Annotated in this window: 48 protein-coding genes, 1 tRNA gene and 1 pseudogene (1 of these 50 running past the window's edge); 28 read left to right on the forward strand and 22 right to left on the reverse strand. The window is 68.3% G+C overall.

Annotation, left to right across the window (positions count from 1 at the left end; genetic code table 11):
• The 6 genes from AC1DK4_RS11090 to AC1DK4_RS11115 form a co-directional block, all read left to right on the forward strand.
• The coding region (locus AC1DK4_RS11090; protein WP_441624288.1) for a citrate/2-methylcitrate synthase at nt 1-306 on the forward strand (306 nt) is incomplete at its 5' end.
• 211 nt (nt 307-517) lie between these two features.
• Nucleotides 518-1054 carry a hypothetical protein gene (locus tag AC1DK4_RS11095; protein ID WP_441624286.1) on the forward strand — a complete coding sequence of 179 codons (537 nt, stop codon included), beginning with the start codon at nt 518-520 and terminating at the stop codon, nt 1052-1054.
• Between the two features lie 87 nt (nt 1055-1141).
• Nucleotides 1142-2593, forward strand: coding sequence for a bifunctional 2-methylcitrate dehydratase/aconitate hydratase (locus tag AC1DK4_RS11100; RefSeq protein ID WP_477131527.1), 1452 nt, complete (start codon nt 1142-1144; stop codon nt 2591-2593).
• A gap of 294 nt (nt 2594-2887) precedes the next feature.
• Complete coding sequence (gene acnA, locus AC1DK4_RS11105; protein WP_477131528.1) at nt 2888-5593, forward strand: aconitate hydratase AcnA; 2706 nt, start codon at nt 2888-2890, stop codon at nt 5591-5593.
• Between the two features lie 296 nt (nt 5594-5889).
• The gene (locus AC1DK4_RS11110; protein ID WP_441624280.1) at nt 5890-6039 is read left to right on the forward strand and encodes a hypothetical protein; all 150 of its coding nucleotides are present in this window, start codon (nt 5890-5892) and stop codon (nt 6037-6039) included.
• Nucleotides 6040-6167: 128 nt separating this feature from the next.
• The gene (locus tag AC1DK4_RS11115) at nt 6168-7370 is read left to right on the forward strand and encodes a DUF2863 family protein (RefSeq protein ID WP_441624278.1); all 1203 of its coding nucleotides are present in this window, start codon (nt 6168-6170) and stop codon (nt 7368-7370) included.
• Between the two features lie 81 nt (nt 7371-7451).
• Here the strand turns inward: AC1DK4_RS11115 and AC1DK4_RS11120 are convergent, their stop codons facing one another.
• Nucleotides 7452-8126 carry a methyltransferase domain-containing protein gene (locus tag AC1DK4_RS11120; RefSeq protein WP_441624276.1) on the reverse strand — a complete coding sequence of 225 codons (675 nt, stop codon included), beginning with the start codon at nt 8124-8126 and terminating at the stop codon, nt 7452-7454.
• Nucleotides 8127-8438: 312 nt separating this feature from the next.
• Here AC1DK4_RS11120 and AC1DK4_RS11125 point away from each other — a divergent pair, with 312 nt between their 5' ends.
• The gene (locus AC1DK4_RS11125) at nt 8439-10025 is read left to right on the forward strand and encodes an ABC transporter substrate-binding protein (protein ID WP_477131529.1); all 1587 of its coding nucleotides are present in this window, start codon (nt 8439-8441) and stop codon (nt 10023-10025) included.
• A 33-nt stretch (nt 10026-10058) separates the two neighbouring features.
• Here AC1DK4_RS11125 and AC1DK4_RS11130 read toward each other — a convergent pair whose 3' ends face one another.
• The 3 genes from AC1DK4_RS11130 to AC1DK4_RS11140 form a co-directional block, all read right to left on the reverse strand.
• Nucleotides 10059-10979: a class I SAM-dependent methyltransferase gene (locus AC1DK4_RS11130; protein ID WP_441624272.1), complete on the reverse strand. Its 921-nt coding sequence runs from the start codon at nt 10977-10979 to the stop codon at nt 10059-10061.
• A gap of 88 nt (nt 10980-11067) precedes the next feature.
• Nucleotides 11068-11823, reverse strand: coding sequence for a tetratricopeptide repeat protein (locus tag AC1DK4_RS11135; RefSeq protein WP_441624270.1), 756 nt, complete (start codon nt 11821-11823; stop codon nt 11068-11070).
• Between the two features lie 137 nt (nt 11824-11960).
• A complete protein-coding gene (locus tag AC1DK4_RS11140) occupies nt 11961-13394 on the reverse strand; it encodes an HD domain-containing phosphohydrolase (protein ID WP_477131530.1) in 1434 nt (477 codons plus the stop codon).
• 231 nt (nt 13395-13625) lie between these two features.
• On the opposite strand from AC1DK4_RS11140, the gene AC1DK4_RS11145 reads away from it, so the two are divergent.
• On the forward strand, nt 13626-14399 hold the full coding sequence (locus tag AC1DK4_RS11145; protein WP_441613062.1) for an alpha/beta fold hydrolase: 774 nt from the start codon (nt 13626-13628) through the stop codon (nt 14397-14399).
• Nucleotides 14400-14524: 125 nt separating this feature from the next.
• A complete protein-coding gene (locus AC1DK4_RS11150) occupies nt 14525-14989 on the forward strand; it encodes a GNAT family N-acetyltransferase (RefSeq protein WP_441613063.1) in 465 nt (154 codons plus the stop codon).
• Here the strand turns inward: AC1DK4_RS11150 and AC1DK4_RS11155 are convergent.
• The 3 genes from AC1DK4_RS11155 to AC1DK4_RS11165 form a co-directional block, all read right to left on the reverse strand.
• Nucleotides 14979-15491 carry a DNA-deoxyinosine glycosylase gene (locus tag AC1DK4_RS11155; RefSeq protein ID WP_441613318.1) on the reverse strand — a complete coding sequence of 171 codons (513 nt, stop codon included), beginning with the start codon at nt 15489-15491 and terminating at the stop codon, nt 14979-14981. The genes AC1DK4_RS11150 and AC1DK4_RS11155 overlap by 11 nt on opposite strands.
• A gap of 91 nt (nt 15492-15582) precedes the next feature.
• Nucleotides 15583-17496, reverse strand: coding sequence for a molecular chaperone HtpG (gene htpG / locus AC1DK4_RS11160; protein ID WP_477131531.1), 1914 nt, complete (start codon nt 17494-17496; stop codon nt 15583-15585).
• A 115-nt stretch (nt 17497-17611) separates the two neighbouring features.
• Nucleotides 17612-19129 (reverse strand): aminotransferase-like domain-containing protein, encoded by a 1518-nt coding sequence (locus AC1DK4_RS11165; RefSeq protein WP_477131532.1) that lies wholly within the window; start codon nt 19127-19129, stop codon nt 17612-17614.
• A gap of 84 nt (nt 19130-19213) precedes the next feature.
• Between AC1DK4_RS11165 and AC1DK4_RS11170 the strand changes: the two genes are divergently transcribed.
• The 8 genes from AC1DK4_RS11170 to AC1DK4_RS11205 all read left to right on the forward strand — a co-directional run bounded on the left by AC1DK4_RS11170 (nt 19214) and on the right by AC1DK4_RS11205 (nt 25308).
• Nucleotides 19214-19894, forward strand: coding sequence for a VOC family protein (locus tag AC1DK4_RS11170; protein WP_441613066.1), 681 nt, complete (start codon nt 19214-19216; stop codon nt 19892-19894).
• Between the two features lie 102 nt (nt 19895-19996).
• Complete coding sequence (locus AC1DK4_RS11175; protein WP_441613067.1) at nt 19997-20713, forward strand: alanyl-tRNA editing protein; 717 nt, start codon at nt 19997-19999, stop codon at nt 20711-20713.
• Nucleotides 20710-21363 (forward strand): LysE family translocator, encoded by a 654-nt coding sequence (locus AC1DK4_RS11180; RefSeq protein WP_441613068.1) that lies wholly within the window; start codon nt 20710-20712, stop codon nt 21361-21363. The genes AC1DK4_RS11175 and AC1DK4_RS11180 overlap by 4 nt, the downstream gene beginning before the upstream one ends.
• Before the next feature lie 75 nt (nt 21364-21438).
• Nucleotides 21439-22371 (forward strand): DMT family transporter, encoded by a 933-nt coding sequence (locus tag AC1DK4_RS11185; protein ID WP_441613319.1) that lies wholly within the window; start codon nt 21439-21441, stop codon nt 22369-22371.
• An 11-nt stretch (nt 22372-22382) separates the two neighbouring features.
• Nucleotides 22383-22841, forward strand: a complete 459-nt coding sequence (locus AC1DK4_RS11190) for a RidA family protein (protein WP_441613069.1) — start codon at nt 22383-22385, stop codon at nt 22839-22841.
• Between the two features lie 103 nt (nt 22842-22944).
• Nucleotides 22945-23274 (forward strand): DHCW motif cupin fold protein, encoded by a 330-nt coding sequence (locus AC1DK4_RS11195; RefSeq protein WP_441613070.1) that lies wholly within the window; start codon nt 22945-22947, stop codon nt 23272-23274.
• Nucleotides 23275-23310: 36 nt separating this feature from the next.
• On the forward strand, nt 23311-24498 hold the full coding sequence (locus AC1DK4_RS11200) for an aminotransferase-like domain-containing protein (RefSeq protein WP_441613071.1): 1188 nt from the start codon (nt 23311-23313) through the stop codon (nt 24496-24498).
• A gap of 165 nt (nt 24499-24663) precedes the next feature.
• Nucleotides 24664-25308: a glutathione S-transferase family protein gene (locus AC1DK4_RS11205; RefSeq protein WP_441613072.1), complete on the forward strand. Its 645-nt coding sequence runs from the start codon at nt 24664-24666 to the stop codon at nt 25306-25308.
• Nucleotides 25309-25325: 17 nt separating this feature from the next.
• Here the strand turns inward: AC1DK4_RS11205 and AC1DK4_RS11210 are convergent, their stop codons facing one another.
• The gene (locus AC1DK4_RS11210; protein WP_441613073.1) at nt 25326-25973 is read right to left on the reverse strand and encodes a LysE family translocator; all 648 of its coding nucleotides are present in this window, start codon (nt 25971-25973) and stop codon (nt 25326-25328) included.
• Nucleotides 25974-26337: 364 nt separating this feature from the next.
• Between AC1DK4_RS11210 and AC1DK4_RS11215 the strand changes: the two genes are divergently transcribed.
• Complete coding sequence (locus AC1DK4_RS11215) at nt 26338-28014, forward strand: L-lactate permease (protein WP_441613074.1); 1677 nt, start codon at nt 26338-26340, stop codon at nt 28012-28014.
• A gap of 96 nt (nt 28015-28110) precedes the next feature.
• On the opposite strand, the gene hutG is transcribed toward AC1DK4_RS11215, so the two are convergent.
• The 3 genes from hutG to hutU all read right to left on the reverse strand — a co-directional run bounded on the left by hutG (nt 28111) and on the right by hutU (nt 32182).
• Nucleotides 28111-29085, reverse strand: a complete 975-nt coding sequence (gene hutG, locus AC1DK4_RS11220; RefSeq protein ID WP_441613320.1) for a formimidoylglutamase — start codon at nt 29083-29085, stop codon at nt 28111-28113.
• A gap of 28 nt (nt 29086-29113) precedes the next feature.
• Nucleotides 29114-30421, reverse strand: a complete 1308-nt coding sequence (locus AC1DK4_RS11225; RefSeq protein ID WP_441613075.1) for an MFS transporter — start codon at nt 30419-30421, stop codon at nt 29114-29116.
• Between the two features lie 87 nt (nt 30422-30508).
• Nucleotides 30509-32182, reverse strand: a complete 1674-nt coding sequence (gene hutU / locus AC1DK4_RS11230) for a urocanate hydratase (RefSeq protein WP_441643177.1) — start codon at nt 32180-32182, stop codon at nt 30509-30511.
• A gap of 357 nt (nt 32183-32539) precedes the next feature.
• Between hutU and AC1DK4_RS11235 the strand changes: the two genes are divergently transcribed.
• Nucleotides 32540-34372 carry an ABC transporter ATP-binding protein gene (locus AC1DK4_RS11235; protein ID WP_477131533.1) on the forward strand — a complete coding sequence of 611 codons (1833 nt, stop codon included), beginning with the start codon at nt 32540-32542 and terminating at the stop codon, nt 34370-34372.
• Between the two features lie 88 nt (nt 34373-34460).
• On the opposite strand, the gene AC1DK4_RS11240 is transcribed toward AC1DK4_RS11235, so the two are convergent.
• From AC1DK4_RS11240 to AC1DK4_RS11260, 5 genes and pseudogenes are all read right to left on the reverse strand, one after another.
• Nucleotides 34461-34991, reverse strand: coding sequence for a chromate transporter (locus AC1DK4_RS11240; protein ID WP_441613078.1), 531 nt, complete (start codon nt 34989-34991; stop codon nt 34461-34463).
• 125 nt (nt 34992-35116) lie between these two features.
• A pseudogene (locus AC1DK4_RS11245) lies at nt 35117-35677 on the reverse strand (chromate transporter); the annotation flags it as partial.
• 104 nt (nt 35678-35781) lie between these two features.
• Nucleotides 35782-38133, reverse strand: a complete 2352-nt coding sequence (gene parC, locus AC1DK4_RS11250; RefSeq protein WP_477131534.1) for a DNA topoisomerase IV subunit A — start codon at nt 38131-38133, stop codon at nt 35782-35784.
• Between the two features lie 69 nt (nt 38134-38202).
• Complete coding sequence (locus AC1DK4_RS11255) at nt 38203-39015, reverse strand: lytic transglycosylase domain-containing protein (RefSeq protein ID WP_441649649.1); 813 nt, start codon at nt 39013-39015, stop codon at nt 38203-38205.
• Nucleotides 39016-39055: 40 nt separating this feature from the next.
• On the reverse strand, nt 39056-41047 hold the full coding sequence (locus AC1DK4_RS11260) for a DNA topoisomerase IV subunit B (RefSeq protein ID WP_441643178.1): 1992 nt from the start codon (nt 41045-41047) through the stop codon (nt 39056-39058).
• Between the two features lie 374 nt (nt 41048-41421).
• On the opposite strand from AC1DK4_RS11260, the gene AC1DK4_RS11265 reads away from it, so the two are divergent.
• Complete coding sequence (locus tag AC1DK4_RS11265) at nt 41422-42633, forward strand: MFS transporter (RefSeq protein WP_477131535.1); 1212 nt, start codon at nt 41422-41424, stop codon at nt 42631-42633.
• Nucleotides 42630-42767 (forward strand): hypothetical protein, encoded by a 138-nt coding sequence (locus tag AC1DK4_RS11270; RefSeq protein ID WP_441613083.1) that lies wholly within the window; start codon nt 42630-42632, stop codon nt 42765-42767. The genes AC1DK4_RS11265 and AC1DK4_RS11270 overlap by 4 nt, the downstream gene beginning before the upstream one ends.
• Before the next feature lie 119 nt (nt 42768-42886).
• Here AC1DK4_RS11270 and AC1DK4_RS11275 read toward each other — a convergent pair whose 3' ends face one another.
• On the reverse strand, nt 42887-44803 hold the full coding sequence (locus tag AC1DK4_RS11275; protein ID WP_441613084.1) for an ATP-binding cassette domain-containing protein: 1917 nt from the start codon (nt 44801-44803) through the stop codon (nt 42887-42889).
• A gap of 733 nt (nt 44804-45536) precedes the next feature.
• On the opposite strand from AC1DK4_RS11275, the gene AC1DK4_RS11280 reads away from it, so the two are divergent.
• A complete protein-coding gene (locus tag AC1DK4_RS11280; RefSeq protein ID WP_441613321.1) occupies nt 45537-46406 on the forward strand; it encodes an amino acid ABC transporter substrate-binding protein in 870 nt (289 codons plus the stop codon).
• Between the two features lie 193 nt (nt 46407-46599).
• Nucleotides 46600-47817, forward strand: coding sequence for a benzoate/H(+) symporter BenE family transporter (locus AC1DK4_RS11285; protein WP_441613085.1), 1218 nt, complete (start codon nt 46600-46602; stop codon nt 47815-47817).
• A gap of 36 nt (nt 47818-47853) precedes the next feature.
• On the opposite strand, the gene AC1DK4_RS11290 is transcribed toward AC1DK4_RS11285, so the two are convergent.
• Nucleotides 47854-48348 carry a hypothetical protein gene (locus AC1DK4_RS11290; protein ID WP_441613086.1) on the reverse strand — a complete coding sequence of 165 codons (495 nt, stop codon included), beginning with the start codon at nt 48346-48348 and terminating at the stop codon, nt 47854-47856.
• A gap of 270 nt (nt 48349-48618) precedes the next feature.
• Between AC1DK4_RS11290 and AC1DK4_RS11295 the strand changes: the two genes are divergently transcribed.
• Complete coding sequence (locus AC1DK4_RS11295) at nt 48619-48951, forward strand: DMT family transporter (protein WP_441613087.1); 333 nt, start codon at nt 48619-48621, stop codon at nt 48949-48951.
• 153 nt (nt 48952-49104) lie between these two features.
• On the opposite strand, the gene AC1DK4_RS11300 is transcribed toward AC1DK4_RS11295, so the two are convergent.
• Nucleotides 49105-49179: transfer RNA gene (locus AC1DK4_RS11300), tRNA-Arg, on the reverse strand.
• Between the two features lie 992 nt (nt 49180-50171).
• Here AC1DK4_RS11300 and AC1DK4_RS11305 point away from each other — a divergent pair.
• Nucleotides 50172-52130, forward strand: a complete 1959-nt coding sequence (locus AC1DK4_RS11305; RefSeq protein ID WP_441613088.1) for a DEAD/DEAH box helicase — start codon at nt 50172-50174, stop codon at nt 52128-52130.
• A 112-nt stretch (nt 52131-52242) separates the two neighbouring features.
• Here the strand turns inward: AC1DK4_RS11305 and AC1DK4_RS11310 are convergent, their stop codons facing one another.
• Nucleotides 52243-53502: an SUMF1/EgtB/PvdO family nonheme iron enzyme gene (locus AC1DK4_RS11310; RefSeq protein ID WP_441613089.1), complete on the reverse strand. Its 1260-nt coding sequence runs from the start codon at nt 53500-53502 to the stop codon at nt 52243-52245.
• A 161-nt stretch (nt 53503-53663) separates the two neighbouring features.
• The gene (egtD, locus tag AC1DK4_RS11315) at nt 53664-54752 is read right to left on the reverse strand and encodes an L-histidine N(alpha)-methyltransferase (protein ID WP_441613090.1); all 1089 of its coding nucleotides are present in this window, start codon (nt 54750-54752) and stop codon (nt 53664-53666) included.
• A gap of 539 nt (nt 54753-55291) precedes the next feature.
• On the opposite strand from egtD, the gene AC1DK4_RS11320 reads away from it, so the two are divergent.
• From AC1DK4_RS11320 to AC1DK4_RS11330, 3 genes are all read left to right on the forward strand, one after another.
• Nucleotides 55292-55990: a TerC family protein gene (locus tag AC1DK4_RS11320; RefSeq protein WP_441613091.1), complete on the forward strand. Its 699-nt coding sequence runs from the start codon at nt 55292-55294 to the stop codon at nt 55988-55990.
• Between the two features lie 223 nt (nt 55991-56213).
• A complete protein-coding gene (locus AC1DK4_RS11325) occupies nt 56214-57008 on the forward strand; it encodes a thymidylate synthase (protein ID WP_441643179.1) in 795 nt (264 codons plus the stop codon).
• A complete protein-coding gene (locus tag AC1DK4_RS11330) occupies nt 57005-57505 on the forward strand; it encodes a dihydrofolate reductase (protein ID WP_441613093.1) in 501 nt (166 codons plus the stop codon). The genes AC1DK4_RS11325 and AC1DK4_RS11330 overlap by 4 nt, the downstream gene beginning before the upstream one ends.
• 73 nt (nt 57506-57578) lie before the next feature.
• Here the strand turns inward: AC1DK4_RS11330 and pmbA are convergent, their stop codons facing one another.
• Nucleotides 57579-57671, reverse strand: the end of a protein-coding gene (gene pmbA, locus AC1DK4_RS11335; protein WP_441613094.1) for a metalloprotease PmbA. Its footprint extends 1275 nt past the window's final position; the window shows 93 of its 1368 coding nt (coding positions 1276-1368); the start codon falls outside the window, past its right edge; the stop codon is at nt 57579-57581.

Below are 57671 nucleotides of genomic sequence, written 5' to 3' on the forward strand. Positions count from 1 at the left end.
GAAGTGGCGCGCAAGCTATCCAGCGACGCCGGCTCGATGAAGATGTTCGACATTGCCGATCGCATTGAAGCCACCATGCAGGATGGCAAGAAGATGTTCGCCAACCTGGACTGGTTCAGCGCGGTGAGCTACCACATGATGGGCGTGCCCACCGCCATGTTCACCCCGCTGTTCGTGATCTCGCGCACCTCGGGCTGGGCCGCGCACATCATCGAGCAGCGCATCGACAACAAGATCATCCGCCCGAGCGCGAACTACACCGGGCCGGAGAACCTGAAGTTCGTGCCGATCGGCAAGCGCAAATGAGCAGATGAGCAAATGAGCAAGGGGCGCCGGGCGCCGCGGCCTGCAGTGCGCCGCAAGCCGCGTAGCGCGGCTGCCCGGGCCGAATTGTGTAACCAATGGCCGGGGTGCTTCGCCCCGACTTTCAAATCGTAGAGAATAGCGGCGGATATGTGACTGCCGGGCTTCCCGCCAGGCACCCGCCTTTTACCCCACACCAGAAGGAACCCACAGAATGAAGCATCTCGTCCTCGCCGCCTGCATCGGCGCATTTTCGCTGACCTCCGCCGGTGTTGCGATGGCCCAGGAACCGGCCACGAAGGCCGCTCCCGCCAAGAAGGCCCCGGCCAAGCACAGCACCAAGAAGACTGCCGCCGCACCGGAAGCCGCGGCCGCCCCGAATGGCGAAAAGTGGCAGTGCGAGCTGGGCCACGCCATCTATATCAGCGGCAACATGCTGCGCGACGAAGTCATCGTCCTGAACTGGGAAGGCCGCGAATACCGCCTGCCGCGCCTGTCCACCGTGACCGGCGCCGACCGTTACTACGACGCCCGCTCCGGCATGGACCTGGTCGTGATCCCGAGCAAGGCCATGCTGTTCAACAAGAACGCCGGCCAGCGCCTGGCCGACGAATGCCAGACCGCCGACATGCAGTCCGGCGGCTCGGCTCCGACCCAGGCAGGCGCGCTGCGCGCACCGGTCGCCACGCCGCTGCTGGTCGCCCCCGCGGCACCCGCAGCCGCCGCCGGCCAGGCCCCGGCGAAGCAATAAGCAGCCAGCCACGTAGCAAGCAGGCTCCGCAAGCATCACAAAGCAATAAAAAAGGCACCAGGAAGCACAAATACCGAGGGGGACCTCATGTCTGCACACATTCCGAACGTCCGGCCCGAACCTGACCAGGTACTGGTCGATATCGTCGAGTACGTGACCAGACACCCGATCAGGAGCGCGCTGGCCTATGACACGGCCCGCAACTGCCTGATCGACACCCTTGGCTGCGGCCTGGAAGCCTTGTCCTACCCCGCCTGCACCAAGCTGATGGGCCCCATCGTGCCCGGCACGGTGGTCCCCAACGGCGCCAAGATTCCCGGCACCCAATTCCAGCTCGACCCGGTCCAGGCCGCCTTCAATATCGGCGCCATGATCCGCTGGCTCGACTTCAACGACACCTGGCTTGCCGCCGAATGGGGCCACCCGTCGGACAACCTCGGCGGCATCCTCGCCACCGCCGACTGGCTCTCGCGCACCAGCGTGGCCGCCGGGCGCAAGCCGCTGACCATGAAAGACGTGCTCACCGGCATGATCAAGGCCCACGAGATCCAGGGCTGCATCGCGCTGGAAAACTCCTTCAACAAGGTCGGCCTGGACCACGTGGTGCTGGTCAAGGTGGCGTCCACCGCCGTGGTCGCCCAGATGCTCGGCCTCACGCGCGACGAGATCATCAACGCGGTGTCGCTGGCGTGGGTCGACGGACAGTCGCTGCGCACCTACCGCCACGCTCCCAACACCGGCAGCCGCAAGAGCTGGGCCGCCGGCGATGCCACCAGCCGCGCCGTGCGCCTGGCGCTGATCGCCAGGACCGGCGAGATGGGCTATCCCTCGGTGCTGTCGGCCAAGGGCTGGGGCTTCTACGACGTGCTGTTCAAGGGCCAGCCCTTGCGCTTCCAGCGCCCCTACGGCTCGTACGTGATGGAGAACGTACTGTTCAAGATCTCCTTCCCGGCCGAATTCCACTCGCAGACCGCGGTGGAGGCCGCGATGACCCTGCACGGCCAGCTTGCCGCCACAGGCCGCACCGCGGCGGACATCGGGCGCGTCACCATCCGCACSCAYGAGGCCTGCATCCGCATCATCGACAAGMARGGCCCGCTGGCGAACCCCGCCGACCGGGATCACTGCATCCAGTACATGGTCGCCGTGCCGCTGCTGTTCGGCCGGCTGACCGCCGAAGACTACGAAGACAAGGTCGCGGCCGACCCGCGCATCGACGCGCTGCGCGACAAGATCGCCTGCGTGGAAGACACCGCCTTCACCGCGGACTACCATGATCCCGGGAAGCGCTCGATCGCCAATGCCCTGACCGTGGAACTGAACGACGGCACGGTTTTGCCAGAAGTGGTGGTGGAATATCCGATCGGCCACAGGCGTCGCCGCGAAGACGGCATCCCCCTGCTGGTGGAGAAATTCAAGACCAACCTGGCGCGCCGCTTCCCGCCCAGGCAGCAGGAGGCCATCCTGGCCGTGTCGCTCGACCAGGCACGCCTGGAGGCGATGCCGGTCCACGAGTATGTGGATCTGTACGTGATCTGAGCAAAGCGGCCGCGCAACGCGCGCTGGCTTGCCCTACAATCGACGCGGTGCATGCAGTGGCAAGGCCTCGTCGGCGCAAGGCCGCACGCAGCAGCCGGAAGCAAGGCCAGGAAGCAGGAACCCAGAAGCAAAAAAAAGCAGCAAGGCAGAAGCAGCAGCAAGCATGAACACGGCGCCTCGCCGGCGCCCGCGCCGCACTGCGGGCTGGTTCCAGCGCCCGCAGTGCGGCCCGAGCAGCAAGACCGGTTTACGAGTCCAAGCTAGTCCGCACCATCTTTCGAATGGAGTAAGGCAATGCCCCACAATCTCAATAAGACTCTGAAAGAATTCAAGATCAGCCCCGGCGTCAAGGGCCAGTACTATTCCCTGCCGAAACTGGGCAAGGCACTGGGCGTGGCGGTCGAGCGCCTGCCGGTATCGATTCGCGTCGTGCTCGAATCGGTGCTGCGCAACTGCGACGGCAAGAAGGTCACCGAAGAACACGTGCGCCAACTGGCCAACTGGCAGCCGGTTGCCGAGCGCGTGGACGAAATCCCCTTCGTGGTAGCCCGCGTGGTGCTGCAGGACTTCACCGGCGTGCCGTTGCTGGCCGACCTGGCCGCCATGCGCAACGTGGCCGAGAAGATGGGCAAGAACCCCAAGAAGATCGAGCCGCTSGTSCCGGTSGACCTSGTSGTCGAYCACTCGGTGCAGATCGAYCAYTTCCGYGAGMMGAASGCGCTSGACCTSAAYATGMAGCTGGAATTYCAGCGCAATAACGAGCGCTACCAGTTCATGAAGTGGGGCATGCAGGCCTTCGACACCTTCGGCGTGGTGCAGCCGGGCTTCGGCATCGTGCACCAGGTCAACCTGGAGTACCTCGCGCGCGGCGTGCACAAGAAGGACGGTGTGTACTACCCCGACACCCTGGTCGGCACCGACAGCCACACCACCATGATCAACGGCATCGGCGTGGTGGGCTGGGGCGTGGGCGGCATCGAGGCGGAAGCCGGCATGCTGGGCCAGCCGGTCTACTTCCTGACGCCGGACGTGGTCGGCGTGGAACTGAAGGGCCGCCTGCGCGAAGGCGTCACCGCTACCGACCTGGTGCTGACCATCACCGAAATGCTGCGCCGCGAAAAAGTGGTCGGCAAGTTCGTCGAGTTCTTCGGCGAAGGCACGGCGAGCCTGGCGCTGCCGGACCGCGCCACCATCGGCAACATGGCGCCCGAGTACGGCGCCACCATGGGCTTCTTCCCGGTCGACGAAAAGACCATCGACTACTTCAAGGGCACCGGCCGCACGGAAGAGGAGATCGCCGCCTTCGAAGGCTATTTCCGCGCCCAGAACATGTTCGGCGTGCCCAAGGCCGGCGAAATCGACTTCACCAAGGTCGTCACGCTCGATCTCGGCACCGTGGCTCCCTCGCTGGCCGGCCCCAAGCGCCCGCAGGACCGCATCGAGATCGGCAACGTCAAGACCACCTTTGCCTCGCTGTTCGCCAAGCCGACCGCCGAGAATGGCTTCAACAAGGACATCGCCGAGCTGGACAAGACCTACACCACGGCCGACGGCGTGAACGTGAAGAACGGCGACGTGCTGATCGCCGCCATCACCTCCTGCACCAACACCTCCAACCCGAGCGTGCTGCTGGCCGCCGGCCTGCTGGCCAAGAAGGCGGTGGAAGCCGGCCTGAAGGTGGCGCCGCACATCAAGACCTCGCTCGCTCCCGGCAGCCGCGTGGTGACGGAATACCTGCAGGCCACCGGCCTGCTGCCCTACCTGGAAAAGCTGGGCTTCGGCGTGACCGCCTACGGCTGCACCACCTGCATCGGCAACGCCGGCGACCTCACGCCGGAGCTCAATGAGGCCATCACCAAGAACGACCTGGTGGCCGCCGCGGTGCTGTCCGGCAACCGCAACTTCGAGGCGCGCATCCACCCGAACATCCGCGCCAACTTCCTGGCCTCGCCGCCGCTGGTGGTGGCCTACGCCATCGCCGGCAACGTCACGCGCGACCTGATGACCGAGCCGGTGGGCGTCGGCAAGGGCGACCGCGATATCTACCTGGGCGACATCTGGCCGACCTCGGAGGAAATCCACGCCCTGCTGAAGTTCGCCATGGACGCGGACGTCTTCCGGACCAACTACGAGCAGGTCAAGAAGCCGAGCAAGCTGTGGGCCAAGGTCAAGGGCACCAAGGGCCAGGTCTACGACTGGCCCGCGTCAACCTATATCGCCGAGCCGCCCTTCTTCCAGGACTTCGGCATGGAGCCGGCCGCGACCCAGTCCAGCGTGCGCAATGCGCGCGCGCTCGGCGTCTTCGGCGATTCCGTGACCACCGACCACATCTCGCCGGCCGGCTCGATCAAGGAAACCTCGCCCGCGGGCAAGTACCTGCAGGCCAACGGCGTGCTCAAGGCGGACTTCAACAGCTACGGCTCGCGCCGCGGCAACCATGAAGTCATGATGCGCGGCACCTTCGCCAACGTGCGCATCAAGAACCTGATGCTGCCGGTCAAGCCCGACGGCTCGCGCGTGGAAGGCGGCGTCACGCTGCACCAGCCCTCCGGCGAAGAAATGTCGATCTACGACGCCGCCATGAAGTACATCGCCGAAGGCACGCCCACCGTGGTGTTCGGCGGCGAGGAGTACGGCACCGGCTCGTCGCGCGACTGGGCGGCCAAGGGCACCCAACTGCTCGGCGTGAAGGCCGTGATCACGCGCAGCTTCGAGCGCATCCACCGCTCCAACCTGGTCGGCATGGGCGTGCTGCCGCTGCAGTTCAAGGGCAGYGACAGCGTGCAGTCGCTCGGCATCATCGGYAACGAGACCTTCGACATCGAAGGCATTGAGGGCGACCTCAAGCCGCAGCAGGACGTCACGCTGGTGATCAAGCGCTCCAATGGCGACGTGCAGCGCGTCCCGGTGTTGCTGCGCATCGACACGCCGATCGAAGTCGACTACTACAACCACGGCGGCATCCTGCCGTTCGTGCTGCGCCAGCTGCTGGCTGCCTGAGCGACAGCCCCCTTGCGGGGGCTGTCGCCCGGACATCGACGCCGCTGGCCGCGCGCCTCTACGGAGGCCGCGGCCAGCGGCGTTTTTTCTTTTGGGCTGCCGGCGCCGGGGTGGCATGAAAGCGCAGCGCGCGCCGCCCGGATGGCTCCGTAGCGCGCCGGCCCCTGTAAGTTCCATGCAAGCCTGCCCTGCCACACTGCCCGGCAACAAGAAGAAAGCAGCGCGCGGCGGCCATGCCGGCCGGCTTTGCAGCGGTTGCTTCAAACGCGCAATCCTATTGGACTATTGGAGACAACATGGTCAAGATCTTTATCGCCTTCATCGTCATCGCCGGCGCAGCCCTCTACCTGCTCACCAAGGGCGGTGGCGACATCTCCATCGGCGGCGAGCAGCACGGCGTGGAAAGCCACGCGCCGGAGACATCGCCGGCCCCCGCGCAAAAATAAGTGCGGCTGCGCGGCCATGCAGGCCCGCTGTGACGCCATGCAGCACTGCCTTTGCTGCACCGGACGCCATGTTTTGTCAACGCAGCGAGTAGAATACCGTTTTACCGAAAAACGGATGATCTCGACTTATGGCAGGTTTTCGCCCCAAGGCTACCCAACGTCTTTCGCCTGACGCCGAGCGTCTGGTGGCCGATGCGCTCGCGCTCGATGCCTCGGGCAGCCGCATGGAGGATGGATACTGGGAGCGGCGGCTCTCGCTGCGCCTGGGCCGGCTGCTGAAGAACGGCAGCCAGTCCGCGCTCGACGCGGCGCTCGAACACCTGTTCAAGCACAACGCCGACGCCTCCGACGTGCTAGCCGAGCAAGCCGAGACCCTGGCCGAGTCCGCCACTGTCGAAATCGACGGTGTCAGCTACGACGCCCTGCTGATCGCCGCGCCGATCCTCGCCCACACGCGCTACGCCATTCCCTCGGGCGCCCTGAAGCCCGAGCTGGCGCAGACGCTGTCGGTGCACATGCAGGCGCATGTGCTGGCTGCGGACACGCGCATGGCGCTGTCGCCCTATCTCTACAGCATCGACCAGCTGCCGCGCACGCACTGCGACACCTTCGCGCTGACCTACAAGCTGGTATCGGCGGCGATGTCGGGCACCACGCCCAAGGTCGACCTGCGCGACCTGCCGGAGACCGCGCCCATCCTGGCCGACCCGCGCTACCTGCTGGCCGTGGTGGTGGCGCCGCACGAGCAGGCCCTGTTCCGCTGGCAGGAAGATGTGAAGGAGCATCACGCCGAGCGCTCGGTGTGCCTGGAGCAATGGCGGACCCAGGTCCAGCCCTCGATCGCGCTGCTGCTGCCGGGCTGCGAGTTCGAACTGCTGCTGCCCGACGCCTTCTTCCTCTCCTGCCGCGAATCAGACAAGAGCATCCGCCCGCTCACGGTGCGTGCCGCCGTCAACTACCTGTGCGGCACGCTCGACGTGCCGGCCGGGCAGATGGCCGCGGTGGTGGCCGCCTTCGGCGAGGAGGAAGTCGAGGAATACCGCGTGGGCTTCACCATGCGCGGCGAGAAGGATGTGATCTACGGCATCGTCTGGCCGGTGTATGGCCGCGAGTCCGGCGAGATCGACGCCACCGAAAAGGACAACCCGCTCGAGCAGATCTGCGAAGAGCTGCGCAATGCCGGCGTGGAAGACATCTTCCGCCACGCCGCGCTGTTCGATCCCGAATACTGCGAAGATTGCGGCACGCCGCTCTACGCCGACCGTTCTGGCGAGATCGTCCACGCCGAACTGCCGGAAGACGCGCCGACGCAGCAGCCGCTCTTCCACTGAGCCCGCGCCCTGCGCCTTGCCGACGGCCCGCCTTGCGCGGGCCGTTTTCATTCCCGGGCGCCGCCTTGCGCGCGAACCCGTTCAGGCCGCCTGCGGCGGGCTCACGCAGCGCCACAAGGCATGCCCGGAGGCCGCGTACTTGCGCTCGAACGGCGTGATGGCCTCCACCGGCTGCCACGCCTCGGTCATCGCCGGCCGCCCGACCAGAGCCAGCGCCTGGGCGAACTCGTCGATATAGACCTGCCAGTTGCTGCGGCACTCCAGATAGTCCCCGCAGGCGGCCAGCGCCGGGAACACCGCGTGGCCCTGCCAACGCCGCCCCAGGTGACCGATCTTGGGCCACGGGTTCGGATACAGGACGTAGTGGCGCGCCACCGCGATACCCTCGGCCTGCAGCAGGCGCCAGACATCGACCAGGTCGGCGCGCGCCCAGGTGAAGTTGGCCGGCAGCGGGCCACCCCACCAGTCCTTGCCGCCGGTCAGCCGCTTTTCCGACTGGTCCACGCCGATCACGAAGTGGCCGGGGAAGGCCGTGGCCAGTTGCAGCGTGCTCTCGCCCACGCCGCAGCCGGCATCGAGGATCAGCGGCGGCGCCCCGGCTTGCTGCCATTGCTGCAGCGCGAGATCCAGCGCGCGCCGGCTGGGCTCGCCGATCGGCTTGCGGAACGGCTCGGCCAGGTGGCGCGCCACGCGGGCCGCGAGATGGTCATGGACATCGGCCTGCGCCGAGGTGATGGTGCGAGAGTTGGCAAACATGGGCGCGATTCTACCGGCTGCGCGCCCGGGCCGGCGAGCCAGGCCGCGCACCGCCGGTGGACGTGCGCGGTGCGGGCGGCGAACATAAGGTTATGACGCAGCTATCGCACATGGATGTCGTTTTGACGGCACAATGCGGGCAGCCGGGTAGACACGGGCGCCGGCAAGCGCGCCCCGTCACCCCCTTCTGAGAACCCGCCGACGCCTTCCCGCGCGAAAGCGACCGGCCCGTACTGGGAGCGCATCTCGATGACCGCCAACCGCCGCACACGCCATTTGACCAGCCGCCTTGCCGGCCGCCTGGAGCCCCTGATGCCACGCCGCGCCCTGCTTCGGGCCGGCGCGACGCTGGTGCTCGGCGGCGCCGCGCTGCTGATGCTGCCCGCCGGCGCGGCACACGCCGAGGACCTGCGCATCGGCCTGTCCGCCGACGTCACCTCGATGGACCCGCAGTGGAACAACGCCGGCCCCAACAACGCCATCGCGCTGCATATCTTCGAATCCCTGGTGTTCATGGACAAGAACGCCCGTTACATCCCGGGCCTGGCGCTGTCGTGGAAGCCGGTCAATGCCATCACCTGGGAGATCAAGCTGCGCCCCAACGTCAAATGGCACGACGGCTCGCCGTTCACCAGCGAAGACGTCAAGGCCTCGCTCGAGCGCCCCGAGAAGCTGGTCAGCAGCCCCGGCTCCTTCACCAGCTACACCAAGCCGATCGCGCGCATCGACACGCCCGACCYGCTCACCGTACGCCTGACCATGAGCGTGCCGAACTACGCCAACCTGGCCAACGACCTCAACAGCGTGCCGATCATGCCCAAGAAGGTGGCGGCCACGCTGAGCCAGGCCGACTTCGACTCGGGCAAGGCGATGATCGGCACCGGGCCGTTCAAGTTCGTGCGCTTCGCGCGCGGGCAGGAAATCGTAATGGCGAAGAACCCCGACTACTGGGGGCCCAAGGCCGAATGGGACCATGCCATCTTCCGCATCATCACCGACAACGGCGCGCGCAGCGCGGCGCTGCTGTCCGGCGACGTCGACGTGATCGAAAGCGTGCCGTCGGCCGACGTGGCCAAGCTCAGGCAAAACCCGAAATTCCGCATCGAGCAGCAGGTCTCCTGGCGCACCATCTTCTGGCAGATGGACCAGTCGCGCGACAACCCGCCGTTCGTCACCGACAAGGCCGGCAAGCCGCTCGGCAAGAACCCGTTCAAGGATGCGCGCGTGCGCGCGGCCATCAGCCACGCGCTCAACCGCGACGCCATCGTCAGCCGCATCATGGAAGGCCTGGCGGTGCCGGCCTCGTCGATCGTCTCGCCGCAGATCTTCGGCCATCCGGGCACCAAGCCCGATGCCTACGACCCCGAAGCCGCCAAGAAGCTGCTGGCCGCCGCCGGCTATCCAGACGGCTTCGGGCTGACGCTGCACGCCACCAACAACCGCTACCTGAACGACGCGGCCGTGGCGCAGGCCACCGCCAGCATGCTCACGCGCATCGGCATCCAGACCAAGGTGGAGACGCTGCCCGTGGCCGCCTACTTCACGCGCGCGCGCCAGGGCGACTTCGCCTTCGAGATGCTGGGCTGGGGCTCGGCGGCGGCCGACGTGGCGCTGCGCTCCATCACCGGCACGCCCAATCCCAAGACCGGCTACGGCACCTGGAACTGGGGCAAGTACAGCAATACGCAGCTCGACCAGCTGATCGAGAAGTCGCTCACCACCGTGAGCAGCGACAAGGCCCGCGAGGAAAACGCCCGCACGGCGGCGAAGTTCGCGCTGGCCGACCACGCCATCATCCCGTCGCACAGCCAGCTGGCGATGTGGGCGATGCGCAAGGACCTGAAGTACGAGGCGCGCACCGACGAGTGGTCGCTGGCGCAGTTCTTCCACAAGCAGTAAGCCCGCACCCGGCACCGGGCGGGCTGAGGGAGACTAGATCTGCAGCCCGTCCTCCTGCCGCGCATTGGCCGCGCGCAGGCCCTTGACCCAGGCGCGCGCGGGCAGCCCGGTGCCCTCCTCCACAACCTTGGCGCGCAGTTCCAGCACTTCCCACGACACGTCGATCGCCGGGCCGTTGAAGGCCAGCGCGATCACATTGCCGTCGTGCACTTCGGGGAACACCAGCACGCGGTCCTCGAAGGCCTCGCAGATGCGCACGATGTTCTTCGGGAAGCTGTCGTGGTCGCCGAACAGGTTGATGGTCATCACCCCCGGCGACTTCAGCACGCGGCGGCAGGCCTTGTAGAAGGCCGTGGTGTCCAGCACCGGGCCGCGCGCGGTGGCGTCGTACAGGTCCACCTGCAGCACGTCGAGCGCACCGGCATGGGTGCCGTCCATCACATAGTCCCAGGCATCCTGCTCGCGCACGGTCAGGCGCGCGTCGTCCTCGCGCAGGCCGAACATGCTGCGGCCGGCCACGATCACGGCGGGGTTCAGCTCCACGGCGGTAACCCGCGCCTTGCTGAACTGGCGGTGGCAGAACTTGGTCAGCGCCGCTGCCCCGAGGCCGAGCTGGGTGACATGGAAATCGGGCGCCGAGGGCGACAGGAACAGCAGCCACGCCATCATCTGCTGCGCGTACTCCAGCTCGATGGCATCCGGCTTGCGCAGGCGCATCGCGCCCTGCACCCACTCGGTGCCGAAGTGCAGGTAGCGCACGCCGTCCATCTCGGAGAAGGTCACCGGCGCGAAGCGCGGCGTCATGCGCTTTTCTTCGCGGGGTTCGGCGCGCTTCTTGCCGGCGCGCTGATCGGCGCGCTCATCGGCGCGCTGCGCGCCGTCGCGGCTGCGCTCGCCGCGCGCGGGTCGGCGCGAGGCCACGGCTTCAATGGATTTGCGTTTCAGGAGAGTCATGGCGATAAGAGGAGTGCGGGGGTACGAACACGCGCGCCGCCCGCCGGGGGCAGCACGCGGAGCAATGGAAACAGTGAAGCGGCCGGCCTCAGGACCTGCCGAGCGCGCCTTGCGCGCGCTGCAGCCATTCCCGGTTGTGCTCGCGCGCATGGCGCGGCCAGTGCTTGCCGTCGTGCACGATCTCGGCATACAGGGCCTGGGCGCGCTCCCGGTCGGCGGCATCCTGGCGCCCGGCCAGCCAGTCCGCGAACAGGCAGCGCGCGGCCGCGTCGCTGGCGCAGGTCAGCGCCTGCTCGAACGCGGCGCGCGTGCCAGGCGCATCGGTGGCGGCCAGGGCGCGCGCGTACAGCAAGGCAGGATCGGCCTGCTGGCGCGCCTGCGGCTGGCCTTCGAACAGGCGCGCGAGCGTGGCTGCGGCGCCAGCGTGCCCGCCGGTGGCGAACTGTGCGCGCGCCAGCCCCAGCAGCAGCGCGGGATCGCTGGCGAAGGGCCCGCTGGCGGCGGCCTCGTAGTGCTGCAGCGCCTCCTTGGGCTCATCGGCCTCCAGCAGCGCCGCGCCGAGGCGCATGCGGTGGTCGACGGTCGGCGCGCGGTCGAACGCGGCGCGCGCCTCGCGCACGGCGCGATTGGGATCCACCAGTTGCCCGATGGCGCGCGTGGCGGCGCGCGCACCGCGCGTCTGGCGCAGCGACGGCAGGTAGATGGCGAAGAAATACACCACGCTGCCCAGCCCGGGGAAAGCGAACAGGATCAGCAGCCAGTACATGTTCTGCTGGGTGCGCACCGCGTGGACGGCAAAATACAGCGCCACGATGACGTGAAAACCAATTCCGAGATAAGGCATCGTCCTTCTGTCCTGTCTGGCATGCTCCGGCGGACGCGCCGCCGGGGCTCATAGGCAGGATTGTGACAGATGCGCGCGGCGCGGTTCGACTTGCACCGGCAAGGCGCAGGCGGCCGAAGTTGCCGTTGCCGTCGACGCTAGAGCAGCCCGAGGGTGAACGCCTTCAGCGTTGCCGCCGCGCGCGTCGAGCATTCGAGCTTGCGGAAGATGCTCTCCACGTGGGTGCGCACCGTGCTGGGGCTGATCGACAGTGTGCGCGCGACTTCCTTGTTGCTCTCGCCCTGGCTGATGCGCCGCAGCACATCGGTCTCGCGCTCGGACAGCACGAGCGCCGTGCGGGGCGCGGCGCTCGCCTGCCTGCCGGCGGCCGCGGCCAGCGTGGCCTCGACCACATCCGCATCGAAGCGGCCACGCGCGGCTTCCTCGCGCAGCAAGGCCGCCGCCGCGTCCTGCGGCAGCGCGTCGCGCCACGGGCGGCGCGCGCGCAGCGCGGCCCACGCCGCCGATGCGCCCAGCGTGCGGTGCGCGGCCGACAGCGCGTCGCCACCGAGGCCGCGGAAATAGCCGCTGCCGTCGAGCCGCTCATACGCATACGAGGCCAGCTCCGCTTCCGCGCCAAGGTCGCCGATCTGGCGGGCCGCGCGCGAGGTCCAGTAAGGCACCAGGCGGATGTGTTCCCAGTCCGACGGGGGCAGCCGGCCCGGCGTGTTCCACAAGCGGTTGGGCAGCGCGGCGCGGCCCATGCCGTGGATCAGGCCGGCGCGGTGCAGCCGCGCCTGCAGCCCGGCATCGAGCCCCTGCAGCGCGGCGCTCGCACGCGCCAGCTCCGCCACCTGCCGCGAGTACCCGGTCATCCACGGCAGCTTGAGATCGATGACGTCGGCGATCACGGTCAGGCGGACTTCCTCCGCGGCGGGCATGCCGGGCACGCCGGGCGCCTCGCCGTCCAGCTCAGCCAGCCAGTCGCGCGCGCGGCGGCGCAGCGGCTCCACCAGCGCGTCCGGATACTTGCGATTGCCCGCCGCCGCGATGCGCGCCAGCGCGCCATCGAGGCCGTGGGCGCGGCTGAGGATCTCCAGGTCGCTGGCCAGCGCCACGTGATAGACCAGCTCCGGCACCTCCGGATGCCGGAGCCCGCCGGGCATGCCGCTGCCGTCGTAGGTCTCGAAGATATTGCGCAGCCCGTGCTCCACCTCGCCGCGCATGCCCAGCATGGCCGCGATCTCGCCCGACACCTCGCAGTGGATTTCCGCCAGCGGGACGATGTCGCGCTGCTGCGCGTGGCTGAGCGCGGGCAAGGTCTGCGTGAGCATGGCATCGCGGCCGCCCACGTCGTCGCCGAGGAGCGCCTCGAAGCCGGCCGCGTTGGCGGTGCAGCCCGACCAGCGCAGCAGCGCCACCTGCTGCGCCGCGCTGCTGCCGGACGCGCCGCAGCCTGCCAGCGCGGCGAGCTGCGCGGCCAGCCACGCGGTACGCGGCGAGTGGTCGGTCGGCCGGCCCATGCTCAGGTCGCCGATAAAGGCCAGAGCCAGAATGGCGTCGCGGACCGGCACGGTGTCTGGGCTTTGCATGTGGCGTTCGGTAATGGTTGCGAGCGGTTGCGAGCGGTTGCGGACGGCTGCGGGCGACTGCGGCGAAACAGGCAGGATAGCCGGGAATGCCCGGATGACGAATGGGAACACAAAAGCACACGGCGGCGTCGCCAGGGGTCGGTTAATCGACCGATCCCCGCCGGCGGCGCAATTCCGGATACTGGGCTCCAGTCACATACCCCGTGCCGAGCAACCAACCGGAGATCCTCCATGCTGCATCGTAAAACCATTTCGCTTGCCCTGGGCGCCCTGGCGCTGGCCGCCGGCACCTTCGCCCACGCCGCCGCGCCCGCCGGCCAGGCCCCCGCGGTCGTGCTCGTGCATGGCGCCTTCGCCGACGGCTCGGACTGGGCCAAGGTGATCCCGCTGCTGCAAGCCAAAGGCATCAAGGTGCAGGCCGTGCAGAACGGCCTGAACTCGCTGCAGGACGATGTCGCCGCGACCCGCCGCGCCATCGACAGCCAGAAAGGCAAGGTGGTGCTGGTCGGCCACTCCTGGGGCGGCACCGTGATCACCGAGGCCGGCAACGACGACAAGGTGGCGGCGCTGGTGTACGTCGCCGCGTTCGCGCCCGACGCCGGCCAGTCCACCGAAGACGTCGGCAAGGGCTATCCCACGCCGCCGGGCATCAGCAAGCTGGTCGCCGATGCGCAAGGCTACCTGTCGCTGCCGCCCGAGGCGATGGCCCAGGACTTCGCGCAGGACGTGCCGGCCGCGCAGGCGCGCGTCATGGCCGTCACGCAAGGTCCCATCCAGGCAAAGTCGTTCGGCGAGAAGGTCACCACGGCCGCGTGGACCACCCGCCCCTCCTGGTACATCGTCAGCGAGAAGGACCGCATGATCCAGCCGGACCTCGAACGCGCGATGGCCAGGAAGATCGGCGCCAAGGTCACGAGCCTGCCGAGCAGCCACGTGCCGCAGCAGTCACGGCCGGCCGACGTGGCCAGGGTCATCCTCGACGCCGTCCAGGCCAGCGCGCAATAAGCGCCCTGGCACCCGCACATCGGCAACGGTGCCGGCCGTCGTGGCGACTGGCGCCGCGCCCGGCCGCGTGACAAGATACCTGCCTCTTCACCGAAGCGGCGCGCATCTTGTCGCGCGGCATGGGCATGGGCATGGAACAAGTGATATTTCGGGCGGCGGTGGCGGACGACCTCCCCGCCATCGTCGGATTGCTGGCCGACGATGCACTCGGCAGCCAGCGCGAAACCGTCGGCTCGCCGCTGGACGAGCGCTACCTGCGCGCCTTCGCGGCGATCGAGGCCGACCCCAACCAGCGCCTCGTGGTCGCGGTCCACGCCGGCATGGTGGTCGGCACGCTGCAGCTATCGTTTATCCCGGGCATCGCGCGCCGGGGTGCATGGCGCGGACAGATCGAAGCGGTGCGGGTCGCCGCGGCCCAGCGCAGCACGGGCCTGGGACAGAGGATGTTCGAATGGGCGATCGGCCAATGCCGCTCGCGTGGCTGCTCGCTGGTGCAACTCACCACGGACAAGGGCCGTCCGGATGCGCACCGTTTCTACGAGAGGCTGGGTTTCGTGGCCAGCCACGAGGGCTACAAGCTCAGCCTGTGACGCGGGGACCGGACAGCCACGCCCGCAGCGCCTGCCAGGCACGCAGTTTCTCCGCATAGGCCAGCGTGTAGGCGGGACTGCTGGAGGGCAGCTTGACGATGTGATGCCGCGCGGCATGCTGGTCGAGCGCCCTGGCGCCGATGCGCGCGGCCGTGCCGCCATTGAAGGCGATGACTTCGAGACCGGGGAGCGAGGCGACAAGGCCGGGCAGGTCGTTGCCGGCGTGGTCGCGTATGTTGCTGTCGAGGCTGCCCTCGCGGCGCGCTTCGGCCACCACGTCCCACAGGCCGATACGGTGGGCCAGCAGCGTGCGCAGGCGCGCAGCGTAGTCCATCCCCACCAGGTCCTCGCCGATGACCGCGCCGGTCAGGTGCCAGAAACGGTTCTGCCGGTGCGCGTAATACTGGCTCTGCGCAAGCGACACCTCGCCGGGCAGGCTGCCAAGGATCAGCACCCGAGTGTCGGCGTCGACCACGGGCGGGAAGCAGCGCTTGAGCGCCATTGTCTGTTCTTCGTCTACGGCCATGTTCGGCACCGCCCTCCCCCGCGAGCGGGAGAGGGCGGCCAGCCCCCGGTCAGGATCGGAGCCGTGCTCAGGCCAGCAGCTTGTTGATCCGGCGCACGTAGGCCGACGGATCTTCCAGCGTGCCGCCTTCGGCCAGCAAGGCCTGGTCGAACAGCACATGCACGCGGTCGCCGAAGGCCTCGTCGGCGGGGCCGGCCTCGGCCAGCGCGCGCAGCTTCTGCACCAGCGCGTGGTCCGGGTTCAGCTCCAGGATCGGCTGGGCGTCGGGCGCCTTCTGGCCGGCCTGCTTGAGCAGGCGCTGCAGGTAGCCGCTCATGTCGCCTTCGTCCGACACCAGGCACGATGCGGACTCGGTCAGGCGCAGCGTCACGCGCACGTCCTTGGCCTTGCCGTCGAGCACGGTCTTGGCGCGTTCGAGCACTTCCTTCCAGTCGCCTTCGGCCTTCTCCTGCTCAGCCTTCTCGCCGGCATCGGCCAGCGCGCCGAGCTCGAGGTCGCCGCGTGCCACCGACACCAGTTCCTTGCCGTCGAACTCGCGCAGGAAGGACAGCATCCATTCGTCCACGCGGTCGGTCAGCAGCAGCACTTCGATGCCCTTCTTGCGGAACACTTCCAGGTGCGGGCTCGACTTGGCCGCGGCCCAGCTGTCGGCCGTGACGTAGTAGATCTTGTCCTGGCCTTCCTTCATGCGGCCCACGTAGGCAGCCAGCGCCACCTTCTGCTCGGCGCTGTCCTCATGGGTGGAAGCGAAGCGCAGCAGCTTGGCGACACGCTCGAGGTTGCCGGCGTCTTCTCCCAGGCCTTCCTTGAGCACCTGGCCGAACTGCTGCCAGAAGGTGTCGTACTTGGCGCGTTCGGCTTCGTCCTCGCTGTCGGCCAGCGTCTCCAGCATCGACAGCACGCGCTTGGTGCAGCCTTCGCGGATGGCCTTCACGTCGCGGCTTTCCTGCAGCAGTTCGCGCGACACGTTGAGCGGCAGGTCGGCCGAATCCACCACGCCCTTGACGAAGCGCAGGTAGGACGGCAGCAGTTGCTCGGCCTCGTCCATGATGAAGACGCGCTTCACGTAGAGCTTGAGGCCACCCTTGTGGTTGCGGTCGAACATGTCGAACGGCGCGCGCGCCGGCACGTACAGCAGCTGGGTATATTCGCTGCGGCCTTCGACGCGGTTGTGGGTCCACGCCAGCGGGGCCTGGTTGTCGTGCGAGATGTGCTGGTAGAAGGCGGTGTACTGCTCGTCGGTGATGTCCGACTTGGAACGCGTCCACAGGGCGCTGGCCTGGTTGACGCTCTCCCACTCGCCGGTTTCCTTGTACGCGCTGGTCTCGGCATCCCACACTTCCTTGGGCATGCGGATCGGCAGCGAGATATGGTCGGAGTACTTCTGGATGATGCCCTTGATCTTCCACCCCGAGAGGAAATCGTCCTCGCCTTCGCGCAGGTGCAGCGTGATGGTGGAGCCGCGCTCGGCGCGGTCGATGGCATCCACGCTGAACTCGCCGTCGCCGGCGCTTTCCCAGCGCACCGCCTCGCTGGCGGGCAAGCCCGCGCGGCGCGTTTCCACCGTGACCTTGTCGGCCACGATAAAGGCCGAGTAGAAGCCCACGCCGAACTGGCCGATCAGCGCGGCGTCCTTCTGCTGGTCGCCGGAGAGCTGCTGGAAGAATTCCTTGGTGCCCGAGCGGGCGATGGTGCCGAGGTTGCGGATGGCCTCGTCGCGGCTCATGCCGATGCCGTTGTCGGTGATCTTCAGCGTGCGGGCCTTGGCGTCCGCCTCGATGCGGATGGCGAGGTCGGCGTCGTTCTCGAGCAGGGCCGGGTTGGCAATCGCCTCGAAGCGCAGCTTGTCAGTGGCATCCGAAGCATTCGASAYCAGCTCGCGCAGGAAGATYTCCTTGTTGCTGTACAGCGAGTGGATCATCAGGTGCAGCARYTGCTTCACTTCCGCCTGGAAGCTCATCGTYTCGTGCGGTGCGGTCATGGTTCTCCTCTTGGCAAACTTGGCTGAAACGAAAAATCTGGTTCTTGGCCGCGGCACATGGGCGCCGGGCCGTTGTCCCCAACATAGGGACGCGGGGCATGATTTTCAAGTGCAGCTAACGCCGCCCCAACTGACGCTCCAGGAAGGCCAGCATGTCCGGATCCTGGCTGCTGGCCACGTTGAAGCGCATCCAGCCCGACGGCATCTGGGACGGCGAGAACAGGCTGCCCGGCGCGAACAGGTAGCCTTCCTCGTGCCCGGCGGTGGCGATGGCGTTGGTGTCGCGCCCGGTATCCGCCCACAGGTACATGCCGGCATGCTGTCCCGGGAACAGGGTCAGGCCGAGGCGCTCCAGCGTACGGCGGGTGTCGTCGCGGGCGCGGTCCAGCCTGGTGCGCACCCGCTCCACATGCTTGCGGTAATGGCCCTCGGTAAGCACCTTGTAGAGCACGCGCTCGTTGATTTCCGGCGAGGCCAGGCCGGCCAGCAGCTTGCTGTCGGTCAGGTTGGCGGCGATCTCCGGGTGCGCGGCGATAAAGCCCACGCGGAGGTTGGCGGCCAGCGTCTTGGAGAAGCTGCCCAGGTAGATCACCCGGCGCAACTGGTCGAGGCTGGCCAGCCGCGTGGCGGCATGGCCGGGCGGGCACAGGTCGCAGTAGATATCGTCCTCGACGATCAGCAGGTCGTACTGCTCGGCCAGGCGCAGCAGCTGGAAGGCCTTGGCGGCCGACAGCGAGGTCCCGGTGGGGTTGTGCAGCACCGAGTTGATCACCATCAGGCGGGGGCGGCGTGCCTGCAGGATGCGCTCCAGCGCCTCCAGGTCCGGACCTTCGGCGGTATAGGGCATGCCGATCAGCTGCGCGCCCTGCGCGGCGAAGCGGCCGAACATCACGAACCAGGCCGGGTCGCCCACCAGCACCGCGTCGCCGGCGCGCAGGTAGAGCCGGGCGATCAGGTCCAGCRCCTGGGTGATGCCCGAGGTCAGCACGATCTGCTCGGGCACGGCACCGATCTCCAGCTCGGCCAGGCGGTTGCGCAGTTGCTGGCGCAGCGGCAGGAAACCCTGCGGCGTGCCGCTGACCAGGAAATGGCTGCCCGGCTGGCGGCCCAGCCCGCGCAGCGCGCTGGCGATCAGCTCGCCGTCGAGCCAGTCGTTGGGCAGGAAGCCCATGCCGGGCGATTTGTGGGGCTCGCTCGAGTGGAACATGCTGCGCAGCAGCCAGGTCACGTCGATATTGCGCGACCCGGTGGCCACCGGCGCCACGGCTGGCGCCTGCGGGGTGCGCTCGCGCACGTAGAAACCCGAGCCGCGGCGCGATTCCAGGTAGCCCAGCGCCACCAGCCGCTCGTAGGCCTCCACCACGGTGAAGCGGGAGATGCCCTTTTCCTGCGCCAGCTGGCGGATCGAGGGCATGCGCATGCCGGCGCGGAAGATGCGCTCGTCGATGCGCAGCCGGGCCCACTCCGTGAGCTGCTCGACCAGCGTCATCTGCGCCGACGGCACCGGGCTGGGCATGCGTTCGGTCGGCGGCGCCACCAGGCGCAGGGCGCGCGCCGGCTCGGCCGCAACCGCGCCGGCAACGCCGCCTGCCTTATCCTTGAGGCCGGGCGCGGCCAGATCCTCGCTGTTCATATCCTGCTCCCGCCACTGTACTGTGAATGATCTGCATAACTGTATAGGTACTGTACCGACAACCTTGTCTACCATCAACACACAATGCCGCTAGCTCTCGACCATCTCGTGATCGCCGCCCCCACGCTTGACGCGGGCGCGCGGCATGTCGCCGATCTGCTGGGCGTGCCGGTGCAGCCAGGCGGCGCGCATCCCGGCATGGGCACGCACAACCGCCTGCTCAGGCTGTCGGGCAGCGTCTACCTGGAAGTCATCGCCATCGACCCCGAGGCTCCGCCTCCCGGCCGGCCGCGCTGGTTTGGACTGGATTCCGAGGCGGTGCAGGCCCGCCTGCGCAACGGGCCCTTCCTGCTGCACTGGGCGGCCCGGGTGGAGCGCCCGACCGATCTGTCGTTGTGGCAGTCGCAATATCCCGCGCGTATCGCGCCGGCGATTCCGATGACCCGCGGCGACCTGCGCTGGCGCATCACCGTGCCGGAGGACGGCAGCCTGCCGTCCTGGCCGGCCGGCGATGACGGCCCGGCCGTGGCCGGAGACGGCGTGCTGCCCACCCTGATCCAGTGGGACGTGCCGACCCACCCGTGCGCGCGGCTGCCCGACCAGGGCCTGGCGCTGCGCGCGCTGCGCGGACGGCATCCGCAGGCAGCGCGGCTCGGGCCGGCCATGCAATGGCTCGGCGGCGGGCTGCTCGCGCTGGAAAGCGCGGACATGGCCGAGCTGAGCGCGGAGATAGAGACGCCGGACGGCGTACGCACGCTGCGCTGACGCGCCGCGCCGCGCCGCAGCCGGCGAAGGCGGCAAGCAGGACCGCATTCACGACAAGAACGACAAGAACGACAAGAACAGTAACCGCAGGAGACTTCAGCAATGTCCGCCACCCGCAAGCGCTTCGACGACGACGCCTATCTTGGCAGCTGCACGGCCACCGTGGTCGCAGTGCATGCCGACGGCATCGAACTCGACCAGACCGTGTGCTACGCCCGCAGCGGCGGCCAGGCGGGGGATACCGGCACGCTCAGGCTGGCCAACGGCGCCACCATCGCCCTGCTCGAGACGATCCATGCGCCGGACCGCAGCCATATCCTGCATGTGCCGGCCCCGGGCGCCGCGCTGCCCGCGCCGGGCGACATCGTCGCCGTCGCCATCGACTGGGAGCGCCGCCACCGCCTGATGCGCCTGCACACCTGCCTGCACCTGCTGGGCTCGCTGATCCCGGTGCCGGTGACCGGCTGCGGCATCTCGCCGGATTCGGCGCGCATCGACTTCGACCTGCCCGAATCCACGCTCGACAAGAGCGTGCTCACCGAGCAGCTCAACGCCCTCATCACGGCCGACAGCCAGGTCCGCGTCGAGCGCATCACGCCCGAGGAACTGGCGGCGCAGCCCGAGCTGGTGCGCACCGTGGGCGCGGCGCCGCCGGCCGGCAGCGGCGCCATCCGCATCATCGAGATCCCCGGCGTGGACCGCCAGCCCTGCGGCGGCACCCATGTGGCCGCYACSGGCGAGATCGGCGCGGTGGTGGTGACCAAGATCGAAAAGAAAAGCCGCACCAACCGCCGCGTGGTGGTGCAGTTCGCGGCATGACGGGCGCGCTCGCAGGCCCGGCCTTGCTGACCGGGCTGTCCATGGCGCAGTTCGCCGCGCTGCTCACGCTGCTGGCGGTGGGCGCCTTCACGCCCGGCCCCAACACCACCATCGCCGCCGTCACCGGCGCCAACTTCGGCCTGCGCGCCACGCTGCCGCATTGCGTGGGCGTGGCCTTCGGCTTTGCCAGCATCGTGGCCCTGTGCGCCACCGGCGTTGGCGCGCTGGTGCTGGCGAGCCCCGCGCTGGGGCTGCTGGTGCACGCGGCCGGCGTGCTGTACCTGCTGTGGCTGGCACTGCGTCTTGCGCGCAGCACCGTGCTGAGCGACAAGCAGGTGCTGCGGCCGCTTTCCGTGTGGCAGTCGGTGATCCTGCAGTACGCCAATATCAAGGCGTGGATGCTGGCGCTGGCCACCGCCGCCTCGTACATGGCCGGCGCGCAGTCGCCGCTGCAGCGCGTGCTGCTGATGTGCGCGGTGTTCGGCGTGTTCGGCTTTCTCAGCAACGGTCTCTACGGCGCGATCGGCGCCAGCCTGCGGCACTGGCTGCAGGTGGGTAACCGCATCCGCTGGTTCAACCGCGCGATGGGCCTGTCGCTGGCCCTGACCGCCCTGTGGATCGCGCTGTCCGGCGGCCCCGCTTCTCACTGACGCACAACCATGGCTGCCAACCCTTCTTCCCTGCCACGCCTCGACGCAACCGCGCAGGCCACCCACGGCGGCGGCATGCTGCTGGGCCTGGTCGGCGTGGTCATATTCAGCCAGACCCTGCCCTTCACCCGCATGGCGGTGGCGGAGCTGGACGCTACCTTCGTGGCGCTGGGGCGCGCCGTGGTGGCAACCCTGCCGGCGCTGGCACTGCTGTGGCAGCGCGGCGCCTTCGCCGCCGCGCGCCGCCCGCGCGGCAACCAGTGGTGGCGCCTGGGGGTGACGGCGCTGGGCGTGGTGGTCGGTTTCCCGCTGTTTTCCTCGCTCGCCATGCGCGAAGTGCCGGCCGGGCATGGCGCCATCATCACCGGCCTGCTGCCGCTGGCTACCGCGGTGTTTGCCGCCTGGTTCGGCCGCGAGCGTCCCTCGCCGGCGTTCTGGCTGGCGGCGGCGGCCGGCAGCGCGCTGGTGGTCGCCTTTGCCTTGTGGCAGGGTGCCGGCGGGCTGCAGCACGCGGACTGGCTGCTGTTCGCCGCCATGGTGCTGGGCGCGCTGGGCTATGCCGAAGGCGGCAAGCTGTCGCGCGAGCTGGGCGGGCTGGAAACCATCAGCTGGGCGCTGGCGGTGGCGTTGCCATTGCTGCTGCCGGTGGTGGCCTGGCTGGCGCTGACGCATGCCGGCCAGATCGCCGCCGCCTCGCCGCGCGCCTGGCTCGGCGTGGGCTATGTGTCGGTGTTCTCGATGTTCATCGGCTTCCTGTTCTGGTACGCCGGCCTCGCAAAAGGCGGCGTCGCCCGCGTGGGCCAGATACAATTGCTGCAGCCGTTCCTCACGCTGGCGGGCGGCGCCCTGTTGCTGGCCGAGCCGCTCGACGCCGTCACCCTCGCTTTCGCGGTGGCGGTGATCGGCGTGGTGGCCCTGGGCCGCCGCACCGCCGTGCGCAGCGCCCCCGCGGGCACCGCGCCCGCCGTCGAAGAACCCCACCCCATCCCTACGGGACGACCCCACTGACAGGAGACCCTATGTCCGTCTACGACACCCTTGCCCGCCTTGGCATCGAACTGCCCACCGCCGGCGCCCCCGCCGCGGCCTATGTGATGGCCGCCCAGACCGGCAACACCGTGTTCCTTTCGGGGCACATCGCACGCAAGGACGGCAAGCCTTGGGCAGGCAAGCTCGGCAAGGACCTCGCCACCGAAGACGGCAAGGCCGCCGCGCGCGCCATTGCCGTGGACCTGCTGGCCACGCTGCATGGCCACCTCGGCGGCGACCTGAACCGCGTCACCCGCATCGTCAAGGTGATGAGCCTGGTCAACTCCACCCCGGAATTCACCGAGCAGCACCTGGTGACCAACGGCGCCTCGGAATTCCTCGTGGAAGTCTTCGGCGACGCCGGCAAGCATGCCCGCAGCGCCTTCGGCGTGGCGCAGATCCCGCTGGGCGCGTGCGTCGAGATCGAGATGATCGTCGAAGTCAAGTAAGCGCCGCGGCCATCCGTGGCCGCATGCAGAACCCGCGCAGCCGGCCCGCCGGCTGCAAGGCAGAACAGAACAGAACGGAACGACAGGATTCACGCCCCGCCCCATGCGTATCGACAACCTGCCCTTCGGCACCACCGACTGGTCCGGGATCGCCCCGACCCGCCACCCCGGCGATTCCGGGGAAGCCCTCTGGCGCACCCGCCAGTTCGGCGATATCCGGGTTCGCATGGTGGAGTATTCTGCCGGTTACCTCGCCGATCACTGGTGCACCAAGGGCCACATCCTGTTTGTACTGGAAGGCGAGCTGCATACCGAGCTGGAAGACGGCCGGCAGTTCGTGCTCCGCGCTGGCACGAGCTACCAGGTTGCCGACCATGCCGAGCCGCACCGTTCGTCCACGCCGACCGGCGCGCGGCTTTTTATCGTTGACTGAGTCGAGAGCGCTCGACTCCCATACCAAGAGACCATCATGAACTGGGCCATCTCCCGCCGGGCACAACAGCTGACCAGCTCGGCCATCCGCGAAATCCTGAAAGTCACCGAGCGTCCGGAAGTCATTTCCTTCGCCGGCGGCCTGCCCTCGCCGGCCACGTTCCCGGTAGCGGCCATGGAACAGGCGGTAGCCCGGATCTTCGCCGACAACCCGCAGGCCGCGCTGCAGTACGCCGCCACCGAAGGCTACATGCCGCTGCGCGAGTTCATCGCCAGGCGTCACAACGTGGGCGTGGAACGCGTGCTGATCACCACCGGCTCCCAGCAGGCGCTGGACCTGATCGCCAAGGTGATGATCGACCCGGGCAGCCCGGTGCTGGTGGAGACGCCCAGCTACCTCGGCGCGCTGCAGGCGTTTTCGCTGTTCGAGCCGGAATTCGTCTCGGTGCCGGGCGACGACAAGAGCCTGCTGCCCGAAGCGCTCACGCCCGAGCTGACCGCCGGCGCGCGCTTCCTGTACGCCCTGCCCAACTTCCAGAATCCCACCGGCCGCCGCATGCCGCTGGAGCGCCGCCAGGCGCTGGTGGCGCGCGCGCGCGAACTGGGCGTGCTGCTGGTCGAGGACGATCCCTACGGCGAGCTGAGCTACCGCGGCGACCAGCTGCCGAGCCTGCTGTCGATGAACCCGGACGGCGTGATCTACATGGGCTCGTTCTCCAAGATCCTCGCGCCCGGCCTGCGCCTGGGCTACGTGATCGCCCCGCCCGACCTGCACTTCAAGCTGTGCCAGGCCAAGCAGGCCTCGGACCTGCACACGCCCAGCTTCACGCAGCGCCTGGCCTACGAGGTGGTGCGCGACGGCCTGCTGGACACCCACATCCCCACCATCCGCACGCTGTATGCCGCGCAATGCCAGGCCATGCTGGATTCGCTCGCGCGCCACATGCCCGAAGGCGTGACCTGGAACGCGCCGGAAGGCGGCATGTTCATCTGGATGGAGCTGCCCGAAGGGCTGGACAGCATGGAGATCCTGCAGGAGGCGGTCAGGCGCAACGTGGCCTACGTGCCGGGCGCGCCGTTCTACGCCAGCAATCCGCGCCGCAATGCGCTGCGCCTGGCCTTCGTCACGGTGGCGCCGGAGCGTATCGAGCAGGGCGTGGCCATCCTCGGCACGCTGTTCCGCGAAGCCATCGCCAAGCACGCGCCGCAGGCCAAGGCAGCCTGAGCCGGCTGAGCTGGCTGGCCGGCCGGGTCGCCCCGGCGGGCCACACCATGCAACACGGCTACATCTCCTGGCCGATACCTGGGCGGCGGGCTTCATGGCAAGATAACGGCCATCACCCGTTCGTCCGGGCCGGTCCGCGGCCCCCGCCAGAAGGAGGAGGTGTTCGTGCTGCGTATCTGGGGTCGACTCTCATCGATCAACGTGCAGAAAGTGGTCTGGTGCGCGCGCGAGCTGCATCTGGACCATGAGCGCATCGACATCGGCATCCGCGAGGGCGACCTCGACACCGAGGCCTACGTGCGGCTCAACCCGAACCGGCAGATCCCGGTGATCGAGGATTTCCGCGGCACCGACCTGGGCGGCGAGCCCTTCGTGCTGTGGGAGTCCAATGCCATCGTGCGCTACCTGTGCGCGCATGACGGCGACGACTCGCTGTGGCCCGGCAACGTCAAGGCGCGCGCCCTGGCCGACCGCTGGATGGACTGGCAGACCAATGCCTTCAGTCCCGCCATGGTAGACGCCTTCCGCCAGCTCGTGCGGGTGCCGGCCGGGCAACGCGACCAGGCCCTGGTCGCCCGCTCCCTCGAACGCACCGAACCGCTCGCGGCCCGTCTCGACGAAGCCCTGGCCGACCGCGAATTCATCTGCGGCGACCGCTTCACCATGGCCGATATCCCGCTGGCCTGCTCGGCGCACCGCTGGCTTGGCATGCCGGCGCCGCGCCAGCCGCGCCCTCACCTCGAACGCTGGGTGGCCGCCATGCGCGCCCGGCCCGCCGCGGCGGGCATCCTCGTCCTGCCGCTGGCCTGAGGTGAGGCCGGCCCGGCTTATTTGCCGTGGCGCCCGCCCGATACCGCGGCGAGCACGCCCAGTCCGATCAGCGCCCCGCCCGTCACATAGCGGCCAACGGCATTTGCGCCGCGAGCGCGCGCCAGCAGCGGCAGCACCGCCGCCGCGGCCAGCACGTAGCAGCAATCGGTGAAGGACGCGACCAGCACGAAGATGCCGCCCAGCGCCATGCTCTGCTGCAGCGCGGGCGCGGCCGGGTCCATGAACTGCGGCAGGAAAGCGGCAAAGAACAGGGTCGTCTTCGGGTTGAGCATGGCCACCACCATGCCGTCGCGGAACACCTTGCCGAGGCTGGCCGCCGGTGCCTGCCCGGCGGCGTCATCCGCCGGGCGCGCGCGCAGGGCCCGCACGCCAAGGTAGACGAGATAGGCCGCGCCTGCGTACTTGACCACGGCAAACGCGAGCGCCGACACCGCGAACAGTGCCGCCAGCCCCAGCGCCGCCGCCAGCGCATTGACCAGGTTGCCCAGCGCCACGGCGGCCACGGAGGCCAGGCCGCTGCGCCGGCCTTGCGACAGGGTGCGCGTGACGATGTAGATCACCGCGGGCCCTGGCGTCAGCGCCAGCACCAGGCTGGCCAGGAGGAAGGCGGCGAACAACGCGCCGCCGGGAATGGCATGGTGCATGACAAAGCTCCTTCGGGATCGCGGGGGAATTGCGCCGCGCGGGACGAGCGTGCGAACGATCCGGGCATTCTGCCACCGGCCAGCCGTGGCGGGCATACATTTGCGGAACGGCACGTTTGGAGTAATCTGCCCTAGGTGCGGGTGTGCGCCAGCCTGCCCCCAGGCGAACCCTGATCCCTGAATCCGGCTCATGATGCTGGTGATCCGATTTAGGGCGGCGCGGCAGGAACCCATCCCTAAAATCCGAAGTTTGTCCGTTGCGCGCCCCGCAAGGACGCCAGGGCAAAAGCCAGAAGAGCCGAGAAATGGCAGGCCGGAGTAAAAGAAGAGAAAACCTGCCGCCCAACCCGAGGAGGATTCAATCGTGTGGAGTCAAATCTATGACCCGCTAGGCAGCATGGCGTTGTCCACGCTGGCTGCCGGGGTTCCCGTGGCCGTGCTGCTGGCGGCACTTGCCTTCTTTCATCTGCAGGCTCACCTGGCCGCCGGGCTGGCATTGGTGATTGGCGTGGTCATCGCCTCCGCCGTGTTCGGCATGCCGGCAGCCATGGCCGGCAAGGCGGCCGGACTCGGCATCGTCTCCGGCCTGTTCCCGATCGGCTGGATCGTTCTCAACATCATCTTCCTGCACCGGCTGACCACACTCAACGGGTCGTTCAAGGTGTTGCAGAACTCGATCTCCGGCATCACCGAAGACCGGCGCCTGCAACTGCTGCTGGTGGCCTTTAGCTTCGGGGCCTTCTTCGAAGGCGCGGCCGGCTTCGGCACGCCGGTGGCCGTGACCGGTGCCATCCTGATCGGCCTGGGCTTCTCGCCGCTGGCCGCATCAGGCCTGGCGCTGATCGCCAATACCGCGCCGGTGGCATTCGGCGCACTGGGCGCGCCGCTGATCGGCCTGGCTTCGGTCACCGGCCTGGACCTGCTGCACCTCTCGGCCATGGTCGGCCGCCAGTTGCCCTTCTTCTCGGTGCTGGTGCCGTTCTGGCTGATCTGGGCCTTCGCGGGATTCCGCGGCATGCTGGCGATCTGGCCCGCCATCCTGGTGGCCGGCGTCACCTTTGCCATTCCCCAGTTCCTGGTATCGAACTTCCATGGCCCGTGGCTGGTGGACGTGATCGCCGCGCTGATCTCGATGGCCTCGCTGACGCTCTTCCTGAAGGTCTGGAAGCCCAGGGAAATCTGGACCTCCACGCGGATCCTGGGCCGCCATGACGACTCCAAGGTCGACGACCCCGAAGCCGTGGCCGCGGAAGCGCGCGCCAGCGCCGCCTCCGTCGGCATCTCGGTGGTCAAGGCCTGGATGCCGTGGGTGATCCTGACCGTGTTCGTCTTCGTCTGGGGCATCCCGGAGTTCAAGAAGCTGATGGACGGCATCTGGCAATGGCGCTTCCCCATCCCCGGCCTCGACAAAGCCGTGCTCAAGGTACCTCCGGTGGTACCCAAGCCCACCGCCGAAGGCGCGGTGTTCGCCTTCAACGTGCTGTCGATGGCGGGCACCGGCATCCTGGCCTCGGCCTTGCTGGGCGGCCTGCTGATGGGCTACTCGGTGCCGCGCCTGTTCAAGGAGTACTGGGAAACCATCAAGCTGGTGAAGTATTCGCTGCTGACCATCTGCGCGATGTTCGGCATCGGCTACCTGACGCGCTATTCGGGCCTCGATGCCACCATGGGCCTGGCCTTCGCGCACACCGGCGTGCTCTACCCGCTGTTCGGCACCTTGCTGGGCTGGCTGGGCGTGGCGCTGACCGGGTCGGACACCGCGTCCAACGTCCTGTTCGGCGGCCTGCAGAAAACCACCGCGGAGCAGCTCGGCCTGTCGCCGGTCCTGATGGCCGCGGCCAACAGCTCAGGCGGCGTGATGGGCAAGATGATCGACGCGCAGTCCATCGTGGTGGCGTCCACCGCCACCAAGTGGTACGGGCACGAGGGCGAGATCCTGCGCTATGTGTTCTTCCACTCGATCTCGCTGGCGATCCTCGTCGGCCTGTTCATTACGCTGCAAGCGTATGTGCACCCGTTCACGCAGATGGTGATCCACTAGCGCGGCGCGGCATCCGGTTCGCTGCTGCAAAGGCAAAACCCCCGCTGTCGAAGGCGGGGGTTTTTGCTTTGGCGCGCGGTTCGGGGTCACGGGCCATCAGCCCGCCATCAACCTGTATGCCAGCCGCGCCGCTGCCCGCGCGCCGCAGGCATCGCGGTCATACAGCGGATTGAACTCCGCCAGATCCGCCACGCGCAGCTTGCCGCTGGCACGCGCGCATGCCACCACCGCCTCCACCACCGGCAGCGGTACGCCATACGCCGCGGGCGCCGACACCGCCGGCATCACCGCTGCGGGCAGCACGTCGAGATCGATGGTGAGGTAGACGTGGTCCACCGCGTCGATGCGTGCCTGCAGTTCGGCCAGCCGCGCATCGAGGTGCCGCTCCTGCATCTGCACGTCTTCGACGTAGTGCACGCCGAGCGCGTCAGCATGCGCGAACAGCGCGGCGGTATTGCCGAGACGGCTCACGCCGAGGCAGCTGTATTCGAAGCGCTGGCCGCGCGTGCGGCAAGCTTCGGCGATCTGGTCGAACGGCGTGCCCGAGCTGCCGGGACGGCCCGTGCGCAGGTCGAAATGCGCATCGAGGTTGATCACCAGCACGCGGCCGTTGTCGCCGCGCGCGTCGAGATGCGCGCGCAGGCCTTGCCACGTGCCCCAGGCAATCTCGTGGCCGCCGCCGAGCACCAGCGCGAAGGCGCCCTGCGCGAGTTCCGTGGCCACGGCCTGGGCCAGCGCCTGCTGCGCGGATTCGAGGTCGCCGTCGCTGCAGACGATATCGCCCGCATCATGGAACGCGGCGAGGCCGTGCGCCGGGATGCCGGCCAGCGCGCGGCGTATTTCGCGCGGGCCGCCGGCGGCGCCTGGCCGGCCCTGGTTGCGCAGCACGCCGGCGTCGCAGCAAAAGCCCAGCAACGCCGGCGCGCCGGCCACGCGCGCGCTGCCGCCGGTGCGCACCACATTGAACAGCCGCCGCGTGTCGCCACGCTCGTTGCCATCGGTGCGGCCGCGCCAGACAGCGCCGCCGCCTGCCGCCCCCGCCGCGTCCTGCGCCGGGCTCACCGAAGCCATCGGGTCCATCTCGCTCATGACTGCCTGCTCACTTCAGGCGCCGGCCCAGCGTTTCGGGCACCATCGCCAGGCCGATCAGCGAGACCAGGCCGCAGCCGATCACGTAGAAGGCCGGCGCATTGGGATTGGCCGTGAGATGGATCAGCTCGGTCGAGAAGAACTGCGCGAAGCCGCCGAAGATGGCGATGGCAATGCAATACGCAATCGACAGGCCGGTGGCGCGCAAGCGCTGCGGCAGCACTTCGCTGACCAGCACCATCGAGGCAGGCGAAGTCATCGACATCGGCACCGACAGGCAACCCACCACGATCAGCAGGCGTGTCAGGCTGGGCTCGGCATTGATCAGCACGAAGGCGGGATAGATCATCACCAGCAGGGCCACGCGCGACCACAGCACCACCGGGCGGCGGCCGAAGCGGTCGGCGAGCCAGCCCGCGAACGGCGACAGCACCACCTGCACGCCGGCCGCCACGCAGGCCGCCCAGATGCCCAGCGACAGCGGCATGTGCAGTTGCGAGACCGCGTAGTTGCTGAGGTAGTAGACGACGATATAGGTCGACGAAGCCACGCCGATCATCAGCAGCACGCTGGCCACCAGCGCGCGGCGATGCTCGCGCAGCAACTGCATGGACGAGCCGCGCTCCGATGCATTGGCCGCGGGCGCGGTCTCCTCCAGCCGGCGGCGGATCACCAGGCCCACCGGAATCACCAGGATGCCGATGGCGAAGGCCACGCGCCAGCCCCAGGCCTGCAGGTCGGCAGGATCGAGCACATTGCTCAGCAGCAGGCCGACCAGCGCGCCGAGCAGCGCCGCCAGGCCCTGGCTGAACGGCTGCCAGCTGGTGTAGAAGCCGCGCGAGCGATCGTCGGCGTATTCCAGCAGCAGCGCCGTGGAGGCCCCCATCTCGCCGCCGATGGCAAAGCCCTGCACCAGCCGCGCAAGCAGGATCAGCACCGGCGCCAGGATGCCGATCTGGGCATAGGTGGGCGTCACCACGAAGATCACCGCGCTCAGGCCCATCAGCCAGAGCGTCAGTGCCACCGCCGGCTTGCGCCCCACGCGGTCGGCGTACATGCCGATCACCAGGCCGCCCAGCGGGCGCATCAGGAAGCCCACCCCAAAGGTGGCGAAAGACAGCAGCAACTGGCCGGTGGCGTCGGCCACGGGGAAATACAGGCGGCCGATCAGCGTGGCGAAGAAGCTGTAGACCACGAAGTCGTAGAACTCCAGGCCGTTGCCGATGGTGATGGCGGCAATGGACTTGAACCTGGACAGCGGCGCGGGCGCGGCGCCGCTCAGGGCAGGCGCGACGGGGGCGGTGGTGTCGAAAGACATGATCAGTATCCCTGGCGAAGGGTTGGGGGCGGCCTGCGCGCCATCATGGCGATCCGCGCAGGCGAGGGGGAATGCTCGGCAGCCCGCTCAGCGGCCCAGCATCGGCAGGTTCAGCCCTTGTTCGCGGGCGCAGTCGATGGCGATCTCGTAGCCGGCGTCGGCATGGCGCATCACGCCGGTGGCCGGATCGTTGTGCAGCACGCGGGCGATGCGGGCCGCGGCTTCATCGGTGCCGTCGCACACGATCACCACGCCGGAATGCTGCGAGAAGCCCATGCCCACGCCGCCGCCATGGTGCAGCGAGACCCAGGTGGCGCCGCTGGCCGTGTTGAGCAGCGCGTTGAGCAGCGGCCAGTCGGACACGGCGTCGGAGCCGTCGCGCATGCTTTCGGTTTCGCGGTTGGGGCTGGCCACCGAGCCGGAATCCAGGTGGTCGCGGCCGATCACCACCGGCGCCGACAGTTCGCCGCTGCGCACCATCTCGTTGAAGGCCAGGCCGAGCTTGGCGCGCAGGCCCAGGCCAACCCAGCAGATGCGCGCCGGCAGGCCCTGGAAGCTGATGCGCTCGCGCGCCATGTCGAGCCAGCGGTGCAGGTGGGCGTCGTCGGGGATCAGCTCCTTGACCTTGGCGTCGGTCTTGTAGATGTCCTGCGGGTCGCCCGACAGCGCGGCCCAGCGGAACGGGCCCACGCCGCGGCAGAACAGGGGACGGATGTACGCAGGCACGAAGCCGGGGAAGTCGAAGGCGTTCTCGACGCCTTCTTCCTTGGCCATCTGGCGGATGTTGTTGCCGTAGTCGAAGGTGGGCACGCCCATCTTCTGGAAGTCCAGCATGGCCTGCACGTGCAGGGCCATCGACTGCTTGGCGGCCTTGACCACGGCGGCCGGGTCGGTCTGCGCGCGGTCGCGGTACTGGCCCCAGGTCCAGCCTGCCGGCAGGTAGCCGTTGAGCGGGTCGTGGGCGCTGGTCTGGTCGGTGACCATGTCCGGGCGCACGCCGCGGCGCACCAGTTCCGGCAGCACTTCGGCGGCGTTGGCGCACAGCGCGATGGAGACGGCACGGCCTTCGGCGGTGTATTTGGCGATGCGGGCCAGCGCGTCGTCGAGATCGCTGGCCTGCTCATCCACGTAGCGCGTGCGCAGGCGGAAATCGATGCTGGCCTGCTGGCATTCGATGTTCAGCGAGCAGGCGCCGGCCAGCGTGGCGGCCAGCGGCTGCGCGCCACCCATGCCGCCCAGGCCGGCGGTCAGCACCCAGCGGCCCTTGAGGCTGCCGTCGTAGTGCTGGCGGCCGGCTTCGACGAAGGTCTCGTAGGTACCCTGCACGATGCCCTGGCTGCCGATGTAGATCCAGCTGCCGGCGGTCATCTGGCCGTACATGGCAAGGCCTTTGGCGTCGAGTTCGTTGAAGTGTTCCCAGTTGGCCCAGTGCGGCACCAGGTTGGAGTTGGCGATCAGCACGCGCGGGGCGTTGCTGTGCGTCTTGAACACGCCCACCGGCTTGCCCGACTGCACCAGCAGGGTTTCATCGTCGTTCAGGGTCTTCAGCGTGGCCACGATCTTGTCGTAGCACTCCCAGTTGCGCGCGGCGCGGCCGATGCCGCCGTACACCACCAGTTCCTTGGGGTTCTCCGCCACTTCCGGGTCGAGATTGTTCATCAGCATGCGCAGCGGCGCTTCGGTCTGCCAGCTCTTGGCGTTCAGCTGGCTGCCGCGCGGGGCGCGGATCTCTACATCGCGGAAGCGGAAGTTGTCGCTCACGGGGGACTCCTTGGTGATGGCGCTGGGATGGCGCCTGAATGTCGCGGGAATGAGGCCTGCACATGCCGCTGTGTGGCTGTGCTGTGCGTGTATAGTGTTGTATAGACAAGCATAGATGTATTGGTGATTTCCCGGATATCGTCCATCGCGAATGGCGGAAGCGGCCAATATGGCCAGAAAGCGGCGCTTGCAGCGCACCTGGTACGAAGGACCTGGCGCGCCGGAGCGTCCGGGATCCGGCCACGAGTGCAGGGGACGGCTTCCGGCGCGCGCACCCGATCTGGGTATCATGGCAGTCCGTGGTGCCGGGTCAGTGCCGGGTCGGCGCCGGAGCGGCCCCGAGACCCCAGGAGACCCATGCTGCTGCGCTTGCTGGAACGAATGATCGACCCGTTTCGCAGCCTGCCCGACACCGAGCCGCCCGGGCAGATCTGGCGCTTCTATGCCTACTACCTGCGCGAGGTGTGGCCGGTCTTTGTGTTCCTGCTGGCGGTCGGGCTGGCGGGCGCGCTGATCGAGGTCGCGCTGTTCGGTTTCCTCGGCCGGCTGGTGGATCTCGCGCAAGCCACGCCGGGCCCGGAGTTCTTCCGGCGCCATGCCGGCGAACTGGCCTGGATGGCCGTGGTGGCGCTGCTGCTGCGCCCGCTCTTCAACGGCCTGCACGACATCCTGGTGCACCAGGTCATCAATCCCAGCCTGGGCAATCTCGTACGCTGGCAGAACCACCGCTACGTGCTCAAGCAGAGCATGTGGTTCTTCCAGAACGACTTCGCCGGGCGCATCGCCCAGCGCATCATGCAGACCGGCTTCTCGCTGCGCGACTCCGCCGTGCAGGCGGTGGATGCGATCTGGCACGTGCTGATCTACGCCGCCASTTCGCTCTACCTGTTCGCGCAGGCCGACTGGCGGCTGATGCTGCCGCTGCTGCTATGGATCTGCTGCTACACGGCGGCCATGCTGTACTTCACGCCGCGCGTGAAGGCGCGCTCGGTGGCCGCCACCGGCGCGCGCTCGCGGCTGATGGGGCGCATCGTCGACGGCTACACCAATATCACCACGCTCAAGCTGTTCGCCCACACGCGCCTGGAAGAAGACTACGCGCGCGAGGCCATGGCCGACCTCACCGACAAGGCACGCCGCTCGGGCCGCATGGTGAGCGCCATGGATTTCACCGTCACCGCGCTCAACGGCGCACTGATCGCCGGCACCACCGGGCTGGCCCTGTGGCTATGGAGCGACGGCCGCATCAGCGTGGGCGCGATCGCGCTCTCGGCCGGGCTGGTGATCCGCATCGTCAATATGTCGGGCTGGATCATGTGGGTGATCAACGGCATCTTCGAGAATGTCGGCCAGGTGCAGGACGGCATGCAGACCATCTCGGTGCCGCGCAAGGTGACCGACCGGGAGGGCGCGCCGCCGCTGCGCGTGACGCGCGGCGAGGTACGCTTCGAGGACGTGGGATTCCACTATGGCAAGGGCGCTGGCGTGATCGACAAGATCGACCTCACAGTGCGCCCTGGCGAGAAGATCGGCCTGGTCGGCCCGTCCGGCGCGGGCAAGTCCACGCTGGTCAACCTGCTGCTGCGGCTGTAYGACGTCGAGCAGGGCCGCATCCTGATCGACGGCCAGGACATTGCCGCGGTCACGCAGGAGAGCCTGCGCGCGCAGATCGGCATGGTGACGCAGGACACCTCGCTGCTGCACCGCTCGATCCGCGACAACCTGCGCTACGGCCGCCCCGATGCCACCGAGGCGGAACTGATGGCCGCCGCCGCGGACGCCCACGCCGCCGGCTTCATCCCGCAACTGCGCGACGCCCACGGCGCCACCGGGCTCGACGCCCAGGTCGGCGAGCGCGGCGTCAAGCTCTCCGGCGGGCAGCGCCAGCGCATCGCGGTGGCGCGCGTGCTGCTCAAGGACGCGCCGATCCTGATCCTCGACGAAGCCACCTCGGCGCTCGATTCCGAAGTAGAAGCCGCCATCCAGGAGAACCTGGAAACGCTGATGCGGGGCAAGACCGTGATCGCCATCGCGCACCGGCTCTCCACCATCGCGCGCATGGACCGCCTGGTGGTGCTGGACAACGGGCGCATCGCGGAGAGCGGCACGCACGCCGAGCTGCTGGCGCACGGCGGCCTCTACGCGCGGCTGTGGGCGCACCAGACCGGCGGCTTCGTCGGCGTGGAATAGCACGCGCGGCAGACAGCGTTCGTGCGCCGCGTTCAGCGCATCCGCCGTGCGCCGCACCGGCGCATGGCCGCGGCCGCGGCGCCGCGCGCTAGACGAGGCCCAGCAAGCCGGCCCCCGCCCCCAGCGCCACCAGCATCAGCGGGTGCACGCGCGTCTTGAGCATCAGCACGATGGTGACCAGCGTCACCGCCACCGCGGTCCAGCGGTGATCCACGCTCGCGGCCAGGATCCAGCCGGTGGAAAACAGCAGGCCGATGGTGAGCGTGGCAAGCCCGCGCCGGATCAGCCCCGGCCAGCGCGCATGCGGCGAGCGCCCGGCGAAATACTCGAAGCCGAGCGCGATCACGCTCGACGGGCCGCAGATGCCGATCATGCCGACGATGGCCCCGGCCAGCCCCGCCACCTGCCAGCCGAACAGCGCGACGAACAGGATGTTCGGCCCCGGCGCGGCTTGCGAGATCGCATACATGGCGGAGAACTGCGTATCGGTCATCCAGCCGTTGGACTCCACCAGGAAGCGGTGCATGTCCGGGATGGTGGAGCTGGCGCCGCCGATGGCCAGGAAGGACAGCAGCAGGAAATGGGTGAGCAGGCTGCTGAGCACATTGGGCGGGTTCATTGGCGCGGCTCCTCGCCCGGGGCAGGGTCGACGCCGCCATCGCCCGGGGGCACCGGCGGCAGCTCGATCGCCGCCGGCGGCAGGGCCGCCTGCGCCGCCGCGTGTGCCCGCAGCGCCTGGCCCTCCGCGTGCCACTCGAGCACCAGGCCGAGCGGCACCAGCACCGCCATCACCGGCACCAGCGGCCAGCGCAGCAGCCCGATGCCGGCGAAGGCCGCCACGCCGATCATGATGCCGCGCACCGTGCGCGGCTGGCTCTGCGCGAGCCTGAAGCCGGTCGACAGCACCAGGCCCGCCGACACCGCGGTCATGCCGGTCAGCATGCGCTGCACCGCCGCCACATCGCGGTAGTGCTCGTAGAGCAGCATCAGCGCCAGCACCCCCACCATCGGCACCATCACCAGCCCCGCGAACGCCGCCAGCGCGCCGCGCAGGCCGGCAAAGCGCAGGCCCAGCATGAGCGCGAGGTTGATCACATTGGGCCCGGGCAGCACCTGCCCGAGGCTCAGCAGCTCGACGAAGTCGCGGTCGCCCAGCCAGCGGTTGCGGTCGACCACCGCGCGCCGCACGAAGGGCAGCACGCCGCCGAAGCCGGACAGGCCCATGCGCGCAAATTCGATGAACAGGTGGCGCGGCGTGGGCGGCGGCGCAAGCGCGTCGCCGCCGGGGACGGGAGAAACTGGCATGTCACTAAGCAAGCAAGACGGCACGCCGGCCGGGCGGATGCCCTGGGCGGCGTGCCGGAAATGAAAAAGGCCCTGCGCTTGTCGCGCAGGGCCTGGTTGGCAGATCAGTTGCCGCCTGCCGGCGGCTCGATCCTCACGGGATCGATGCGCGGGTCCTTGAGCCTGGCCTCCAGCGCGCGGCCCTTGCGGGCGCGCTTGCCCACATACGGCAGCAGGTTCTGCCCCGCCACCTTCTGCGAGCCCGGCTTGCCGCCACGCCCTGCACCGGACAGCACCAGCCCCGGCGCGCCCACGGCGATGGCCTGCAGCAGCGTTTCCTTGGGCTCGAGCTCCATCAGGATCACGCCGCGGCCGCCGGCCGACAGGGACTTGATCTCGTCGAGCGCGACCAGCAGCATGCGGCCATTGGCCGACAGGCAGGCCACATGCGTGGCCTCCTCGCCGATCGGCGCGGGCACCAGCGGGGCGTCGCCTTCGTCCAGCGTGAGGTAGGCGCGGCCGCCCTTCTGCCGGCTGACCATGTCGCCCACCTTGGTCTGGAAGCCGTTGCCGCCCTGCGTGGCGATCAGCATGCGCTGGTCGAGTCCGCCGGCGAAGGTATGGGCGATCTGGCTGCCGGCCTGCAGCTCGATCAGCGTGGTCACCGGCACGCCGTCGCCACGCCCGCCGGGCAGCCCGGCCACCGGCACCGTGTACACACGGCCGTTGGTGCCGAACACCAGCATCACGTCCACCGTGCGGCACTCGAAGGTGCCGTAGAGCGCGTCGCCCGCCTTGAAGGTGAACTGCTGCGCGTCGTGGCCGTGGGCCTGGCGCGTGCGCACCCAGCCCTTCTGCGAGACCACCACGGTGACGGGCTCGTCGACCACGCGCACTTCGGCGGCGGCGCGGCGTTCTTCCTGGATCAGCGTGCGGCGCGGGTCCTTGTCTTCGGGGCTGAACTGCTTGGCGTCGGTCTCGATCTCCTTGATGATGCGCCGGCGCATCACGGTCTCGGACTTGAGCAGCACGTCGAGGTCGGCCTGTTCTTCGCGCAGCTCCTTCAGTTCCTTCTCGATGCGCAGGGCTTCGAGCCGGGCCAGCTGGCGCAGGCGGATTTCCAGGATGTCCTCGGCCTGGCGGTCGGACAGGCCGAAGGCCTGCATCAGCGCCGGCTTGGGTTCGTCGCTCTCGCGGATGATGCGGATCACCTCGTCGATATTGAGCAACACCAGCATGCGGCCTTCGAGGATGTGGATGCGGTCCTCGACCTTGCCCAGGCGATAGCGCGTGCGGCGCGTGACGGTCTCGAAGCGGAACGCGATCCACTCGCGCAGGATCTCGGGCAGGCCCTTCTGGCGCGGCCGGCCGTCGGTGCCGATCATCACCAGGTTGATCGACGCGCCCGACTCCAGGCTGGTATGCGCGAGCAGCGTCTGGATGAAATCCTGCTGCTCGATGTTCTTGCTCTTGGGCTCGAACACCAGGCGCACCGGCGCGTCCTTGCCGGACTCGTCGCGCACCGCGTCGAGCACGGCCAGYATGCCCTGCTTGAGCTGCAGTTGCTCGGGCGTGAGCGACTTCTTGCCGGTGCGGACCTTCGGGTTGGTGATTTCCTCGATTTCCTCGAGCACCTTCTGCGCCGACGTGCTTGGCGGCAGTTCGGTCACCACCAGTTGCCACTGGCCGCGCGCCATGTCCTCGATGATCCAGCGCGCGCGCACCTTCAGGCTGCCGCGGCCGCCCTCGTAGATCTGCGCGATATCCGAGGCCGGCGAGATGATCTGGCCGCCGCCCGGATAGTCAGGACCCGGCATCAGCGCCAGCAGCTCGGCCAGCGTGATGTTGGGATTGCGGATCATCGCCACGGTGGCCGCCGCCACTTCGCGCAGGTTGTGCGGCGGCACTTCGGTGGCCATGCCCACGGCGATGCCGGATGCGCCGTTGAGCAGCACGAAGGGCAGCCGCGCGGGCATCAGCTTGGGCTCTTCCATCGAGCCGTCGTAGTTGGGCACGAAGTCCACCGTGCCCTGGTCGATCTCGTCGAGCAGCAGGCGCGAGATCGGCGTGAGGCGCGCCTCGGTGTAGCGCATGGCCGCCGCGCCGTCGCCGTCGCGCGAGCCGAAGTTGCCCTGGCCGTCGATCAGCGGGTAGCRCAGCGAGAAGTCCTGCGCCAGGCGCACCAGCGCGTCGTAGGCGGACTGGTCGCCGTGCGGGTGATACTTGCCCAGCACGTCGCCCACCACGCGCGCGGACTTGACCGGCTTGGCGTCGGAGCGCAGGCCCATTTCGTGCATGGCGAACAGGATGCGGCGCTGCACCGGCTTCTGGCCGTCGGCCACTTCCGGCAGCGCGCGTCCCTTGACCACGCTGATGGCGTAGTCGAGGTAGGCGCGCTCGGCGTAGTGCGCGAGCGTCAGCGAGTCCGCGCCACCATCGGGCGAACCTGGGTCAAACAGAGTGTCTTGTTGTTCCATGGCTTGGCAGGAAGACGGCGCGCCTGTCTGTAGCGCGGCGCGCCGGTTGCATATTGTTCGTTGTCGGTGTCAGGGCATGTTGCGGCGCCCGCCGATCACCATCTTGACGCGGCTCACGCCGCCCGCGCCGCCTCCCGCCACGCTCGCGGGCGTGCCGCCCGGCTGGTAGAAGCGGTAGAACTGCAGCACCGTGCTGACATACTGTTGCGTCTCCGGGAACGGCGGGACGCGGTTGTTGTAGCGCTGCACCGCGCCCTCTCCCGCGTTGTACGCCGCCAGCACCAGTTCGAGGTTGCCGGGGAACAGCTCCATCAGCCAGCGCAGGTAGCGCACGCCGGCCGAGATATTGGTGCGCGGGTCCGCCAGCTTCTGCTCCACCGTGCGGCGCGCGTCGGCGGCGACGCCAAAGCGCGCGCCGGTGTCGGGAATCACCTGCATCAGCCCGATCGCGCCCTTGGGCGACACCGCGCCGGCATTGAAGCCCGACTCCACCGCCATCACCGCCTTGACCAGCGCCGGGTCCACGTTCTGCGCCTGCGCCACCTGGCGGATGATCGGCTCGACCGTGGCGATGTTCGGGTGGTTGACGATATAGCGGTAGAGCTTGTGCGTCTCCAGGTCGATCTGGCCGCCAGCGCCAGCGCCAGCGCCAGCGCCCGCGCCCGCGCCCGCGCGGCCCGGCGAGACGCGCAGCTCGCCGCCGTTCCGCATGAACAGCGTATAGCGCTCATCGAGCTTCTCGTCGGCAAAATGCGCCACGCCGTCGTCGTCGATATAGCCATAAAGCGCCGCGTGGGCCGCCGGCGCGCAAGCCAGGCCGGCCAGCAGCAGGACGGCAGCCATGCGCCGCCACCGCTTGCTCTCAGGTCTGGTATTCGCCATCGGGTTTCCTCGCGTCATGCGGATCTCGGAAGCGGGCCGCTCAGATGTCGGCCACCACCTCGTTGCCCCGCTCTTCGAGCCAGGTGCGCCGCTGCGCGGCCTCGCCCTTGCCCATCAGCATGTTCATCACGCCCACGGTCTGCGGCAGGTCGAAGCTGCCCAGCGCCACCGGCAGCAAGCGGCGCGTATCGGGGTTCATGGTGGTTTCCCAGAGCTGCTCGGCATTCATCTCGCCCAGGCCCTTGAAGCGGGAGATCTGCCAGCTGTTCTCCTTGACGCCGTCCTTGAGCAGCTTGTCCTGGATCGCCACCAGCTCGCCGTCGTCGAGCGCGTAGAGCTTCTGCGCCGGCTTCTTGCCGCGCGCGGGCGCATCCACCCGGTACAGCGGCGGGCGTGCCACGCACACATTGCCGTTGTCGATCAGCTTGGGGAAATGGCGGAAGAACAGCGTCAGCAACAGCACCTGGATGTGCGCGCCGTCCACGTCCGCGTCGGACAGGATGCAGATCTTGCCGTAGCGCAGGTTGGACAGGTCGGGCTCGTCGTTGGGGCCGTGCGGGTCCACGCCGATCGCCACCGCGATGTCGTGCACCTCGTTGTTGGCGAACAGGCGGTCGCGCTCGGTCTCCCAGGTATTGAGCACCTTGCCGCGCAGCGGCAGGATGGCCTGGAACTCCTTGTCGCGCCCCATCTTGGCCGAGCCGCCGGCGGAGTCGCCTTCGACCAGGAACAGTTCGTTGCGGGTGACGTCGGTGGATTCGCAGTCGGTCAGCTTGCCCGGCAGCACGGCCACGCCCGAGCCCTTCTTCTTCTCCACCTTCTGCGCGGCGCGCGTGCGCGCCTGGGCCTGGCGGATCACCAGCTCGGCCAGCTTCTTGCCGTACTCGACATGGTGGTTGAGCCACAGCTCCAGCGCGGGACGGCTGAAGGTGGACACCAGGCGCACCGCGTCGCGGCTGTTCAGGCGCTCCTTGATCTGGCCCTGGAACTGCGGGTCCAGCACCTTGGCCGACAGCACGAACGAGGCGCGCGCGAACACGTCTTCGCTCATCAGCTTGACGCCCTTGGGCTGCAGCGCGTGCATCTCGATAAAACTCTTGACCGCCTGGAACAGGCCCTCGCGCAGGCCGGACTCGTGCGTGCCGCCGGCCGGCGTGGGGATCAGGTTGACGTAGGACTCGCGCACCGGCGCGCCGTCCTCGGTCCAGGCCACCACCCACGTTGCGCCCTCGCCCTCGGCAAAGCCTTCTTCGGCGGCGTTGGCGTCCGGGTCGGCGAAATGCTCGCCCTCGAACATCGGCACCACCAGTTCGGCGCCGCTGCCCTGCGCCAGCGCTTCGACCAGGTAGCCCTTGAGGCCCTGGTCGTACTGCCAGGTCTGGCGCTCGCCGTTCTTCTCATGCAGCAGGGTGACCTTCACGCCTGGCAGCAGCACGGCCTTGCTGCGCAGCAGACGCTGCAACTCGGCCAGCGGGATGGTGGCCGAATCGAAATACTTGGGGTCCGGCCACACCTGCACGCGCGTGCCGCTCTTCTTCTCGCCGCGCTCGAGCTTGCGGGTGGCCAGCGGCACGGTGACGTCGCCGCCCGAGAAGGTCAGCGTGGCGTTGTTGCCGTCGCGCCAGACGGTGACGTCGAGCTGCGTCGACAGCGCGTTGGTGACCGAAACGCCGACGCCGTGCAGGCCGCCGGAAAAGGCATAGGCGCCGCCCTTGCCCTTGTCGAACTTGCCGCCCGCGTGCAGGCGCGTGAAGACGATCTCCACCACCGGGACCTGCTCTTCGGGATGGATGCCGACCGGGATGCCGCGGCCGTCGTCCTCCACGCTGACGCTGCCGTCGCGGTGCAGGGTGACCATGATCTCGGTGCCATACCCGCCCAGGGCTTCATCGGAGGCGTTGTCGATCACTTCCTGCACGATGTGCAGGGGGTTGTCGGTACGGGTGTACATGCCGGGCCGTTGCTTGACCGGCTCCAGGCCCTTGAGGACCCGGATGGAAGATTCGCTGTACTGACTGGTTTTGCTCGCCATGGAGTCGCTTGCTTAGTGGGATTCTCGGCCAGCCCGGCGCCACGGCGGTCCGCCGCGCGCCAGCCAGGGTGGCCGGGCAGCCTGCATTGTAATGGAAGCGCGTGACCGTCTTGCCACCATTCTCGATCGCATCAGCCCGCGCCCGATGCGGCACATTGCTGCGCCGTCCCGGCGCGCCACGCGGCCCCCGGATGCGGAGTAAACTCCCCCGCACCGGGCTGCGCGGCCAGGCTGCGCCCTTGCCGGGGCAGCCGGCAAGGGCGCCTGCGGCAGGCGCCGGCGAAGGATGAGAGCAGAACGAGAGAAGAACCAGAACAAAATTAGAACAACACGACAAACAGAGCCAAGGGACGCACGCCAAGATGCAGAACACCATGCAGAAGAAACCACTTTCCCTCACCACCGTGCTGATTTGCGGTGGCTTGCTGGTCACCTTGTCGATGGGCATCCGGCACGGATTCGGGCTGTTCAACCTGCCGATCACCCAGGCGCATGGCTGGAGCCGCGAGACTTTCGCCTTTGCGCTGGCGCTGCAGAACCTGATGTGGGGGGTGACCCAGCCGTTTACCGGGGCGCTGGCCGACAAGTTCGGCGCGTTCCGCATCATGCTGATCGGCGTGGCGCTCTATGTGGCAGGCCTGCTGGTCATGGCCATGGCCAGCTCCGGCACCGCCTTTGCCTCGGGCGCCGGCATCCTGATCGGCATCGCGCAATCGGGAACCACGTATAGCGTGGTCTACGGCGTGATCGGGCGCGTGGCCAGCGCCGAGAAGCGCGTGTGGGCCATGGGCATATCCGCGGCGGCGGGCTCGTTCGGGCAGTTCCTGATGATTCCGGTGGAGCAGACGCTGATTTCCACGGCCGGCTGGCAAAACGCGCTGCTCGTGCTGGCGGTGCTGGCCTGCCTGATGCTGCCGCTGGCCTTCAGCCTGCGCGAGCCGAAAGCCGAAGCGCATGCGGGCGGTTTCCAGCAGACCATCGGCCAGGCCGTGCGGGAGGCCTTCGGCAACCGCAACTTCCAGCTGCTGACGCTGGGTTACTTCGTGTGCGGGTTCCAGGTCGTGTTCATCGGCGTGCACCTTGCGCCGTACCTGAAGGACCGCGGCCTGACCGATCCCAAGGTCGCCACCGTGGCGCTGGCGCTGATCGGCCTGTTMAATGTGTTCGGCACCTACACTGCCGGCGCGCTGGGCCAGCGCATGCCCAAGCGGTACCTGCTGTCGTTCATCTACATCACCCGCTCGGTGGTGATCGCGGCCTACCTGCTGTTGCCGCTCACGGCCGCCAGCACCTGGGTGTTCGCCGCGCTGATGGGCTTGTTGTGGCTGTCCACGGTGCCGCTGACCAACGGCATCATCGCCCAGGTGTTCGGCGTGCAGTACTTGTCGATGCTGTCCGGGGTGGTGTTCTTCTCGCACCAGATCGGCAGCTTCCTGGGGGCGTGGCTGGGCGGCTTCCTCTATGACCGCACCGGCAACTACAACACGGTGTGGATGATCGCCATCGGGCTGGGCGCGCTCGCCGCACTGGTCAACCTGCCGATCCGCGAGCACGCCATCTCGCGCCCGCGGGTGGTGGCGGCATGATCGCGCGCGCCACCGTCTTGCGCGCCACCGGCTTCGCGGTGGCGGCCATGGTGCTGGCGCTGGCCTTCCTGGGCTACCTGCGGCCGGCCTTCATGGTCGACCTGACCAATATGGTGCTGGCCTGGTGCGGCTAGCGGGCCCGGCCACGCCCTGATTGATTCCTCCCCTTCCCCATGAGGGGAGAAAGGAAACGACCTCGGGCACCGCGGGCGGCCTTGGCGGAGCCTGGCAGCAGCGCGGCGGCGTCCGGACTTTACTGCGCCTCGCCCTTTGTCTTCGCCTCCAGCACTTCCCAGCGCTCCAGCGTCTCCAGCAGTTCCATCTCGATCTCGTCGTGGCGGGTGCCGAGCTGCGTCGCCTTGGCGGGATCGCTGGCGTAGAGCGTACCGTCCGCGAGTTGCGCGGACACGGTCTGCTGCTCCTTCTCGAGCGCGGCGATGCGCTCGGGCAGGCCGTCCAGTTCACGCTGCTCTTTGTACGACAGCTTGACGCGCGCGGCCGCGCGGGCCTCGCGCGGCTTGGCTGCCTCGGCGGCCTTGCGCTCGCCGCCGCGCGCTTCCTGCATGGCCGTGCTGCGTGCCGACTGCACCTGCCAGTCGGAATAGCCGCCCACGTATTCGCGCCAGCGCCCGTCGCCTTCGGCGGCAATGGTCGAGGTCACCACGTTGTCGAGGAAGGCCCGGTCGTGCGAGACCAGGAACACGGTGCCGCTATAGTCCTGCAGCAGTTCCTCGAGCAGCTCCAGCGTGTCGATGTCGAGGTCGTTGGTCGGCTCGTCGAGCACCAGCACATTGGCCGGGCGGGCGAACAGGCGCGCCAGCAGCAGGCGGTTGCGCTCGCCGCCGGACAGTGACTTCACCGGGGAACGCGCGCGCTCGGGCGCGAACAGGAAATCACCCAGGTAGCTCATCACGTGCTTGCGCTGGCCATTGATCTCGACCCAGTCGCTGCCCGGGCTGATGGTATCGGCCAGCGAGCGCTCCAGGTCGAGCTGGGTGCGCATCTGGTCGAAATACGCCACCTGCATATTGCTGCCGTTCTTCACGGTGCCGCCGTCCGGTGCCAGCTCGCCGAGGATCAGGCGCAGCAGCGTGGTCTTGCCGGCGCCGTTGGCGCCGATCAGGCCGACCTTGTCGCCGCGCATGATGGTGCCGGTGAAATCGCGCACCACCACCTTGTCGACGAAGCCCTTGCTGACGTCGGTCAGCTCGGCCACGATCTTGCCGGAGCGTTCGCCCTGCGACACCTCCAGCTTGACGTTGCCCTGCACGTCGCGCCGCGAGGCGCGCTCGCTGCGCATCGTCACCAGGCGCTGGATGCGGGCCACGCTGCGCGTGCGGCGCGCCTCCACGCCCTTGCGGATCCACACTTCCTCCTGCGCCAGCAGCTTGTCGAACTTCGCCTGCTCGACCTGCTCGGCCGCCATTTGCTCGGCCTTGCGCGTCTGGTAGGCGGCGAAGTTGCCGGGGAAGGACACCAGCCGGCCGCGGTCCAGCTCGACGATGCGGGTCGCCACGCGGTCGAGGAAGGCACGGTCGTGGGTAATGAGCAGCACGCTGCCGCGGAAGGACAGCAGCAGGTCTTCAAGCCAGCGGATGGCTTCCACGTCCAGGTGGTTGGTGGGTTCGTCGAGCAGCAGGATGTCGGGCTCGGCCACCAGCGCCTGCGCCAGCGCCACGCGCTTCTGCATGCCGCCGGACAAGGCATCCACCCGCACATTGGCGCTCAGGCCAAGCTGCGCCAGCGTGGTTTCCACGCGCGTGCGCACTTGCCACGCCCCGGCGGCGTCGACCTCGGACTGCAGGCGGTGCAACTCGGCCAGCGCGGCCTCGTCGTGGTTGTCGTCCAGCGCGGCCAGCGCGGCTTCGTATGCGACCAGCAGGTCATGGACCTGGCCCAGGCCCTGGGATACCGCATCGAATACCACCTGGCCGGGCTCGAATTGCGGCTCCTGGGGCACATAAGCCGAGGTCACGCCACTCTGGCGCGCGATCAGGCCATCGTCCGGCGCGGACAGGCCGGCCACGATCTTGAGCAGCGAGGACTTGCCCGAGCCGTTGCGGCCAATCAGGCCGACGCGCTCGCCGGCTTCCAGGGAGAAGTCGGCATGGTCGAGCAAGGCCACATGCCCAAAGGCGAGCTGGGCGTCGGAAATCGAAAACAGGGCCATGGGAGCAGCAGTACGAAAAGGAAGACAGAGGTGGCGGCACGGGCGCGGCGCTGGCGCCCACGGGCGCAAGGCACGACGAAGGCGCGGCAGAACGGTGCTCGCCCAGCGCCACGCGGGCAGCGCGTCGCGCCGGACCGGGCGCCAGGATGCCAGGTAGCCGGCATTGTAGACCAGTGTGGCCTCGCGGCCCGGCGGCGGGGGCCGGCGACCGGCCCGGCATGCGCCGGAAAAAAAGAAGGGCCCGCGCTGGCGCGGGCCCAAGAGTCTCTCCTCGGTGCCCTGCTCGCAAGGCACGAATGCAGGATAGCAAGGGCCCCGGCGCCGCTCTAGTCGGACAAATCCGTAAGGGAAAGCCCCGTCAACGTGCACCGCTCTCGCCCACGGTGCGCGACGCACCCGGATGCCCTGTTCAAACCCCCGTTTTAGTGCGCAGTTGCGCGCCGCGCAACACTCCCCTGGGCGCGTATTGTCGAGCCGCGCACGGCCATGGAACAATGGCCGCCGGTCAAGCAAGCCGCAGCACGACGGCAGCAACTTACAAAAAGCCGGTCAGCAACCGGTGCGGGCAGCCCGACGCCAGACAACGCTTGTTCTGCGATTAGTCGTTCCAGCCGCTTTTCTTTGTACGGGGAATTCCATGATCTATCCGCGTTCGCATTGCTTGCGCGACGCCCGGCCGGGGTTCGCGCCTGCCCGGGGCCGCGCGCTGCCCTTGCTGTCCACGCTTGCACTGATGCTGACGGTGGCCGCGGGCATGCCGCCTGCCGTGGCCCAGACGTCGGCGACACCCGTCCTGCTGCGCATCCAGCAGAGCGGCACGCTGCGCATCGCCCACCGCGAAAGCTCGGTGCCGTTCTCGTTCGTGGCGGACGGCAAGCCGTTCGGCTACGCGGTCGACCTTTGCCTGCGCGTGGCCGACTCGCTGCGCGACGCCCTGAAGATGCCGGGCCTGAGGGTGGAATACGTGCCGGTCACGCCGGCCAGCCGCATCCCCGCCATCGTCGAAGGCAAGGCCGATCTCGAGTGCGGCTCCACCACCAACAACCGCGAACGGCGCGAACAGGTCGCCTTCACCATCCCGCACTACATCGCCGGCAGCCGCATGCTGGTCAAGAGCGACTCGGGCATCCGCAAGCTGAGCGACCTGCGCGGCAAGACCGTGGTCTCGACGACCGGCACCACGCCGCTGGCCATGGTGCGCCAGATCAACGGTGCCGGCGCCATGCAGATGAAGGTGCTGGAAGCCAAGGACCATGCCGAGGCCTTCGCCATGGTCGAGCAAGGCAAGGCCGACGCCTTCATCATGGACGACGTGCTGCTCTACGGCCTGCGCGCCAATGCGAAGAACCCGGCGAGCTTCACCATTACCAGCGAACTGCTGACGATCGAGCCTTACGCGATCATGCTGTCGCGCCGGGATGCAGAGTTCAAGCACCTGGTGGACAAGGCACTGATCGCCTCGATCTATTCGCAGGATACGCAGAAGCTCTACAAGAAGTGGTTCCAGTCGCCGATCCCGCCGAACGGGGTCAACCTCGATATCCCGATGAGCTACCTGCTGCGGGATTCGTTCAAGTTCCCCAGCGACAAGGTCGCCGACTGAGCCGGTGCCCCGGGACGCGTCCCGGGGCGGCCACGCCCTGGCGCGGGCAGGCAGGCGACAAAAAAGAGGAGACTCGTGCGAAGATGGCGGCCCGGCCGCATCCGCGGTTCTTCGCTTTCTTCGCCGTCTCGTTTCCCTGCCGCGCGCTCCGGGGCTCACAGGCCTCGTGAGGTATCGCCGGCAACCCTGCCCGATGCCCGCCACTGTCCCGCCCAAGCTCTCCGATCTCTCCGTCCCGGCGCTCGTCGCCGGCCTGATAGCCATGCTGACCGGCTACACCAGCTCGCTGGTGCTGATGATCCAGGCCGGCCAGGCCGCGCATCTCTCCGATGCGCAGGTCGCATCGTGGATCTGGGCGCTATCGATCGGCATGGGTGTCACCACCATCGGGCTGTCGCTGCTGACGCGCGCGCCCATCGTGATCGCCTGGTCCACGCCCGGCGCGGCGCTGCTCATCGCCAGCCTGCCCGGCGTGCCCTACCCGGAAGCCATCGGCGCCTTCGTGATGGCAGCATTGCTGATGACCGCGGCAGGGCTGACGGGCTGGTTCGACAAGCTGATGCGCGCCCTGCCGGCCAGCATTGCCTCCGCGCTGCTGGCCGGCATCCTGTTCCGCATCAGCGTCGATGTGTTCGTACAGGTCCAGCAGCAGACCGTGTTGCTGCTGGTGATGTTTGCGCTCTACCTGGCCGGCAGGCGCTGGTGGCCGCGCTACGCGGTGCCTGGCGTGCTGGTGGCGGGCGTGGCACTGGCCGGCGCGCTGGGCCAGTTGCATTTCGAAGCGTTCCATTTCGCGCTGGCGGCGCCGGTGTGGACCACGCCGGCCTTCTCCGTGCAGGCGTTCGTCAGCATCGCGGTGCCACTATTCATCGTCGCGCTGGCTTCGCAGAACGTGCCCGGGCTGGCGGTGCTGCGCGCCGACGGCTATCACGTTGCCGCCTCGCCACTGATCGCCGTGACCGGCATCGCCTCCGCCCTGCTCGCGCCGTTCGGCTCGCACGGCATCAACCTGGCCGCGATCACGGCAGCGATCTGCACCGGCCCGCAGGCCGACCCCGACCGCGACCGCCGCTACACGGCAGCCGTGGTTTGCGGCATCGGCTATCTGGTGGCGGGTGTGCTTGCCGCCAGCATCGCGGCGCTGTTCGCCGCCTTTCCCAAGGCGCTGGTGGTGGCGGTGGCGGCCTTCGCCCTGCTCGGCTCCATCGCCAGCGGGCTGACCACGGCCATGCAGGTGCCAGCCGAACGCGAGGCGGCCTTGCTGACCTTCATGATCACCGCCTCCGGCATGACGCTGGCGGGCGTGGGCTCGGCCTTCTGGGGCGTGGTGGGTGGCATGCTGGCGCTGCTGGTGCTGCGCCCGCGCGCCGCCCCGGCAAGCGGCCAGGGCCGCGACGCGCAGTCAAGATGAAGCGAGACGGCCCCGGACTCTTGCCGGGCGTGCCGCTCAGAGCAGCAGGAAAGCGATATCGGCGGCGCACATGCCGGATAGCGGCGCGCCCTTGCGGCGCTGGAAGAGAATGTGCTGCAGCACGCGGTCGCGGTGCTCGGCGAAGACGGCGGGATCGAAACTCAGCGCGGTCAGCGCGTAGTGCTCGGCCAGCAGCTTGTAGACCCGGTGGCGCACCATCAGCATCTCGCTCTCGGCGCGCAGGCGGCTGACCTCGCCGGCGTTGTCCTCTTCGAGCTGCCGCATGCCCACCACCACCCGCGCATGCATGCCACGGTAGCGGTCCAGTTCGCCATGCGCCTTGCGCAGTTCCTCGCGCAGCGCCCGTACCTCCTGCTGCAAACGCAGATTGTGCTGGACGCCCCGCTGGATGCGCGACGCCTCCTCCAGCGCCACATCCGCGGCGGCAATCGTGTTCTGCCAGACCCCCTGCCCCGCCAGCGCGCCATCCACCTGCGGCCAAACGGTCTGCAACTCGTCGTCGCCTTTCATGGCGCCCCCCTGTGAACCTGACTCACCCGCCTCCGGCTTTATCGTATTGCCAGCTGGTCGGCACTACCGCGACATACCAGGCTCTCTGAGGAACCCTAACTGCGATTGAAGGCCGCATCCCGGCGCGGGGCAACCACCTGAAAGTAGGGGGTTGTCCGTGGCCGCGCGCCCGCGCCCGCCCGGTTACGCACTGTACACCCCCTTCCCGGCCCGGCCGACGCCATGTGGGAAAATGCGCACCCGGCGACAATCAATGCAGGAAAACGACCGATGAACAGCTACGTGCTCCTGGCCCTGGCCATCGTGGCCGAAGTGATTGCCACCAGCAGCCTCAAGGCCGCCGACAATTTCACGCGCCTGCTCCCCAGCTTGCTGGTGGTAAGCGGCTATGTGGCCGCCTTCTTCCTGCTGATGCAGGTCATGAAAACCGTGCCGGTCGGCATTGCCTACGCCATCTGGTGCGGCGCCGGCATCGTGCTGGTCACGCTGATCGCCGGCGTGCTGTACCGGCAGATCCCGGACCTGGCGGCATGGCTGGGCATCGGCCTGATCGTGGCGGGGGTGGCGGTGATCCAGTTGTTTTCGAAGACGGGGGCGCATTGAGTGATCCGGCGGCGCATAGTCAAGCCCGGGAGAGTGCCGCAGGTTCCGGGCTTCCCTGCAGACGGAGACAGAGACGGACACTAGACGGAGACGGACACTACATAGCCTGAAACGGGGCATCGTCCGACGAACCGCGAAGAACCAGCGTTGCACTGGTCCCGCCGACAGGAATCGAACCTGTATCTAGCGCTTAGGAGGCGCTCGTTCTATCCATTGAACTACGGCGAGCGGATAGACCCCGCGGATGTGTGGCGCGCCTCGATGGCACGGATCCGGGAGCAGGCCCGGAGTATATCAAAAACCGCACGGCGCAAACGCTGGCCGCGGCAATGAAAGCGGCAGGCGTGACGCAACGGGAGTGAGGCGGGCGGATGGGCCTCGGGATTGAAGACACCTGACATGAAAAAGCCCGCCAGTCTGCTGGCGGGCCGGTTGCGGACGGTCCGGACCTTCCTGGTCACATCGGCGTTATCCCGGCAAACAGTCGTGCAAGCAGGATTCCCATGATTCCGCCCATGACGCGGACGTCCCTCCGGACCACCCGGAGAGCCGAAGGAATACTGGCAGTGACGCCGACTGCCGCGATACCAGCGGCGAGCAGCACTTAAATCAAAGCGCCAAGGAAGGTCAGCGGTATGCTTGGTCCGCTACCTTGCCGGGCGTAGGTGAGCCCGACGGATTCAGTATAGGCAGACGACCGGCGGATGCAACTCCCGCGGCGGCAAGGCCCTTGACCGGCAAAGCGGACAAAGGGCCACGCAGCAGAGACTCGCCAGCGCACATAGAGAATTCTTATCGCAGCGCAACAAATTACTTTTGTTTCTGCTACAATACGCGCCGTGAGTTCGCACTGTGAGTTGTGCAACACGCCAGCCGCGACCTGCGGCAGGCGATACCGCCCCCGCTCTCAAGCTCTGCTCCCCGGTCCCGCCGGCTGGCCCGTCCTGATGGCCAAGTGGTGATACCCGACAGAACGCATTTCTCACCGACGTCGCCTCGTCTCCGATCCTGTTGAACAGCTTGTATCGAGCTGTTTGCCTGCCAGGGAATACGCACCCGGCCTTGTGCCGATGCCGCCCTGCCTGCCGCCGTACTGCCAGCGTGTCTGTCGTAACGGCCTCACCGATTGGCGCCGAAGCCTTTTTTAAGACTTTGCACTGCGCCCGCCCCTGCACACTCGATTGGCATGGGGTGCCATGCATTTAAATAAAAGTTACGACATGACCCAGCACGACATCCGTGCGGAGCAGGATTTTGCCTCCGCCGCTGACGCATCGACCGAAGCCGCCATCATCGCCACGCCCGCAGCCCAGGAACCGAGCCCGCTCGAGAAGATCGACGCCATGCTCAACCCGGCCGCCGAGCCTGCCGCCGCCGCTCCGGTTGCTGCCGACAACGGCTTTGCCAAGCTCGGCCTGGACGAAGCCATCCTGCGCGCCCTCGCCGAACTGAACTACACCACGCCCACGCCGGTGCAGGCGCAGGCAATCCCCGCCTTCCTGGCCGGCCGCGATCTGCTGGTTTCCAGCCAGACCGGCTCGGGCAAGACTGGCGCGTTCATGCTGCCGGCCATCCAGCGCATCAGCGAAAAGGCTGCGCCGAACCGCCCGCGCTTTGACGAGCCGGCCAAGCGCATGAAGGGCAAGCGCCCCCGCCCCGCACCGGCGCAGCCGGCGCTGCTGGTGCTGACGCCGACGCGTGAACTGGCCCTGCAGGTGACCGAAGCCGCCGCAAAGTACGGCCGCCACCTGCGCCGCATCGTGTGCGCCAGCATCCTGGGCGGCATGCCCTACCCGAAGCAGCTGGCCATGCTGTCGAAGATGCCCGACATCCTGGTGGCAACGCCGGGCCGCCTGCTCGACCACATCGAAGCCGGCCGCATCGACCTGTCGGCGCTGGACATGCTGGTGTTCGACGAAGCCGACCGCATGCTGGACATGGGCTTTGCCGATGACATCGACGCCATCGTCGCCGCCACCCCGGCCACCCGCCAGACGCTGATGTTCTCGGCCACGCTGGACGGCCGCATCGCCCAGCTCGCCTCGCGCCAGCTGCGCGACCCGCAACGCATCGAGATCGCCGCTGCCCGCGCCGACCAGAGCAATATCGAACAGCGCCTGCACTTCACCGACGACATGTCGCACAAGGAAAAGCTGCTCGACCACCTGCTGCGCGATGTCAGCCTCAAGCAAGCGATCGTCTTCACCGCCACCAAGCGCGATGCCGACTCGCTGGCCGAGCGCCTGTCGGACACCGGCTTCGCGGCCGGCGCACTGCACGGCGACATGACCCAGGGCGCGCGCAACCGCACCCTGACCTCGCTGCGCCGTGGCAACCTGCGCATCCTGGTGGCCACCGACGTGGCCGCGCGCGGCATCGACGTGCCCGACATCACCCACGTGGTGAACTTCGACCTGCCCAAGCAGGCCGAGGACTACGTGCACCGTATCGGCCGTACCGGCCGCGCGGGCCGCTCGGGCGTCGCCATCAACCTTGTGAACCATGGCGACATGTTCCAGTGGAAGCGCATCGAGCGCTTCACCAACAACCGCATCGACGCTTCGGTGATCGAAGGCCTGGAACCGCGCCGCTCGCCCAAGCCGCGCACCGGCTTCGGCGGCAAGCCGGGTGGTGACCGCGGCGGCTACCGTGGCAACAGCAACGGCGGCGGCTACCGCGGCGGCGAAAACCGCAGCTTCGGCGACCGCAAGTTCGGTGGCGGCGAAAGCCGCAGCTACGGCAACCGCGACGGCGCACCGCGCCCGGCCGGCGACCGCCCGTTCGGCGACCGCGACGGCAACCGTGGCTTCGGTGACCGCGGCGGCTTCGGCTACCGCGGCCAGAGCGCCAACACCGGTGCCGGCGGCAACGCCGGCAATGGCGGCCAGCGCAGCTTCGGCAACGAAGGCGGCTACCGCGGCGGCGACAACCGTGGCTTCGGCAACCGTGACGGCGCAGCACCGCGCAGCTTCGGCGACAACAACCGCAGCTTCGGCGGCGGCGCACCGGCCGGCAACGGCGGTGGCTACCGTGGCGGCGAAGGCCGCAGCAGCTACGGCAACCGTGACGGCGCTCCGCGCAGCTTCGGCGACGGTAACCGCGACGGCAACCGTGGCGGCTTCGGCGGCCAGCGCAATGGCAACGGCAACGGCGGCGGCCGCTCGCGTTTCGAGCGCTGATCGGAGACAGGGCTGGCCGCCACGGCGCACAGCCCCTTCCGGCAAAAGAAGAAGGCACCCTCGGGTGCCTTTTTCTTTTGCCGCCTGCATGGCAGTGCGCGCCGGGCGCCCCCTAGAGCGGACAACTGCGAAAGCCGACGAAGGCGAAATCGTCCTCGGGCAACAGCGCCAGCCGCGCGCGCGGGTGATGCTGCCGTGCCGGGCTGGCAAACGACGCACCCCGCACCGCCTGGTGGGTGGCGAAACAGTCGGCGAAATCCGCATCGCCCGGGCCTGCTTCAAACCCCGCGTAGGGCTCGTACGGCGTTGCCGTCCACTCGCGCACCATGCCCCAGCGCAGGCCCCCGCGATTCTGCACGGCGGCCAGTTCCCACTCTGACTCCATCGGCAGGCGCCGGCCGGCCCAGACGCACCAGGCCTGCGCCTCGAACAGGCTCACATGGCGCACGGCTTCGTCCGGATTCAGCGTGCGCAGGCTGCCGAAGCGCTGCGCCATCCAGGCCCTGGAGTCCGGGTGGCGCGCCCAATAGCGTGGCGCCGAGCGCTCCTGCATCATCAGCCACCGGCGGCCCGCCGGCGTCCACCAGTGGGCGCGCTCGTAGCCGCCGTCCTCGACGAACTCGAGGAACTGCGCGTTGCTGACCGGCGCGGCATCCATCTCGAAGGCGGGAACATAGGTGGGCTGCGGCGGCAGTTCATCGGGCAGCGCGAAGCCGTCCTGATCGGCCCAGCCCTGTACGAAGCGACCGCCGGGAAACTGCAGCGTGCCGCCATGCGGCACCGACAGCGAAGGCAACGCCACCGCGGGCTCCACCGGCGCCACGCCGAGCGCCTGCAGCAACGCCGCAATGGCCTCGCCCTGGCGGTCTTCGTGGAACAGGGCGCGGCGCCAGGCGTAGAGCGTGGCGTCGCTATCGTCGGGCAGCGTCGCCAGGCGGCGCAAGGTGGCGTCGAGCACGTCGGCGGCATAGCGCTTGACCACTGCCACATCGGGCAAGGCGACCTCCCAGCGCGCGTCGGGATCGATGCGCTCGGGATCGAACCATGCATCGGCGCCGGCCAGCAGCGACGGCGCCCCGGCCACCTGGAGCGGCACGCCGTCGTGCTCACGCACGCGTACCTCGCGCAGGCACCACCACTCGGCATGCCAGGCGATATGCCCCAGCATCCACAATGGCGGCTCGGCGAAATCCTGGCGCTGCACATCCCAGCCCCGGCGGGTCTGGCCAAAGGCGGCGAGCCATGCCAGGGTCCGGTTGCGGGTCTCCACCAGCGCCTGCGCCAGGCCTTCTCGTGGCAAGCGCCGAGGGTCGGTCCAGACCGTCTTGCCGCCGTTGAAGTGAAGATCGGGAAGCATGGAAAAGCCGCTCATCGAAAAAACCTGCCGGTGAATGGGATCGCCCACGGTTGCATGGCCGCGCGCCGGAAGTACGGCGCGCATGCTTGGCGCGCCGCCCCCGTCGCGGGAACGCAGGCATTATGACACCCCTGCCGCCGGGGCTCCGGCGGCCCGCGGCGCCGGGCGTGGAACGCTCACGCCCGCGCGTGGAACACCGCGAACCACCCACGCGGGTCGGTCCACCATACGGGATCGTCGAATCCGGCTGCCCCGAGCAAGGCGGCAAAGTCGCGCGGGCGGTATTTATACGAGTCTTCGGTATGGATCGTCTCGCCCGCGCTGAACGCCCGGCTGCCTTCCGCCCAGCGCACGGTGACATCGCGCTCGGCACGCAGGTGCATCTGGATGCGCGAGCCCTGGCGGTCGAAGCTGGCGGCGTGGCGCCAGTCCTCGAGGGCGAAGTCACTGCCGACGATGCGGTTCAGGTTGCGCAGCACGTTGCGGTTGAAGGCGGCGGTCACCCCCAGCGGATCGTCGTAGGCCGCGACCAGCGCCTGCTCTTCCTTGAGCAGGTCCACGCCGATCAGCACGCCGTCGCCGCGGCCCGCGGCCGCACGCAGTCGCTGCAGCAAGGCCTGCGCCTGGTCTGGCGCGAAATTGCCGATGCTCGAGCCCGGGTAGAAGAACAGCCGGCGCCCGTGCCTGACCTCGGGCGGCAGGTCGAGCGGCGCGCACAGGTCGGCGCCAAGGCCGAGCATGGGAATCTGCGGATGCTGCTGCTGCAGGCAGAACAGGGTGGCGCGCAGGAATTCCACCGAGATGTCGAGCGCCACGTATTGCGCAGGCTGCAGGCTGCCGAACAGCCGCGCGGCCTTCTGGCAGTTGCCCGCACCGAGGTCGATCAGCACGCAGCTGCTGCCGGCGCGCGCGGCCATGGCGGGTGCAAAGGTGGAGAAGACGGCGGCCTCGGTACGCGTCGGGTAATACTCGGGCAGGTCGGTGATGGCCTCGAACAGGCGCGAGCCGAGCACGTCGTAGAAGAACTTGGGGCTGATGCTGGCGGCCTCGGCCAGCAGGCCTCGCGTGATTTCTCCGCGCAACGCGCCGTTGTCTTCGTGATACTGCTGGATGAAGTCCAGCCGCGGCACCGGATTGGGCAGCGCGATCCCGTTGGCGGCGACAGCACCGGCCTGGCTGCCGTTGGGTTTCAAGGATGCGCCGGAAGTGCGCTTGGCTTGGGGATGTTCGTGTCGTGGCTGCAGCGGGGTCGGGACGGCCGGCATGACGTTTCCTTGATGGTCGATGGGCGATGCATAAAACCCCCAGGGGCCCGCACGTCACGGCATGCGCGGGGCCGGCATGGCGCGCGCCTCCGGTGACGTCTGGAGCGCATCGGCCGATGCCGGTCTTCTAGGATAGATCGCAAAAACGGGCCCGCGGCGGAAAAACGCCTGAAGCGCTGGCTACGCCCCTGAATATGTACGCCATAAACCACATTTTTCATCGCACGGAAAGCGCGGCTTCGTTTATAATCCGCCTCAGCGTATTCATCGCGGGCTTGCCCGGATGGAACGTCCCTCAAAGGGGAGTAGCTCCGGGGCCCAGCCCTTAGCACAATCGTCATTCCGAGTCCTCAGGGCCTCCGGTTGTGCTGACCGCCAACAAGACAGCAATGTACAAACGGCGGTCGAGCAAGACCTTTGCAACCTGGTTTCATGGTTTGCAAAGGCGCCCCCAAGCTCCCGAACTTCATGTCTCCAGGCAAACACTGTGCGCAAGTGCAGCTTTTGGCTTCCGGCTATTCGTTTTTCGAGGAGATTTCATGGAATGGTTCACCGATCTGTTCACGATGCAGTTCCTGACGGCGCTGCTTTCCATCGTCGTCATTGACCTGGTGCTCGCGGGCGACAACGCCATCGTGATCGCGCTGGCCGCACGCAACCTGCCGCCCCAGTTGCAGAAGAAAGCCATTATCTGGGGTACGGTCGGCGCGGTGGTGGTGCGCTCGGCAATGACCATTGGCGTGGTCTGGCTGCTCAAGATCCCCGGCCTGCTGCTGATCGGTGGCCTGGCCCTGGTGTGGATCGCCTACAAGCTGCTCTCCGACGACGGCAACGGCGACGAACACGGCGCTGGCGCGACCACGCTGGTGGGCGCCATGAAGACCATCATCATCGCCGACGCGGTGATGGGCGTGGACAATGTCCTGGCGGTGGCCGGCGCTGCGCACGGCAGCTTCCTGCTGGTGGTGCTGGGCCTGCTGATCAGCATCCCGATCGTTGTGTGGGGCTCGAGCCTGGTCCTCAAGCTGATGGGCCGCTTCCCCTCGATCATCTACATTGGCGCCGGCGTGCTGGCCTTCACCGCGGTGAAGATGATCGTCAGCGAGCCGCTGGTGAAGGCGTTCTTCGACAGCAACGCCATGCTCTACTACGGCCTGTTCGTGCTGATCGTGGGCGGCGTGCTCGGCGCCGGCTACCTGAAGCAGAAGCGCCGCACTCCGGCGGCGGCCAGCCAGTAAGGCCGGCACAGGAAGCAGGCAGCGCCCGCCGGGGCGCTGCGCCCGGCAGACGGGCCGCCGCGAGGCGGCCCGTTTTTGCTTGGCGCCGCACCGGCGGCGACAGGAAGTCCCCCGGCCGCGTTTGCGATAAAATCGCACATCCTTCGGCAAGCCGCCCATCGTTCGGCAGCTTGCACTTCATGCCCACACCGCTGTCGCGTCACTTTCCCCAACACCCGCGCCGATGAAACAGTACCTCGACTTCATGCGCCATGTGCAAGAGCATGGCACCGAAAAAGCCGACCGCACCGGCACCGGCACGCGCTCCGTGTTCGGCTATCAGATGCGCTTCGACCTGCGCCAGGGCTTCCCGGTGGTGACCACCAAGAAGCTGCACCTGAAGTCGATCATCCACGAACTGCTGTGGTTCCTGCAGGGCTCGACCAACATCAAGTACCTGAAGGAGAACGGGGTCAGCATCTGGGACGAATGGGCTGACGAGAACGGCGAACTGGGCCCGGTCTACGGCTCGCAGTGGCGCGCCTGGCCGACGCCCGACGGCCGGCACATCGACCAGATCAGCGAGCTGATGGCGCAGATCCGCAGCAATCCGGATTCGCGCCGCCTGATCGTGTCGGCCTGGAACGTGGGCGAGATCCCGCAGATGAAGCTGCCGCCCTGCCACGCCTTCTTCCAGTTCTACGTGGCGGACGGGCGCCTGTCCTGCCAGCTGTACCAGCGCTCGGCCGATATCTTCCTGGGCGTCCCGTTCAACATCGCCTCCTACGCACTGCTCACGCACATGATTGCGCAGCAGACCGGCCTGGACGTGGGCGATTTCATCTGGACCGGCGGCGACTGCCACATCTACAGCAATCACGCCGAGCAGGTGGCGACGCAGCTGTCGCGCGAGCCGCGCCCGTTGCCGCGGCTTGTCATCAAGCGCCAGCCGCAGAGCATCTTCGACTACCGCTACGAGGATTTCGAGCTTGACGGCTACGAACCTCACCCGGCCATCAAGGCACCGGTGGCCGTATGACATTGCTGACCCTGATCGTGGCCAAGGCCCGCAACAATGTGATCGGCCGCGACAACGCGCTGCCGTGGCGCCTGCCCGAGGATCTCGCGCACTTCAAGCGCACCACCATGGGCGCCCCCATCCTGATGGGCCGCAAGACCTGGGAATCCATCGGCAGGCCGCTGCCGGGCCGCCGCAATATCGTGGTGAGCCGCAACCCCGACCTGCGCATCGAAGGATGCGAGGTGGCGAACTCGCTCGAAGAAGCGCAGCGGCTGTGCGCGGGCACGGCGCAGATCTTCCTGATCGGCGGCGCGCAGTTGTACGCCGAGGCCCTGCCCAGCGCCGACCGCCTGGTGGTGACGGAGATCGATGCGGATATCGAAGGCGACGCGGTTTTCCCGCCGATCGACCCGCGCCAGTGGCTGGCCACCGCACGCGAATCGCATCACTCCGAGGCCAATGGCTTCGACTACGCCTTCGTGACCTACGAGCGCCCGCCCTCCGGCGAGGAATAAACCGGGCCTGGAAGCAAGAACCGCGCGGCGGCCCTGGCAACAGGCCGCTGCGCGGTCGTTTGCAGCGCCCGCCTCAGTTGCCGGCGATGGTCATCTGCTCGATCAGGATCGAGCCGGTTTCCTTCGTGCCGCGCACCAGCGTATCGGCGCCGATGGCGACGATCTG

It is taken from the genome of Cupriavidus sp. 05N38, assembly GCF_056397345.1.

Coding starts and splice junctions, on each gene's coding strand:
- AC1DK4_RS11095 (WP_441624286.1), top strand. CDS start 518: ATGAAGCATCTCGTCCTCGCCGCCTGCATCGGCGCATTTTCGCTGACC.
- AC1DK4_RS11110 (WP_441624280.1), top strand. CDS start 5,890: ATGGTCAAGATCTTTATCGCCTTCATCGTCATCGCCGGCGCAGCCCTC.
- AC1DK4_RS11115 (WP_441624278.1), top strand. CDS start 6,168: ATGGCAGGTTTTCGCCCCAAGGCTACCCAACGTCTTTCGCCTGACGCC.
- AC1DK4_RS11120 (WP_441624276.1), bottom strand. CDS start 8,126: ATGTTTGCCAACTCTCGCACCATCACCTCGGCGCAGGCCGATGTCCAT.
- AC1DK4_RS11130 (WP_441624272.1), bottom strand. CDS start 10,979: ATGACTCTCCTGAAACGCAAATCCATTGAAGCCGTGGCCTCGCGCCGA.
- AC1DK4_RS11135 (WP_441624270.1), bottom strand. CDS start 11,823: ATGCCTTATCTCGGAATTGGTTTTCACGTCATCGTGGCGCTGTATTTT.
- AC1DK4_RS11140 (WP_477131530.1), bottom strand. CDS start 13,394: ATGCAAAGCCCAGACACCGTGCCGGTCCGCGACGCCATTCTGGCTCTG.
- AC1DK4_RS11145 (WP_441613062.1), top strand. CDS start 13,626: ATGCTGCATCGTAAAACCATTTCGCTTGCCCTGGGCGCCCTGGCGCTG.
- AC1DK4_RS11150 (WP_441613063.1), top strand. CDS start 14,525: ATGGGCATGGAACAAGTGATATTTCGGGCGGCGGTGGCGGACGACCTC.
- AC1DK4_RS11155 (WP_441613318.1), bottom strand. CDS start 15,491: ATGGCGCTCAAGCGCTGCTTCCCGCCCGTGGTCGACGCCGACACTCGG.
- AC1DK4_RS11170 (WP_441613066.1), top strand. CDS start 19,214: ATGCCGCTAGCTCTCGACCATCTCGTGATCGCCGCCCCCACGCTTGAC.
- AC1DK4_RS11180 (WP_441613068.1), top strand. CDS start 20,710: ATGACGGGCGCGCTCGCAGGCCCGGCCTTGCTGACCGGGCTGTCCATG.
- AC1DK4_RS11185 (WP_441613319.1), top strand. CDS start 21,439: ATGCTGCTGGGCCTGGTCGGCGTGGTCATATTCAGCCAGACCCTGCCC.
- AC1DK4_RS11190 (WP_441613069.1), top strand. CDS start 22,383: ATGTCCGTCTACGACACCCTTGCCCGCCTTGGCATCGAACTGCCCACC.
- AC1DK4_RS11195 (WP_441613070.1), top strand. CDS start 22,945: ATGCGTATCGACAACCTGCCCTTCGGCACCACCGACTGGTCCGGGATC.
- AC1DK4_RS11200 (WP_441613071.1), top strand. CDS start 23,311: ATGAACTGGGCCATCTCCCGCCGGGCACAACAGCTGACCAGCTCGGCC.
- AC1DK4_RS11210 (WP_441613073.1), bottom strand. CDS start 25,973: ATGCACCATGCCATTCCCGGCGGCGCGTTGTTCGCCGCCTTCCTCCTG.
- hutG (WP_441613320.1), bottom strand. CDS start 29,085: ATGGCTTCGGTGAGCCCGGCGCAGGACGCGGCGGGGGCGGCAGGCGGC.
- AC1DK4_RS11225 (WP_441613075.1), bottom strand. CDS start 30,421: ATGTCTTTCGACACCACCGCCCCCGTCGCGCCTGCCCTGAGCGGCGCC.
- AC1DK4_RS11240 (WP_441613078.1), bottom strand. CDS start 34,991: ATGAACCCGCCCAATGTGCTCAGCAGCCTGCTCACCCATTTCCTGCTG.
- AC1DK4_RS11255 (WP_441649649.1), bottom strand. CDS start 39,015: ATGGCGAATACCAGACCTGAGAGCAAGCGGTGGCGGCGCATGGCTGCC.
- AC1DK4_RS11260 (WP_441643178.1), bottom strand. CDS start 41,047: ATGGCGAGCAAAACCAGTCAGTACAGCGAATCTTCCATCCGGGTCCTC.
- AC1DK4_RS11270 (WP_441613083.1), top strand. CDS start 42,630: ATGATCGCGCGCGCCACCGTCTTGCGCGCCACCGGCTTCGCGGTGGCG.
- AC1DK4_RS11275 (WP_441613084.1), bottom strand. CDS start 44,803: ATGGCCCTGTTTTCGATTTCCGACGCCCAGCTCGCCTTTGGGCATGTG.
- AC1DK4_RS11280 (WP_441613321.1), top strand. CDS start 45,537: ATGCTGACGGTGGCCGCGGGCATGCCGCCTGCCGTGGCCCAGACGTCG.
- AC1DK4_RS11285 (WP_441613085.1), top strand. CDS start 46,600: ATGCCCGCCACTGTCCCGCCCAAGCTCTCCGATCTCTCCGTCCCGGCG.
- AC1DK4_RS11290 (WP_441613086.1), bottom strand. CDS start 48,348: ATGAAAGGCGACGACGAGTTGCAGACCGTTTGGCCGCAGGTGGATGGC.
- AC1DK4_RS11295 (WP_441613087.1), top strand. CDS start 48,619: ATGAACAGCTACGTGCTCCTGGCCCTGGCCATCGTGGCCGAAGTGATT.
- AC1DK4_RS11305 (WP_441613088.1), top strand. CDS start 50,172: ATGACCCAGCACGACATCCGTGCGGAGCAGGATTTTGCCTCCGCCGCT.
- AC1DK4_RS11310 (WP_441613089.1), bottom strand. CDS start 53,502: ATGAGCGGCTTTTCCATGCTTCCCGATCTTCACTTCAACGGCGGCAAG.
- egtD (WP_441613090.1), bottom strand. CDS start 54,752: ATGCCGGCCGTCCCGACCCCGCTGCAGCCACGACACGAACATCCCCAA.
- AC1DK4_RS11320 (WP_441613091.1), top strand. CDS start 55,292: ATGGAATGGTTCACCGATCTGTTCACGATGCAGTTCCTGACGGCGCTG.
- AC1DK4_RS11325 (WP_441643179.1), top strand. CDS start 56,214: ATGAAACAGTACCTCGACTTCATGCGCCATGTGCAAGAGCATGGCACC.
- AC1DK4_RS11330 (WP_441613093.1), top strand. CDS start 57,005: ATGACATTGCTGACCCTGATCGTGGCCAAGGCCCGCAACAATGTGATC.